This window comes from Colwellia sp. MB3u-4 (assembly GCF_014077065.1).
In the GTDB taxonomy this organism is placed as follows: Bacteria; Pseudomonadota; Gammaproteobacteria; order Enterobacterales; family Alteromonadaceae; genus Cognaticolwellia.
In genome coordinates, this window is the sequence record NZ_JACGVE010000086.1 from 1 (window position 1) to 57,671 (window position 57,671).

General features: G+C 38.8%; 39 protein-coding genes and 2 pseudogenes (1 of these 41 running past the window's edge). 23 read left to right on the plus strand and 18 right to left on the minus strand.

Features of this window, described 5'->3' with window-relative positions:
- Positions 1–206: 206 nt before the first annotated feature.
- Positions 207–1,457, minus strand: a complete 1,251-nt coding sequence (gene icd / locus H4J61_RS13525; RefSeq protein WP_182136793.1) for an NADP-dependent isocitrate dehydrogenase — start codon at positions 1,455–1,457, stop codon at positions 207–209.
- A 268-nt stretch (positions 1,458–1,725) separates the two neighbouring features.
- Positions 1,726–3,957, minus strand: coding sequence for an NADP-dependent isocitrate dehydrogenase (locus H4J61_RS13530; RefSeq protein ID WP_182136794.1), 2,232 nt, complete (start codon positions 3,955–3,957; stop codon positions 1,726–1,728).
- Positions 3,958–4,158: 201 nt separating this feature from the next.
- Between H4J61_RS13530 and H4J61_RS13535 the strand changes: the two genes are divergently transcribed.
- The 8 genes and pseudogenes from H4J61_RS13535 to H4J61_RS13570 all read left to right on the plus strand — a co-directional run bounded on the left by H4J61_RS13535 (position 4,159) and on the right by H4J61_RS13570 (position 13,090).
- Positions 4,159–4,749 (plus strand): pseudouridine synthase, encoded by a 591-nt coding sequence (locus tag H4J61_RS13535; protein WP_182136894.1) that lies wholly within the window; start codon positions 4,159–4,161, stop codon positions 4,747–4,749.
- Positions 4,742–5,236, plus strand: a complete 495-nt coding sequence (locus H4J61_RS13540; protein WP_182185405.1) for an NUDIX hydrolase — start codon at positions 4,742–4,744, stop codon at positions 5,234–5,236. Before H4J61_RS13535 ends, H4J61_RS13540 begins: the two co-directional genes overlap by 8 nt.
- A gap of 64 nt (positions 5,237–5,300) precedes the next feature.
- Positions 5,301–6,446 (plus strand): tRNA 2-thiouridine(34) synthase MnmA, encoded by a 1,146-nt coding sequence (gene mnmA / locus H4J61_RS13545; RefSeq protein ID WP_182136796.1) that lies wholly within the window; start codon positions 5,301–5,303, stop codon positions 6,444–6,446.
- A 12-nt stretch (positions 6,447–6,458) separates the two neighbouring features.
- Positions 6,459–7,082, plus strand: coding sequence for a high frequency lysogenization protein HflD (gene hflD / locus H4J61_RS13550; RefSeq protein ID WP_182136797.1), 624 nt, complete (start codon positions 6,459–6,461; stop codon positions 7,080–7,082).
- A gap of 21 nt (positions 7,083–7,103) precedes the next feature.
- A complete protein-coding gene (purB, locus tag H4J61_RS13555; RefSeq protein WP_182185406.1) occupies positions 7,104–8,474 on the plus strand; it encodes an adenylosuccinate lyase in 1,371 nt (456 codons plus the stop codon).
- 114 nt (positions 8,475–8,588) lie between these two features.
- A complete protein-coding gene (locus H4J61_RS13560) occupies positions 8,589–9,743 on the plus strand; it encodes a cupin domain-containing protein (protein WP_182185407.1) in 1,155 nt (384 codons plus the stop codon).
- Positions 9,744–9,802: 59 nt separating this feature from the next.
- Positions 9,803–9,970: a hypothetical protein gene (locus tag H4J61_RS13565; RefSeq protein ID WP_182185408.1), complete on the plus strand. Its 168-nt coding sequence runs from the start codon at positions 9,803–9,805 to the stop codon at positions 9,968–9,970.
- A 281-nt stretch (positions 9,971–10,251) separates the two neighbouring features.
- Positions 10,252–13,090, plus strand: a pseudogene (locus H4J61_RS13570) (TonB-dependent receptor plug domain-containing protein).
- Between the two features lie 146 nt (positions 13,091–13,236).
- Here H4J61_RS13570 and H4J61_RS13575 read toward each other — a convergent pair.
- The gene (locus H4J61_RS13575; protein ID WP_259363330.1) at positions 13,237–13,644 is read right to left on the minus strand and encodes a DUF4826 family protein; all 408 of its coding nucleotides are present in this window, start codon (positions 13,642–13,644) and stop codon (positions 13,237–13,239) included.
- 202 nt (positions 13,645–13,846) lie between these two features.
- Here H4J61_RS13575 and H4J61_RS13580 point away from each other — a divergent pair, with 202 nt between their 5' ends.
- The gene (locus H4J61_RS13580; protein ID WP_310649808.1) at positions 13,847–14,890 is read left to right on the plus strand and encodes an amino acid dehydrogenase; all 1,044 of its coding nucleotides are present in this window, start codon (positions 13,847–13,849) and stop codon (positions 14,888–14,890) included.
- 200 nt (positions 14,891–15,090) lie between these two features.
- On the opposite strand, the gene H4J61_RS13585 is transcribed toward H4J61_RS13580, so the two are convergent.
- A complete protein-coding gene (locus H4J61_RS13585) occupies positions 15,091–18,165 on the minus strand; it encodes an FAD-binding and (Fe-S)-binding domain-containing protein (RefSeq protein WP_182185410.1) in 3,075 nt (1,024 codons plus the stop codon).
- A gap of 203 nt (positions 18,166–18,368) precedes the next feature.
- A complete protein-coding gene (ppsA, locus tag H4J61_RS13590) occupies positions 18,369–20,750 on the minus strand; it encodes a phosphoenolpyruvate synthase (RefSeq protein WP_182185411.1) in 2,382 nt (793 codons plus the stop codon).
- A 250-nt stretch (positions 20,751–21,000) separates the two neighbouring features.
- On the opposite strand from ppsA, the gene H4J61_RS13595 reads away from it, so the two are divergent.
- Together H4J61_RS13595 and H4J61_RS13600 are read left to right on the plus strand one after the other, a co-directional pair.
- Positions 21,001–21,810, plus strand: a complete 810-nt coding sequence (locus H4J61_RS13595) for a pyruvate, water dikinase regulatory protein (protein ID WP_182136805.1) — start codon at positions 21,001–21,003, stop codon at positions 21,808–21,810.
- A 128-nt stretch (positions 21,811–21,938) separates the two neighbouring features.
- Positions 21,939–22,991 (plus strand): 3-deoxy-7-phosphoheptulonate synthase, encoded by a 1,053-nt coding sequence (locus H4J61_RS13600; RefSeq protein ID WP_182185412.1) that lies wholly within the window; start codon positions 21,939–21,941, stop codon positions 22,989–22,991.
- Positions 22,992–23,236: 245 nt separating this feature from the next.
- On the opposite strand, the gene H4J61_RS13605 is transcribed toward H4J61_RS13600, so the two are convergent.
- Complete coding sequence (locus H4J61_RS13605) at positions 23,237–24,820, minus strand: cytochrome-c peroxidase (RefSeq protein WP_182185413.1); 1,584 nt, start codon at positions 24,818–24,820, stop codon at positions 23,237–23,239.
- Positions 24,821–25,117: 297 nt separating this feature from the next.
- A pseudogene (locus H4J61_RS13610) lies at positions 25,118–25,342 on the minus strand (ATP-binding protein); the annotation flags it as partial.
- A gap of 49 nt (positions 25,343–25,391) precedes the next feature.
- Here H4J61_RS13610 and H4J61_RS17985 point away from each other — a divergent pair.
- On the plus strand, positions 25,392–25,631 hold the full coding sequence (locus H4J61_RS17985) for a hypothetical protein (RefSeq protein ID WP_259363332.1): 240 nt from the start codon (positions 25,392–25,394) through the stop codon (positions 25,629–25,631).
- Between the two features lie 267 nt (positions 25,632–25,898).
- Here H4J61_RS17985 and H4J61_RS13620 read toward each other — a convergent pair whose 3' ends face one another.
- Positions 25,899–26,462, minus strand: coding sequence for a sugar O-acetyltransferase (locus H4J61_RS13620; RefSeq protein ID WP_310649945.1), 564 nt, complete (start codon positions 26,460–26,462; stop codon positions 25,899–25,901).
- 471 nt (positions 26,463–26,933) lie between these two features.
- Here H4J61_RS13620 and H4J61_RS18160 point away from each other — a divergent pair, with 471 nt between their 5' ends.
- A complete protein-coding gene (locus H4J61_RS18160) occupies positions 26,934–27,299 on the plus strand; it encodes a phage integrase N-terminal SAM-like domain-containing protein (protein ID WP_404852068.1) in 366 nt (121 codons plus the stop codon).
- A 6-nt stretch (positions 27,300–27,305) separates the two neighbouring features.
- Here H4J61_RS18160 and H4J61_RS13630 read toward each other — a convergent pair whose 3' ends face one another.
- The 3 genes from H4J61_RS13630 to H4J61_RS13640 form a co-directional block, all read right to left on the minus strand.
- Complete coding sequence (locus tag H4J61_RS13630; protein WP_220461268.1) at positions 27,306–27,779, minus strand: GNAT family N-acetyltransferase; 474 nt, start codon at positions 27,777–27,779, stop codon at positions 27,306–27,308.
- A 620-nt stretch (positions 27,780–28,399) separates the two neighbouring features.
- A complete protein-coding gene (locus tag H4J61_RS13635; RefSeq protein ID WP_182136809.1) occupies positions 28,400–30,667 on the minus strand; it encodes a TonB-dependent receptor in 2,268 nt (755 codons plus the stop codon).
- An 89-nt stretch (positions 30,668–30,756) separates the two neighbouring features.
- Positions 30,757–31,968, minus strand: a complete 1,212-nt coding sequence (locus tag H4J61_RS13640; protein ID WP_182136810.1) for a phosphopentomutase — start codon at positions 31,966–31,968, stop codon at positions 30,757–30,759.
- A gap of 291 nt (positions 31,969–32,259) precedes the next feature.
- On the opposite strand from H4J61_RS13640, the gene udk reads away from it, so the two are divergent.
- The 4 genes from udk (at position 32,260) to H4J61_RS13660 (ending at position 35,753) form a co-directional block, all read left to right on the plus strand.
- The gene (gene udk, locus H4J61_RS13645; protein ID WP_182136811.1) at positions 32,260–32,904 is read left to right on the plus strand and encodes a uridine kinase; all 645 of its coding nucleotides are present in this window, start codon (positions 32,260–32,262) and stop codon (positions 32,902–32,904) included.
- A gap of 90 nt (positions 32,905–32,994) precedes the next feature.
- Positions 32,995–34,239 (plus strand): NupC/NupG family nucleoside CNT transporter, encoded by a 1,245-nt coding sequence (locus H4J61_RS13650; RefSeq protein WP_182136812.1) that lies wholly within the window; start codon positions 32,995–32,997, stop codon positions 34,237–34,239.
- Between the two features lie 100 nt (positions 34,240–34,339).
- Positions 34,340–35,113, plus strand: a complete 774-nt coding sequence (gene deoC / locus H4J61_RS13655; protein ID WP_182185414.1) for a deoxyribose-phosphate aldolase — start codon at positions 34,340–34,342, stop codon at positions 35,111–35,113.
- Positions 35,114–35,174: 61 nt separating this feature from the next.
- Positions 35,175–35,753 (plus strand): thymidine kinase, encoded by a 579-nt coding sequence (locus H4J61_RS13660; RefSeq protein WP_182185415.1) that lies wholly within the window; start codon positions 35,175–35,177, stop codon positions 35,751–35,753.
- Positions 35,754–35,883: 130 nt separating this feature from the next.
- Here H4J61_RS13660 and deoA read toward each other — a convergent pair whose 3' ends face one another.
- From deoA to H4J61_RS13675, 3 genes are all read right to left on the minus strand, one after another.
- Complete coding sequence (gene deoA / locus H4J61_RS13665) at positions 35,884–37,200, minus strand: thymidine phosphorylase (protein WP_182185416.1); 1,317 nt, start codon at positions 37,198–37,200, stop codon at positions 35,884–35,886.
- 12 nt (positions 37,201–37,212) lie between these two features.
- Complete coding sequence (locus H4J61_RS13670) at positions 37,213–37,632, minus strand: cytidine deaminase (protein ID WP_182185417.1); 420 nt, start codon at positions 37,630–37,632, stop codon at positions 37,213–37,215.
- A gap of 207 nt (positions 37,633–37,839) precedes the next feature.
- Positions 37,840–41,016, minus strand: a complete 3,177-nt coding sequence (locus H4J61_RS13675) for a TonB-dependent receptor (protein ID WP_182185418.1) — start codon at positions 41,014–41,016, stop codon at positions 37,840–37,842.
- 695 nt (positions 41,017–41,711) lie between these two features.
- Between H4J61_RS13675 and H4J61_RS13680 the strand changes: the two genes are divergently transcribed.
- The 5 genes from H4J61_RS13680 (at position 41,712) to H4J61_RS13700 (ending at position 48,756) form a co-directional block, all read left to right on the plus strand.
- Positions 41,712–42,353, plus strand: a complete 642-nt coding sequence (locus tag H4J61_RS13680; protein WP_182185419.1) for a TetR/AcrR family transcriptional regulator — start codon at positions 41,712–41,714, stop codon at positions 42,351–42,353.
- 8 nt (positions 42,354–42,361) lie between these two features.
- Positions 42,362–43,582: an endonuclease/exonuclease/phosphatase family protein gene (locus H4J61_RS13685; protein ID WP_310650066.1), complete on the plus strand. Its 1,221-nt coding sequence runs from the start codon at positions 42,362–42,364 to the stop codon at positions 43,580–43,582.
- Positions 43,583–43,673: 91 nt separating this feature from the next.
- On the plus strand, positions 43,674–45,104 hold the full coding sequence (locus tag H4J61_RS13690; protein WP_182185420.1) for an alkaline phosphatase: 1,431 nt from the start codon (positions 43,674–43,676) through the stop codon (positions 45,102–45,104).
- 642 nt (positions 45,105–45,746) lie between these two features.
- Positions 45,747–47,225: an NAD(P)/FAD-dependent oxidoreductase gene (locus tag H4J61_RS13695; RefSeq protein WP_182185421.1), complete on the plus strand. Its 1,479-nt coding sequence runs from the start codon at positions 45,747–45,749 to the stop codon at positions 47,223–47,225.
- 1,129 nt (positions 47,226–48,354) lie between these two features.
- The gene (locus H4J61_RS13700; protein WP_220460897.1) at positions 48,355–48,756 is read left to right on the plus strand and encodes a CBS domain-containing protein; all 402 of its coding nucleotides are present in this window, start codon (positions 48,355–48,357) and stop codon (positions 48,754–48,756) included.
- Positions 48,757–48,974: 218 nt separating this feature from the next.
- On the opposite strand, the gene H4J61_RS13705 is transcribed toward H4J61_RS13700, so the two are convergent.
- The 4 genes from H4J61_RS13705 to H4J61_RS13720 form a co-directional block, all read right to left on the minus strand.
- Complete coding sequence (locus H4J61_RS13705) at positions 48,975–49,487, minus strand: regulatory protein RecX (RefSeq protein ID WP_182185422.1); 513 nt, start codon at positions 49,485–49,487, stop codon at positions 48,975–48,977.
- Between the two features lie 283 nt (positions 49,488–49,770).
- Complete coding sequence (locus H4J61_RS13710; protein ID WP_182185423.1) at positions 49,771–51,075, minus strand: hypothetical protein; 1,305 nt, start codon at positions 51,073–51,075, stop codon at positions 49,771–49,773.
- A gap of 612 nt (positions 51,076–51,687) precedes the next feature.
- A complete protein-coding gene (locus H4J61_RS13715; protein ID WP_182185424.1) occupies positions 51,688–52,875 on the minus strand; it encodes a cystathionine beta-lyase in 1,188 nt (395 codons plus the stop codon).
- Positions 52,876–53,507: 632 nt separating this feature from the next.
- Positions 53,508–55,961 (minus strand): DNA polymerase II, encoded by a 2,454-nt coding sequence (locus H4J61_RS13720; protein ID WP_182185425.1) that lies wholly within the window; start codon positions 55,959–55,961, stop codon positions 53,508–53,510.
- An 83-nt stretch (positions 55,962–56,044) separates the two neighbouring features.
- On the opposite strand from H4J61_RS13720, the gene dinG reads away from it, so the two are divergent.
- Positions 56,045–57,671, plus strand: the 5' portion of a protein-coding gene (gene dinG / locus H4J61_RS13725) for an ATP-dependent DNA helicase DinG (RefSeq protein WP_182185426.1). The gene runs 488 nt beyond the window's last position; the window shows 1,627 of its 2,115 coding nt (coding positions 1–1,627); it begins with the start codon at positions 56,045–56,047; its stop codon lies off the right edge, out of view.

A 57,671-nucleotide genomic window follows, 5' to 3' on the forward strand; every position in this document is an offset into this window, starting at 1 on the left:
GACAACTAAGTTAAGTTAAGTTAAGTTAAGTTAAAATTACTTTGTGGCTTAAAGTAAAAAACACAGCAACTTGGCTGTGTTTTTTTATGGTTAGCGATTATCAACAATAAAATATTTTGACTCTACCTATAACCTATTTCCAGTTTATATATGTGTTCGATTTACCTGTGATCAATTTACATGTGATCAATTTACATGTGATCAATTTACATGTGATCAATAATACAATCACCAAATTCAGAACAAGTCACCAATGTCGCATCATCCATTAAACGCTCAAAGTCATAAGTTACTGTCTTAGCGTTAATCGCACCAGACATCCCTTTTAACAATAAGTTAGCGGCTTCTGTCCAACCCATATGTCGTAACATCATTTCTGCAGATAAAATAACTGACCCAGGGTTAACCTTATTAAGTCCAGCATATTTTGGTGCTGTACCGTGTGTTGCTTCAAAGATAGCGACTTCATCATTTAAATTAGCGCCTGGTGCTATACCAATGCCACCCACTTGTGCCGCTAAGGCATCTGACAAATAATCACCATTTAAATTTAAGGTAGCAATAACGCTATATTCTGCTGGACGTAATAATATTTGCTGTAACATCGCATCGGCAATAACATCTTTAATGATGATTTCTTTACCTGTTTTAGGATTGATAAGGCTACACCAAGGACCACCATTTAATAGATCAGCGCCAAACTCTTCTCGGGCTAATTCATAACCCCATTCTTTAAAAGCCCCTTCAGTAAACTTCATGATATTACCTTTATGTACCAAAGTAACCGACTCTCTGTCGTGATCAATAGCGTATTGAATAGCTTTTCTTACTAATCTTTGGGTACCTTCTTTAGAAACTGGCTTGATACCGATACCACAATTTTCTTCGAAACGAATTTTTGTGACACCCATTTCTTCAGTTAAAAATTTGATCATTTTTTTAGCCTGATCACTGCCCGCTTGATATTCGATACCCGCGTAAATATCTTCAGAATTTTCTCTGAAAATCACCATGTCAACTTCACTAGGTTTTTTAACTGGGCTTGGTACGCCAGTAAACCATTGAACCGGGCGCTGGCACACATACAAATCTAGTATTTGTCTCAAGGCAACATTCAATGAACGCATACCACCGCCAACTGGTGTGGTTAGTGGGCCTTTAATACCAACTTTGTATTCTTTGAACATGGCTAAAGTTTCATCGGGCAACCAAGTTTCTGAGTCATAAATTTGTGTTGCCTTTTCTCCAGCATACACTTCCATCCAATGAATTTTCCTATCTCCGCCATAAGCTTTATTCACGGCAGCATCAACCACTTTCATCATAGGGGGTGTTACATCGACACCTATGCCATCACCTTCAATAAATGGAATGATGGGATTGTTAGGTACTTTTAACAAACCTTGCTCTGAAGTAATTTTAGCACCTTCACTAGGAATATTTACATGGTTCGACATATGAGCTCTCCAAAATTTACTGATAAAATAGCCGTTTGCTAATTTCTTAATCTTAAAATAATAGAAAAAGAGCAATGACACTAATACTGAAATCGTGATAATGAAAATCATCAAGATGAATAATTAAAACGCTTGTATAAATAAAATGCAAACTTTTATCACAAATAAAGCCATCACTTGCAATAAAACTTTCACTGTACGGGTTAAAATTTTGGCAAAAAAAAACTAGGCAAGCGCCTAGTTTTCAAAATTTATTGATAAATTACGCTTAGAGTAAATTCGATAAAATTGTATTCAATGTCGCACTTGGACGCATGGCTTTTTCGGCTAATTCTCTGTCAGCAAAGTAATAACCATTAATATTCATACTAGGTCCTTGAGCAGCATTAAGCTCTGCAACAATTTTTGCTTCTTGTTTAGTCAGTGCTTGAGCAACAGCAACAAAACTTGATTTCAAGCTTTCATCGCTTGTTTGTTCTGCTAGTGCTTGTGCCCAATACATCGCTAAGTAGAAATGAGAACCACGGTTATCCAATTCTTTAACACGACGTGATGGTGATTTGTTTTCTTGCAAAAATTTAGCCGTTGCTATATCTAAAGTATCCGCTAACACTTTTGCTTTAGTATTGCCCGTTTTGATGCTTAAGTGCTCTAAAGAAGCCGCTAACGCTAAAAACTCACCTAATGAGTCCCAACGTAAGTGATTTTCTTTTTCAAACTGTTGCACGTGCTTAGGGGCTGAACCGCCGGCGCCTGTTTCGAATAAACCACCACCATTCATTAATGGCACAATAGAGAGCATTTTTGCACTCGTGCCAAGCTCTAAAATAGGAAATAAATCCGTTAAATAATCACGTAATACGTTACCGGTAACTGAGATCGTGTCTTCACCTTTAGCGACGCGCGCTAAAGTGTAGTCACAAGCTTTAACCGGTTCCATAATCTGAATGTCTAAGCCAGTAGTGTCATGATCGGCAAGGTAGGTGTTAACTTTTTTGATCATTTGTGCATCATGACCACGGTTTTCATCTAACCAGAAGATAGCTGGAACATTTGTTGCTCTGGCACGAGTTACCGCTAGTTTCACCCAATCTTGAATCGGCGCATCTTTAGCTTGACACATTCTCCAGATATCGCCTTCGCTCACGGCATGTTCTAGTAGCGTTGTGCCATTGTCGTCAACAACACGCATAGTACCTTCACCGGACATGGTAAATGTTTTGTCGTGTGAGCCATATTCTTCCGCTTTCTGCGCCATTAAGCCAACATTAGGTACTGAACCCATGGTTGTTGGGTTAAAGGCGCCATTTTCACGACAAAAATCTACAACAGAAGAAAATACACCAGCGTAGTTACGATCTGGGATCATAAATTTGGTTTCTTTTAACGTACCATCTGGCGCCCACATCATACCTGATGAACGCAGTGCTGCCGGCATAGAGGCATCAATAATAACATCGCTTGGTACGTGTAAATTGGTAGTACCTTTGTCTGAATCAACCATAGCTAATTCAGGACGAGTGGCATATACAGCAGCAATATCCGCTTCAATTTCAGCTTTCTTTTCTGCTGATAAACGGCCAATTTTCGCATACACATCGCCAATACCATTATTGGCATCAACACCTAATTGATTAAAAGTAGCACCGTGCTTGGCAAAAACATCTTTGTAAAACACTTTAACGGCATGACCAAACATAATCGGGTCAGACACTTTCATCATAGTGGCTTTCAAATGTAGAGAAAGTAAAACACCTTCAGACTTTGCTTTGTCAGTTTCAGTAGCAAAAAAGTCAACCAGTGCCTTTTTGCTCATCAGTGAGGCATCAATGACTTCTTTATCTAATAACGCTAAATGCTCCTTTAATAAGGTTACGTCACCATTAGCACTGACAAATTCAATTTTAACATTGGTTGCGCCATCAATGGTTACTGATTTCTCACTACCGTAAAAATCGCCTGATTGCATATGTGCCACGTGTGATTTAGTCGTTGGTGACCAAGCGCCCATTGAGTGCGGATTAGTCCGCGCATATTGCTTCACTGAGCTAGGGGCACGACGGTCTGAGTTACCTTCTCGTAACACAGGATTTACCGCTGAACCTAGCACTTTAGCGTAAGTGAATTTAATCGACTCTTCAGCTTCATTTTGCGGCTCTTCAGGATAATTAGGTAAATTATAACCTTTGGCTTGCAATTCTTTAATCGCTGCTTGCAATTGAGGGATAGACGCAGAAATGTTCGGTAACTTAATAATATTAGCTTCTGGTGTTTTGGCTAATTCGCCTAACTCAGCTAAGGCATCGTCCATACGCTGCTCAGCAGTTAAGTATTTAGGAAAGTTAGCTATAATACGACCGGCAAATGAAATATCACGAGTTTCAACATCTATAGCAGAAGACGCAGCAAATGCTTTCACGATAGGTAAAAAAGAATGCGTAGCTAAAGCTGGTGCTTCATCGGTAATAGTATAAATAATTTTTGATGTATCTGTGGTCATTTAAAAATCCTTTGATGATTTGCCATTTATCGATAAAATGAATGGTCATTTGAAATTGAATGGCTCTTCATTTTATCGATAAAAGATATATTTTTCGCGCGAATAGTATCGGAATTCAGAGCGCATTAAAATAGATGAATTATTACTAGTCTATATTTCACAAGGTGAAAATTAGTGACAATAAAACAAAATCAAACAGTTATGAGAAAACACAAGCGAAAAACCACAAAGGTACGACCAGTTGACTTTAAGTCAGAAATCGTGCTTTTTAATAAACCTTTTGATGTATTGTGCCAATTTACGGATGATCAAAATCGAAAAACACTCAAAGACTTCATTGACGTTAAAGATGTTTACGCGGCCGGTCGTCTCGATCGAGACAGTGAAGGACTACTTTTATTAACCAATGATGGAAAGCTTCAGCATAAACTCGCTAATCCAAGCCAAAAAACAGATAAAACCTATTGGGCGCAAGTTGAAGGTGTACCAACAGAAACCGATATTTTGGCACTTCGCCAAGGCGTTGAATTAAAAGATGGCCTAACAAAGCCCGCTATAATCGAGATAATAGCCCAGCCTAACATTTGGCCGCGTGTTCCGGCCATTAGAGAACGCGCAGCGATCCCAACGACCTGGTTAGAGATAACCATACAAGAAGGAAAAAACCGTCAAGTAAGAAGAATGACGGCTCACATCGGTTTTCCAACCCTGAGGTTAATTCGCTATCGTATCGGTGAATGGACCTTAGATGGCATTAATAATGGTCAATATAAGAGAGTCAATCATGGATAGTCTAGTATCAAACACACCCGTAGCAAACCCGCACGGCAGCGAACAATTCAAACCTAACACCACGGTTGCCGTGGTAGTTGCCTGCCAAGATAAATTTCTCTTGGTTGAAGAAATAGAGCAGGGTAAAACAGTTTATAATCAACCTGCTGGGCATTTAGAAGCCGATGAAAGCTTAATGACTGCCGCCATGCGAGAGTTACAAGAGGAAACAGGATTAAGCCATTCGCCTGATCACCTTTGCGGAATTTACTATTATTATCGGCAATCGTTAAACCTGTATTATTTACGCTTTTGTTTTGTTATTAAGCTTGAATCGCTAGTATCATGCCAACCACAAGATGAAGAAATTATAGCGTGCCATTGGTTTACTTTAGCAGAAATTAAAGCAAAATCAGCGCAATTACGCAGCCCTTTAGTCCTAGAATGTATTGAAGATTACCTTAGCGGTAAAAAAATCCCCTTAAGTCACTTAAAATCTAATCTTTAATCTTTCATCACGCTAAATGACCATGCTATAATTCCGCGCCATTTTCTATTGAAATCTAGTTGTCATGACCTCAAACGAACATGTAAATGTAAACTCAATAACGCCAAACGAAAAATTACCGCAAGATACTAAAGTAATAGTAGGTATGTCGGGTGGTGTTGATTCATCGGTTTCTGCTTATTTATTAAAAGAACAGGGCTATCAAGTCGAAGGCTTGTTCATGAAAAATTGGGAAGAAGATGACGACGATGAGTATTGCGCCGCAGCAGAAGATTTAGCGGATGCACAAAGTGTTTGTCAGAAACTAGGTATTAAGCTTCATACTATCAATTTTGCGACTGAATACTGGGACAATGTTTTCGAGTATTTTTTAGCTGAATATAAAGCGGGTAGAACGCCCAATCCTGATATTATGTGTAATAAAGAAATTAAATTTAAAGCTTTTCTTGAATTTGCTTGCGAAGACCTAGGCGCTGATTACATCGCTACCGGTCATTATGTACAACGTAAATTTAACGACGGTAAATGGCAGATGCACCGTGGTTTAGACAGTAATAAAGATCAAAGTTATTTTCTCTACACCTTGAGTCATCAGCAAGTAGGTAGAACACTTTTTCCGGTTGGTCATATTGAAAAACCACAAGTAAGAGCTATCGCTGAACAAGCAGACTTAATCACCCATAACAAAAAAGACAGTACCGGCATTTGTTTTATTGGTGAACGAAAATTTAAAGACTTTCTGGGCAAATATTTACCGGCGCAACCCGGTGTAATAGAAACACCAGAAGGAGAAGCTATTGGTGAGCATGATGGTTTAATGTATCACACCCTAGGTCAACGCAAAGGCTTACGTATTGGCGGTCTAGCCAATGCGGGTGACGCGCCATGGTATGTTGTTGACAAAGATCTTAATCGTAATGTATTGGTTGTTGGCCAAGGACATGATCACCCTCGCCTATTTTCTAAAGGCTTAGTAGCAAATCAATTACATTTAGTTGAGCGAGTTGAATTAACTACGCCGATAAGTTGTACGGTAAAAACCCGTTACCGACAAGAAGACGTCGCTTGTAATCTTTCACCTATGGCCAATGGTGAATATTTAGTGATGTTTACTGAGCCGCAAAGTTCAGTAACACCCGGTCAATCTGTGGTGTTTTATCAAGATGATATTTGCCTAGGTGGCGCTATTATCAACTCCCTTATTCGTTAATATAAGGCATACATGAATAATTTAGAAAAACAAACTATTACCATGGCAGCAGTCTGCCAAGCCTCAGTTTTAGTGCAGAAAATAGCGCGTACTGGCACAGTAGAAGAAGCTGAACTCGCTATCATGCTCAACAGTATTATGGTGACTTCACCCGAAAGCATTTTGGAGGTTTATAGTAACGATGTTGCCCATTTAACATCGGGATTAAAAGCCTTAATTGAGCAGTTAGGTAATCAAACCAGCAAAAAAGATCCAGAGCTAACTCGCTATGTGGTCAGCTTATTAGGTTTAGAGCGACGTTTAGCCAATAAAAAAAATCAATTATCGCTACTGGGTGAACGTATTGAACAAAGCCAACGTCAGCTCGCACATTACGAGATTACCAGTGACACGCTCATTGCTAGTTTAGCCAGTATTTATAGCGACTTACTCAGCCCAATAGGCACGCCTATTCAAGTGGCGGGTGAACCAAGTTTGCTCAAGCAACAAAGTAATCAGCATAAGATCCGCGCTTTACTTCTCGCGGGTGTTCGCTCAAGCGTGTTATGGCGTCAAGTGGGCGGCAAGCGTAGAAATATATTATTTGGGCGCACAAAACTGGTGGCGTGTGCACAACAATTACTTAAAGAACTTTAAAATTAACTTCAGGAAATTACTATGGAACTTTCAGCATTAAGTGCAATATCACCGGTTGACGGGCGTTATGGCAGTAAAGTTAAATCATTGCGCCCTATTTTCAGCGAATTTGGCTTAATTAAATACCGTGTTACGGTCGAAGTACGTTGGTTACAAAAGTTAGCAGCGACCGCTGAAATTATTGAAGTTGCGCCTTTTTCTGCTCAAGCTAATACGCTATTAGATGCCATTATTACTGAGTTTTCTGAAGCCGATGCCCAAAGTATTAAAGACATTGAAGCCACTACCAACCATGATGTAAAAGCGGTTGAGTATTTCCTTAAAGAAAAAATTAGTGGTAATGCTGAATTACATGCAATAACAGAGTTTATCCATTTTGCTTGCACTTCAGAAGACATCAACAACCTTTCACATGGCTTAATGTTAACGGATTGTCGCGAACAAGTATTAATGCCCATGATTGACGATATCCTTGGTGATATAAAAGCCTTGGCGATTGAATATAAAAATATTCCCATGATGTGTCGTACCCACGGTCAACCAGCATCTCCTAGTACACTAGGTAAAGAAATGGCCAATGTTTACGTGCGTTTAAAACGTCAACGTGAGCAGATTGCACAAGTTGAAATGCTAGGAAAAATTAACGGTGCTGTCGGTAACTATAATGCCCATTTATCGGCTTACCCTGAAGTTGACTGGCACAATTTTGCTAATGAATTTGTTAACTCATTAGGTTTAAGCTTTAATGCATACACCACGCAAATTGAACCGCATGATTATATAGCAGAGTTATTTGATGCGATTGCACGTTTTAACACCATTTTAATTGATTTTGACCGAGATGTTTGGGGCTATATTGCCATTGGCCACTTTAAACAAAAAACTATTGCCGGTGAAATTGGCTCTTCAACCATGCCACATAAAGTTAACCCGATTGATTTTGAAAATTCAGAAGGTAACTTAGGTATTGCCAACGCTTTATTTACCCATTTAGCCCAGAAGTTACCAATATCTCGCTGGCAACGTGACCTAACCGACTCTACCGTTTTACGTAACTTAGGTGTAGGCTTTGCCCATACCTTAATTGCTTATCAAGCAACACGTAAAGGTATCAGCAAGCTACAAGTGAATGAAGCGAATTTATTAGCCGAACTCAACTCAAATTGGGAAGTGCTTGCCGAGCCAATTCAAACCGTTATGCGTCGTTACGGCATCGAAAAGCCTTACGAAAAACTAAAAGAGTTAACCCGTGGCAAACGTGTTGACGGTGATTCAATGCGTGCGTTTATCATGACGTTAGAATTACCAGAAGCAGCAAAAGCACAACTGTGTGAAATGACACCAGCTTCTTACATTGGCCGCGCAGTAACATTTATTGACGAACTAGACTAATTATAATAAGTCTATAAAGTTTTGTTGATATAAAAAAGGGATCCTATTGGCTCCCTTTTTGTTATTCAGTTTTTAAAAATAACCCATTAATAGCAATGCAAATAAGGTTTCACAATGAATTTAGACTCGTTAAATTGGGGTGATTTAACTCCAGAAATATTTCTTGCACAATATTGGCAAAAAAAACCATTATTGATCAAACAAGCTTTTGCTAATTTTAAAGACTCTATAAGCGCAGACGAGCTAGCCGGATTAGCCATGGAAGCTGAAATACAGTCGCGTATCGTTAGTACTAATAGCAAAGGCGACTGGCAAGTTGACCATGGCCCTTTTGAAGATTTTTCTCAATATGGCGAGTCTAATTGGACACTATTAGTGCAAGCGGTAAACAACTGGTCACGGCCGACACATAATTTACTTGCGCCCTTTGCTTTCATTCCAAGCTGGCGTATAGATGACGTTATGGTCAGTTTTTCAACCCCTAATGGCGGCGTTGGTGCGCATTTAGACCAATATGATGTTTTTATTATTCAAGGCAGTGGCAAAAGGCGCTGGCAAGTTGGTGCACCCGATAGCAGCTTAGAAAGCTTATTACCTCATGCTGATCTTAAACAAGTTTCAAGCTTTGAAGCGATTATTGATGAAATAACAGAAGCAGGCGACTTACTTTATATTCCACCAAACCACCCACACAAAGGTCTATCAATAGAGAATTCAGTTAATTTTTCTATTGGTTTTCAAGCACCATCAAGCCAAGAATTATGGTCAAGCTTTGCTGATAAACTCATTGATAACAATCTTGGTGAACAAAGGTTTAGTGATCCTGCAAGAGCCTTATGCCAATCTAACTTTACTATTACACCAGATGACAAACAGCAATTAAAAGCCTTTATGCTACAACAGCTTGAGCAAGAAGAATTTTATGAACAATTTATTGGCCAATACCTAACACAGGGTCATCATGCCCTAGAAATTCTAGTACCTGTCAATGACATAGATAAAGATAAACTGCTCGATATACTATCAGAGCCAGATATTTCATTTATGCCCGTATCAGGATTAAAGGCCGCAATAATAAATGATGTGCAGCCAACACTTTTTCTCAACGGAGAAAGTTTTTCATTAGAAAAACAAACCCTGGCACTAGCGCAGCAGTTAGCACAACAAAAGCCTTTAAGCACAAGTAAAATGAAAACGCTCAACACTTGTTTGAAAAACACTCAGCTGTTACTCGATGTTTTAAATAAAGGTTATTGGTATATAGAATAAAGCCAAAGTTATCAACGGAAAGTAGAGTTCAGTAACCGCAAACGGTTACTGAACTTAAAATGTCAGCTATTACAATTGCTGTAAGTACTGATATTATCTCTCTCATTGGCGCCACCATACTAGTCAACGGATCTTTTTCCCCTTACCTACCCTCACTTAACGCACAAGCGTTAACGCAAACTCATACCTTAAAAATTCATACCTTAAAAAATCAAGTAGGTGAGTAAACAAGTTTTACCTCACAAGACGGCTAAAAAATACAATTAAATACCAACAGCCTTATTAAGAAATTGAATATAACCCAAAACAGCGTTGACTTACCCTAGTTCGAGGCGAAGCTGGGTTTGATGTGGCTAAAGATAAAGTTCGTCCTGTCACCGTGACAGTGGGCGAAAAGTATTTCAATGCACTAATAAACATTAAAAAATGAATAAGAGGACTTCCCCTGCCTAGCTGTTTATTCATATTACACACTGGGCGAAAGCAATTGCGTCTGAATATAACCTTAATGAGTTATACCTTGTTAACAAATATCATCCTAGCGATGTTATTAACAACAAACTACACTAATGTTGAGGATTTTATTCGTTTTTATATTAATAAAAAACGCGCTGACAAAGCCCTAATTACATTTGACCAAGCAACATCAAGCAAATGCATTAAAAGGTTATTATCGGATTAACTTTGGCCTAAAAAATCATTAAGTGGCCCAGGTTTAACTGCTGTTGTTAATAACTCTGGTCATCTGAGCATTCAAGTTGATTCACATAAAAAGAGAGATAACAATGAAAAATAAAAACATGCACGCCGCGCTAATTCCCCTTTTACTCGGGGCAGCAAGTCAAACAACGCTTGCACAAGAAACTACTCAAGTCCAAGAAAGTGAAATAGAGAAAATAGCGATTATTGGTAGCCGAGTCGCTGGCCGTTCTGCCGAAGAATTACCGGTACCGGTCGATATTTTATCTGCAGAAGCATTAGCCAATACTGGCCAAACAGAAGTGGGTCGTATGCTTCAAGCTATTGCGCCATCATTTAACTTTTCTAGCTCTTCCATCAGTGATGGTAGCGATGCATTACGTCCAGCAACACTAAGAGGCCTAGGACCAGATCAAACCTTAGTATTGATTAATGGTCGTCGTCGTCACCAAGCCAGTTTGATTCATATCAATACCTCTGTTGGTCGCGGCACCGCAGGAACAGATATGAATGCTATCCCTGCGGCATCTATCAAGCGCATTGAAGTATTGCGAGATGGTGCAGCCGCTCAATATGGCTCTGACGCTATCGCGGGCGTTATTAATATTGTCCTTAACGATGCTAGTGAAGGCAGTAAAGTTGCAGTATCTTATGGTGAATACTCAGAAGGTGATGGTGAAACAACCAATGTAGACCTTACTAAGGGGTTTAACTTAGGAGACAATGGTTACTTAAATACGACCCTAAACTTTAGAGATCGTGGTCTTACTAACCGCGCAGGTTTACATGGTTCATGTCAATTCTCCGGATGCACCGACTTACCTAATGGTCATTTATTATTAGGTGACCCAAGAGAAGCGACAGCTAGCAGGTCCACTTTTAGAATTGGTGATGCAGACTCTAACCAGTTTGGTTTAACCATTAATACCGGTTATGAATTAGGTAATGGTGAATTATACGGCTTCATTACTTACTCAAATCGCGATAATGAATCTGCCGCATTTTTTCGCCACAACAACAATACCGGCGGTAATGCCTTACTGCAAGATGGCGATGCGACTATTCCTAGCGGCTTTTTACCTAAAATCAATACGGAAATAAAAGATTTCTCTTATAATATGGGTTACCAAACAGGGTTTTCTGATGGCTCATCTTTAGATTTTTCTTATACCTATGGCCAGAACAATATTGATTATGTCACCAGTGATACCATTAACTCTTCTTATGCTAATTCATTACGCTATAGCTCAAGTTTAACGGCGGATGAAATTCGATCTTCTATTCCGCGCGAAGCTTCAGCATACGGGTTAGAGTTATCGCTGCAAACCTTAAACCTTGACTATACCCAAGACTATGAGTTTTTTTCATTAGCCATGGGGGCAGAAATTAGAACAGATCAATTTATAGTCACGGCGGGGGATGAATATTCCTATCGTGATTATGATACTGATGATAAAGGCAACAGCTTATACGCAGATGACCGTTCTGCCGGTACGCAAGGCTTTGGTGGCACAGCACCGATGCAAGCGGTAGATGAAACGCGTGATGTCATCTCTTTTTATGTTGATGTTGAAACTGAAGTAACAGAAGACTTAATTGTCAGTGCTGCAGCCCGTTATGATGATTACCAAGGTTTTGGTGACAGTACTAATTTTAAATTAGCCGCAAATTGGTCAATAACTGAGACTATCGCCATTCGAGGTGCGATGAGTACGGGTTTCCGAGCTCCGTCAATGCAGCAACTTTATACCGATAATATTAGTACCCAATTTCAAAACGATCCGAACAACCCCGGCGGCGATCAAATTGCCGTACAGGTTGGTACTTTTCGTAATGACTCAAACCTCGCCAAAGCGATCGGTATTCCTGAGTTAAAAGAAGAAGAAGCAACCAATTTTAGTTTAGGTACTGTGATTAATCTTAGTGATGAAATTAACCTAACCCTAGATTGGTATTCAATTGATATTGATGATCGAATTGTGCTGAGTAATTCATTAGGTCAAGGTTTATCACCGGCACTAGATGCGGCATTAATTGCCTCTGGCGCGGGTGCTGGACAGTTTTTCCTTAATGGTGCTGACACTGAAACCAAAGGTATTGATATCATTGCTACTTGGAATACTGAGCTCTTAGGTGGTGACTTTAACTTAACCGCAGCCGCTAACTTTACTGAGACTGATGTAGTCAGTATCTATACGCCACAAAACAGTGCGCTAGGAGGGGTAAACCCAGGTGATGTTTTCTCAGAACAAGCTATTTCTATTATTGAAGAGTGGCAACCACAAGATCGTATTAGCTTAAGTAGTTTATATACTATCGATAATGTCAGTATCAATTTGTCCTTTAACCGTTATGGTGAATACACAGTGACCGATGGCGGTAGTCAAACCTATGGCGCTGAAGTATTAACTGATTTACGCATCAACTATGAGGTGACTGATGACTTGTCATTTAATATTGGTAGTAATAATTTGTTTGATGTTTACCCAGATAAAAATACTATAGGCAACTCACGCTCAGGCACAATAGAAGATGCAAGTGGCAATATTGTGGTCAGTAGCCCAGGTGTATTTACTTATTCACGTCGCTCAGCACCTTTTGGATTTAATGGTGCATTTTATTATGCAGGCGCTGAATTTAAATTTTAAGCTTATCGACTAGCAGGTAAGCTTAGAAGATAACGCCAAGCGCAGAATAATCTGCGCTTTTTATTGCAGTTTTTTTATTGCAGTCTTTGAAAATCAAGCCACCTTCATCGTTGGCGCTTAAAGTTGAAAACCATTGCAATGTCAGTCTATTGCTCAACCCATAACTCGTCTTTAGCATGAAGCTGATACAGATCTTCCGCTTTATTGATTAGCAGCTTGGCATACTCGACTTGTTCCTCAACGTCACTTTTTAATAGACTATCAGCCTGTATTTGCCATTTAAAAGTAAAGTGGCGTAATACGTTACGAGCCGGCTCGTTTTGTTCCAACACTAAATGGTCAGTCGGTAAATCGCCACTGATCACCCACACTTTGGTTTTATCTAACAAGTTAATTTTCCATACCGCCATTAAAGGGATCAAATAACGACTTTCAGTGTCGGCAACACTCTCGGTTACTAAGCCTTTCTCTGCAAGGTATTTAGTTGCTTTTAAATACTGCTCTCGAATCCAAGCTTGTTGTTGTTCTTGAGTCATGGCTAATTTGTCTGTCATGTTTAGGGTCTTTTTATTAATAAGTTAATATGTTAATAACGGGAAGTTTGTATGGATTAATTCACAGCAAAGTTCAAATTTATTTATAGCTTCACTAGCGAAGCATTTATCTAAATGATATTGTGCGCAGCGAATTATTACAACCCTAGTTGAAGTAAAATTAATACTTGAACTATTTTTAAGATCAATGGAGATTTCGATAGTGGCCGTTTTTGATTTAGTAGATTTTGATAACCATGAACAAGTTGTTTATTGTAGTGACGAAGCATCTGGGCTAAAAGCCATTATAGCCGTTCATAGCACAGCCTTGGGGCCAGCAGCTGGCGGTTGTCGTTTTTGGGATTATGCCAGTGATGAAGCCGCACTTAAAGATGTATTACGTTTATCTAAAGGCATGACTTATAAAAATGCCATGGCCGGTTTAAAACTAGGCGGTGGCAAAGGCGTTATCATTGGTGACGCCAAAACACTGAAATCAACCGCCTTGTTTAAAGCCTATGGCCAAGCGGTTAATAATTTAAATGGCCGTTACTATACCGCTGAAGACATTAATATCACTACCGCCGACATGGCGATTGTTAACCAAAGTACCGATTTTGTTTCTGGTCTTGAAGGTAAAAGTGGTAATCCCGCGCCATTTACCGCATTAGGTACATTTTTAGGTATTAAAGCAGCGGTTAAATTTAAGTTAGGTAAAGATGATTTAACCGGTATTAAAGTTGCCGTGCAAGGCTTAGGAAGTGTAGGTTATTCACTTTGTGAGAAATTGCATGCCGCTGGCGCTGAGTTAATTGTTACTGATATTAATCAGCTTGCGCTCGATAAAGCCGTTGCAGAGCTAGATGCTACTGTTGTTGGTTTAGACGAGATTTATAGCCAAGATGTTGATGTATACTCGCCATGTGCATTAGGTGCCTCAATTAACGATGATAGTATAGCGCAATTAAAAGCCACAATAGTTGCCGGTTGTGCTAATAATCAATTAGCCGAGTCTCGCCATGATCAAATGCTGACAGAAAAAGGGATTTTGTATGCCCCTGATTATGTTATCAATGCCGGTGGTATTATTAATGTTGCTTTAGAAATTTATCCAGAACCCTATTGTGCTGACAGTGCAACAAAGTTAGTGGAAAATATTTACAACACCTTGATGACTGTTTTTGAAACTGCGGAGGCTAATAAGATGCCAACGGGTTTAATTGCTGATGAAATGGCACGTAATATTATAGCTAACGGGACGAACTAGCTTTAACACCAATAAGCTATTCGCTTTCAGTATTGAGCTATCAGCATACAATTAGTCTATAAAATAAAAGCACCGAGAGGTGCTTTTATTTTATAGACAGTAAGTTATGCCATGATCACATGAATAGAAAGCATGGCGATATTTCAGTTGATTTTATCAACACTTAGCCAATCTGGTTAAGTGTTGATGCTAACAATAGGCTATAAAACGTTTAATAAAGCCTGCACTGGATGCAAGGTTACCTTGTTATCTAAGCGCTTTATTTGACTACGACATGAGTAGCCAGTAACCAATATTTGCTCAGTCGCCAAATCTGCTACTTTATTATGCCAACTCATTTGATACAGTGCTTTCGAGTTATCTAAATTAACTTTTTCATGACCATAGGTCCCAGCCATACCACAACAGCCCACTGACACACTGGATAACGACAAACCAAAGTGTTGGAATATATGCTGCCACTGCCCTTCACTACCCGCTAATGCGGTTTTTTCCGTGCAATGAGCAAAGAGCTTATAGTCTACAGAATTTTCACTCTTAAACGCTTGTTCAATCACCCTGCTACTTTGTGATGCAATAATCGCTATTAGCCATTCATGTGCTAATTTGACCTCAAAATCGCCACGTTTATTACCTAATACCTGATTATATTCGTCCCTAAAACATAAGGCTAGTGAGGCGTCTAAACCCACCATAGGTATGTCGAGTTGATGAATTTGATTTAAAAATTCTGCCATTGATTTAGCCGTTTTGGCAAACTTAGCTAAAAAACCTTTTACGTGTTGCGGCTTACCATTGGGCTTAAAGGGCAATAGTATAGGTTCAAAACCAAGCTTTTTCACCAACAACATAAAGTCTTCAACCACTTTTGCATCATAAAACGAGGTAAATGGGTCTTGAACAATTAACAATGACTTCGCACGTTTATCAGCAGACAAGCTTTTAAGTGCTGATAAATCAAAGGCGGTAAATTTATGCTTAGTGACTCTTTGCGCTAATGTCGGCGTCGACAATAAAGGCGTGTCAACATAGCCGATAGTAACTTGCGAGAATTTATCGTAAATATTAGACGCCAAAACACTATTGACTATTTTGGGTGCTTTAGCCATGACTGGCGTCATTAATTCTACATTCGCCACTAAGTGATCTTTTAACGGCCTAAAATATCGCGAGTGATAAAGGTTAATAAATCTAGCCCTAAAATCAGGTACATCAACTTTAATAGGACACTGACTCGCGCAAGCTTTACATGCTAAACACCCTTGCATGGCTTCCATCACTTCATGGGAAAAATCATCGTTTTCAACAGTTTTAAACTGGCTATTGAAACGATTTCTCACCTTGTCTAATAATCTTTTTACCGACCAACTTTGTATGTTTTGCTCCAAGGCTAGCACATCAACACCCTTAGATTCGACTAAGCGCAACCACTCACGCATTAAGCCAGCTCTGCCTTTGGGCGAATGCCTGCGATCTCGTGTAACCTTGCTTGAAGGACACATAGGGCTGTCTACATCATAGTTAAAGCACAAGCCATTACCATTACAGTCAAGCGCAGAACTGAAGGAGTCTTTTACCGTAACAGGTATTTGTCGGTCATAAAAACCACGCTTTTTATCATCAACAGAAACTAGCTTGTCAGTGGAATGATAAGGTGTACAAATTTTACCTGGGTTCATTTTATTTAAGGGATCAAAAGCGGCTTTGATCTTTCTTAATTCGGTAAATAAAGTCTCACCAAAAAATTCAGGGCCATATTCACTGCGATAACCTTTACCATGCTCGCCCCACATTAAACCACCATATTTAGCAGTTAATGCCACCACCTGATCTGAAATTTCTCTCAGTAAAAGCTCTTGCTCTGGATCACACATATCCAATGCAGGTCGAACATGTAAAACACCGGCATCAACATGACCAAACATACCATAATGTAAACCATGGCTATCGAGTAACTGTCTAAACTCAACTATATAGTCAGCTAAATTTTCTGGCGGTACGGCGGTGTCTTCAGCAAATGCTAACGGCTTTTGACTACCTTTGGTATTACCTAATAAACCAACCGCTTTTTTACGCATGCCATATAACTTGCCAATACTGGCTAGATCTGAGGTAACTTGATAACCAATAACACCGGTTTTGTTGGCTATATCTTTATCAAGCTCTACGCATAAGGCGCTAACTTGCTCGGCCAGACCTTCAACACTCTCGCCGTTGTATTCCACCATGTTGATGCCGTCCATTACGGCGCCATCAACATCTTGCAACATATCACTAACCAGTTGCCAAACAATATCTTGTTTAGCTAAGTTCAATACTTTACTGTCAATGGTTTCAACTGACGTCGCTTTAGCTTGCACTAGTCTAGGTGAATGACGCAAGGCCGAATCAAAACTGTCATATTTAATGTTAATCAGCGTTTTAGCTTTAGCTATCGGTGTTAGATTTAGTTTGGCTTCACAAACAAAGGCTAACGAGCCTTCAGAGCCAGTAATAATACGGCTTAAATCTACTATCGATAAGTCATCATTAAAAACATGTTCTAGATCATAGCCGGTGAGGAATCGATTCAAGCGGGGAAATTTTTCTAAAATTAATGCGCGATTATCCCCACAAGACTTCAGTACTTGTTGCATCAGTTTTGCTTCAGTACTGTCTTGCTGAGCTAATGCCTGTGCTTGAGCAATGGTTTGGGGTTTTGTATTTAAAAATTCGCCATTCACTAATACGCTTTCAAGTGCTAAAACGTGGTTAGAGGTTTTACCATAAACTAACGAGCCTTGACCTGACGCATCTGTGTTAATCATGCCACCAATAGTGGCTCGACTGCTAGTAGATAAATCAGGAGAAAAGAAAAAACCATAAGGCTTAAGATAATCATTTAATTGGTCTTTAATCACCCCAGCTTCGACTCGAACCCAATTCTCTTCGACATTTATCTCTAAAATACTATTCATATATTTTGATAAATCAAGCACGATACCCGGCGTTAAACTTTGGCCATTAGTACCAGTACCGCCGCCGCGAGCACTAAACTTTATCGCGTTAAATTGCGCTTCACTACCCAGTAGCGTCACCACTTGAATGTCTTGCTTACAGCGTGGATGCAGCACTAATTGTGGCAGTTGTTGATAAATACTATTGTCGGTGGCGTGCGCTAAACGTGCGCTATATTGAAAGTTTATATCACCGGTGAAATGTTTAGTCGCCAAGATTTTGGCAAACTCTTGATATAAAGGAGAAACTAACTCTTGAGGACTTAAGCGAGGTAACATAGGTGAAAAGTCTATTAACAATATTATGTGGTCATATTATATCACGGCATATTGTCAATTTGATCAGTTAACAAAAAAAGCCTAAGAACTTTTTTATCATCGTCATGATAAAAAGCACCTAGGCTTGATTCAATGTAAAAGTAATGTAAACCCGCGCTACTTGAAGTCAACCTCAAGTAGCAGGTTTGTACCCGTATAAAAGGCTATTTATTTTTATTATGCTGTTCTGCTAAATATAACCAGGTAGGTAAAACAGTATCAGGGTTCAGTGATAAACTTTCAATGCCCTTTTCAACTAACCATGCAGCAAAATCAGGGTGATCTGACGGACCTTGACCACAAATACCGACATATTTCCCACGTGCCTTACAGGCGTTAATCGCCATTTCTAACAAAATTTTAATCGCAGGATCTCGTTCATCAAACAAATGAGCCACTAAACCAGAGTCACGGTCTAAACCTAAGGTTAATTGCGTTAAATCATTAGAGCCAATAGAGAAACCATCAAAGTAGTCTAAAAATTGATCGGCTAGTAAAGCATTCGATGGTAATTCACACATCATAATAATACGCAGTCCATTTTCACCACGTTTTAAACCATGCTCTGCTAGAATATCAATAACTGCAGCGGCTTCGCCCAGGGTGCGAATAAATGGGATCATAATCTCAACATGGGTCATGTCCATGTCGTTACGTACGCGTTTAATCGCTTCACATTCAAGTGCAAAACAATCTCTAAAATCTTTCGATATATAACGTGAAGCACCACGGTAACCTATCATAGGATTTTCTTCTTCTGGCTCAAAACCTTCGCCACCGACTAAGTTTGCATATTCGTTTGATTTAAAATCAGACATACGCACAATAACTTTTTCAGGCGCATAGGCTGCAGCTAAAGTAGAAATACCTTCAGTTAGCTTAGCAATGTAAAATTCAACGGGGTTGTCATAACCGGCAATAATCTCGCGAATTTCTTCTTGAAGTTCTGCTGATTGTTCGTCAAAGTTCAAGAGTGCTTTGGGATGAACACCAATCATTTTATTAATTATAAATTCTAAACGCGCCAAACCAATACCGGCATGTGGCAAACGAGCAAAGGCAAAAGCACGATCCGGGTTACCCACATTCATCATTATTTTCAATGGTAACTCTGGCATTGAATCTACTTCTGAAGTGGTAACGGTAAAGTCCAATTGACCTTGATAAATAAAACCTGTATCACCTTCAGCACAAGAAACGGTGACTTCGTCACCTGTAGATATTTTACGGGTCGCATCACCGCAACCAACCACCGCTGGAATACCCATTTCACGGGCAATAATTGCGGCATGACAAGTTCTACCGCCACGGTTAGTCACAATAGCGGAAGCACGTTTCATAATAGGCTCCCAATCTGGATCCGTCATATCGGTAACTAACACATCACCCGGTAAAATTTTATCCATTTCAGCCAGTGAAGATAAAACTTTAGCTTTACCGCTGCCTATTTTATGACCAATTGAGCGGCCTTCACAAATAATGTTGGCGCTAGCTTGTAATTGAAATTGCTCCATCACATTAGCATTTTCACGGCTTTTAACTGTTTCTGGTCGCGCTTGTACAATGTACAACTTACCGTCTAAACCGTCTTTAGCCCATTCAATGTCCATAGCACGACCATAATGTTTTTCAATCACTACCGCTTGCTTCGCTAATTCTTCAACTTCTTGGTCTGTAAGAGAGAAAGTATCTGATTGCGCTTGATCAATATCAACAATTTCAACTTGTTTACCGTGTTCTGGATTATCAGCGTAAATCATTTTAATGGCTTTACTACCAATATTGCGGCGTACAACCGCAGGCTTACCTTTGGCTAATGTTGGTTTATGAACATAAAATTCATCAGGGTTAACCGCGCCCTGCACCACCATTTCGCCTAAACCGTAGCTTGACGTAATGAAGACTACATCTTCAAAGCCTGATTCAGTATCAATAGAGAACATGACACCACTAGAAGAAATATCACTGCGCACCATACGTTGAATGCCGGCAGAAAGCGCAACACCACGATGGTCATAACCTTGGTGTACGCGGTAAGAAATAGCACGGTCATTAAAGAGAGAAGCAAATACGTGTTTAATCGCGATCATTACCGCGTCTAAACCGCGAACATTGAGGAAAGTTTCTTGTTGGCCGGCAAAAGAAGCGTCGGGCATATCTTCAGCGGTTGCTGATGAACGTACAGCAAATGAAGCGTCATCGGCAAAGCCACCGACAAGTTTTGCATAAGCTTTTTCAATGTCTTGCTGCATATCAGGTAAAAATGGCGTCTCAATAACCCATTGACGAATTTTACCACCACACTCAGCTAAGGCATTAATATCACCAACATCTAAATCATCTAACAGCTGATAAATTTTGTCGTTCAGGCCGCTTTGCTCTAGAAATTCATTAAAAGCAAATGAGGTCGTTGCAAAACCACCCGGCACTTGCACACCAACATTTGAAAGATTAGAAATCATTTCACCCAATGATGCATTTTTACCGCCTACGCGATCTACATCATTCATGCCTAAATTTTCATACCAAAGCACATATTCTTGCACGACAACATCTCCAACAAATTAATAAAATTTAAGAAAGCAATTTTAAAATAGTCTAATAACCCGTAGACAAAAAATAGCCTAAAAATAGCTTTCTTAACGCTTTTATCAAAGTATGTTTCATTAAATGGTTTATTTCACGCTGCAGACATTTTACACTGCTAACCTTGAAACTAAAGCACTATTTGCAAGTTTTCACTCGGGACGATGGCATTATCCCCTATTCATCACAGCATAATATATAGGATTAACTATGCGAGCAGCTTTTTATATTTCTGACGGTACAGCGATCACATCTGAAGTTTTTGGTCATGCATTATTGTCACTTTTCCCAATGGAATTTGAACACGACACCATTCCTTTTGTAGAAACTAAAGAAAAAGCACTTGAGGCTTGCAAGCGGATAAATAAAGCGGCAAAGCGAACTGGCATACCGCCATTGGTTTTTCATACCTTCGTTAATCCAGATATTAGAGAGATTATCGACGGCTGCGACGGCATTATTTATAATTTTCTCGAACACTTTATTGCGCCACTTGAACAACAGCTTGGTCTCAAGGCTAAACCCAAAGCCCACAGAACACATAGTATTCATGAGAATAGTTATGACTATCGCATCGAGGCGGTTAACTATTCTATGGCAAATGATGACGGTTCAAATGTCACTAACTATGAGCATGCTGACGTAATACTGGTGGGTGTTTCCCGCTCAGGTAAAACACCAACAGCGCTTTACTTAGCTCTGCAATACGGTATCAAAGCAGCAAACTATCCATTTACTGACGATGATATGGACGAACTTAAAATACCCGCTTTTTTAAAAATGCATAAAAAGAAACTCTTTGGTTTAACCATAGATGCAGAACGTTTAGTCGATATTCGCGATGGTAGAATGGCCAATACTAAATACTCTTCAGCTCGCCAATGTCGCATGGAAGTAAGAGAAGTTGAAAAACTATATAAACAAGAAAAAATTCCGTTCCTAAATACCACTAAGCTTTCTATTGAAGAAATAACCGCAAAAATATTGTCGGAAACAGGTCTTCAGCGCTATAAATATTAGCTTAAGAGCATTTAGTTATATAATAATCTTAGAAAGCGGTTCACTTAACCAACTATTTTCGTTATGTTAGCGCGATATTATTATTGCGCTGCATAGCTATATGCAGGCTAACAAGTATTTGATAGCCCATGACCATAAAAACTGATGAATTTAGAACCACATTAATTGACAATTTAGTTTCTCCTGCTGAACTTGCTCAACAAATCCCACTTGACGATGAAACCGCGAATTTTATTATCAATAGCCGCAAGGATATTGAAGCCATTATCAAAGGTGATGATAAACGTTTACTGGTCATTATTGGCCCTTGTTCTATTCATGATACTGATGCGGCAATAGACTACGCTAAAAAATTAAAAGTCTTGCAAGAAAAATATGCTGATGACTTATTGATTGTTATGCGGGTGTATTTTGAAAAGCCACGCACAACAGTAGGTTGGAAAGGTTTAATCAGCGATCCTGATTTAGATAAATCATTCCAGGTCGCCAAAGGCCTCAACCTAGCACGTAATTTGCTACTGCAAATTAATAAATTAGGCTTAGCTGCCGGCACTGAATTTTTAGATATGGTTACTGGCCAATATATTTCCGATTTGATCAGCTGGGGCGCTATTGGCGCACGTACCACAGAGAGCCAAGTACATAGAGAACTCGCTTCTGCGCTTTCTTGCCCCGTTGGCTTTAAAAACGGCACCGATGGCAATATTCAAATTGCAGTTGACGCCATTAAAGCGGCCAGTGTTCCCCATGTACTTTATTCACCGAATAAAAGTGGTCAAATGTGTATTTATCAGACCCATGGCAACCCTTTTGCTCACGTTATTTTACGCGGCGGTAAAACACCTAACTATCAAGAAGAGTATATCAAGGCCACATGCGAAACATTGACTAAATCAGCATTAGCAGAAAAAGTGATGATCGATTGTAGTCATGGCAATAGCTATAAAGATCATAATAAACAAATGGATGTAGCACAATCACTGGCTGAGCAAATACAAGCTGGCAATCAGTCAATATTTGGCGTGATGATTGAAAGCTTTTTAGTTGAGGGTAATCAAAAAGTTGTTGCCGAGCAACCGCTTGTTTATGGACAAAGTATTACCGATAAGTGTATTAACCTAGATACCAGTGAAGAAATTCTCAGTGTTTTAGCAAATGCGATTAAAACAAGAATGTTATAGTGAGTACTTCACAAAATCTGCTAAAGGGTCAGTTAAGTCTCTGACTTAGCCTTTGGCTGCTTGCTTATTCATAGTCTGCCTATCCTAAACCTTAGTTGGGTATGAATGATAGGCAGTTACGCAGATTTTTTTACAAAGTTCTTTCTAAGTTATTCAAGCCTTATATTTAAGTAAATACTACTTAAATATAAGGTAATTACATCGACAGCACATTGCTTATTAATAACTCGCCGCACTTGATGCGCTTATAAATAATTACCCTGTGCATCAAGTGCATTGACTCGCAATGTATCAGGATTTGAGTCAGTCGCATCAGGTATCCACTTACTCAAGCATTCTCTGTCTTCAACACAAGGATCTGTTAGTACTTCCAGAAAAGCCAACAATGCTTCTACCTCAACATCGGTTAAACTAATATCCTCAATACTGGTGATACCATTCTCTCTGTTGGTCACCAGCTTATCAATCGCAAATTGAGTATTAGCCACCATATCAACCGCTTGAATATTCGGAGCTAATTGAGAGAAGTCATAGTTGTTCAATTCTTGTTGTGGATTTAAATGCGTGCGTATCGCTTGTTCAAGTGTTGCTGAACCTCCTGCATGTCCCCAAGGGCCTGTCGCAGTAACATTAAGTAGCGAAGGAGTTCTAAATGCATATTTGTCTTTTTCATCTCGCGTTTCACGGAATCGACCAAAGTCTTCCGTGCCAAAATCACCATCACCTTTACCTCGTCCTATCTGGGCCATACCGATGACATGAAAACTCTCATCGGTAAAAAAATCGCCTGAATGACAAGAACTACAGCTTGCACCACCATCTTGACGAGTATTAAAGAATAGCAATGCGCCACGTTTAGCGGTATCACTAATGGCAGAATCATCACCTTGCACATATTCTTTCCAGGGTGTTTCAACAAAAACCTGCGAACTTTCATACTCACCAATGGCATCAGTAATGTTATCAAACGTAATTAATTCTTCTGCTGTTCCGTCAGGAGTCGAAAAGGCTTTTTTAAATTCCGCTAACCAGTAATTAACAATTAACTTTCCACCTAAAGGATTACCATAATCTCCTAAACGTTGTTCTAAATTTTGTCTAACTTCAGTATTATTTGTCCCATCAAAAGTGGTGAAATTTTTCATTTCTTCTTTTGATGTCACCGGAAACCTAGCTTGAGCCACCACTAAATTTACACCCGCATTACTATCAATTTCACCAAAAGAAACATCTGGTGTGCGAATTCCTAAACCATCATTACCGCCCAATTTAGGCGTTTTTCCTAAGCTTTCAACTCGACCATCATGAAATAAAAAATTATCCCATAAAGCGATATTAAAGGTTGTTGGTGCGTTTCTAGGCACCGTGGGGCCGCCATCAAAATGTTCACCATTTGTACTATGAAATCGACCAGGACCTAACAAATCATCCACTTCAGCATCAACACCGATCGGTAAAACAAGATCATCACCACCGCCTAGCATAGGATGATGACAGGTAACACAGGCAGAATCGAGATCACCACCTAAACTTTTGGTAAAAAAGAGTTTCATACCTAACTGAGCTTTAGGTTCCTCGATATCAGGTAATGTTCTTCCTGTACTAGGGTCTCCTGTCAAGTTTTGTGTAACAATGATTGCTCTAATATCCGCATCTAGGGTCGATACAACTAGAACAGGAGGAGGAGGAGGGATTAAAACTTTCTCAGGCTCTTTATCATTACAACCCGCTACAAGTATTGATAGCACAAGAAACAAGGAGTTGTTTTTTAGGCGTGTGTTTTTTGAAAAACGATTTATTATTAAACGAAATTTATGTCTATGATTCATATTGAGTTCTCGACTTCTATTAAATATTATTATTTAGTTATTTATTTAATTTAAATTGTAATTAACTAAAAATTAGTTAATTACAAAGCTATCGACGATTTTATAAACTACCATGAGATATTTCAGGCTGTAAAATAAGCTGATGTTCATGGGTATTGCTTTGCACGTCAAAGTAACCCACCATTTGCATGGAAAAGTGATCCACCCTAGCAGTCATATTATTACCTTTTATTTCATTTTACTTCTAGTTGTTTCTAGTTATTTCTCATTGTTTTTTTGAACTGATTCTTTAAATGGTTAACTATCATTACCTGTTTCGATTATATGACAGTGTTGAGTTAGCCTATCGAGTAGTGCCCTTGTTCTTTTTACATCGCTAAACACTTTCAACCATTACGTAAAATTCAAGTTAGGTGTGGTGATAATGCTTGATTTTTCATAGAAAAAGCTCAGTAAATCGAACAATAATCCACCTTCTGCCTGACTAAAGGGTAGATAACCAAGTTCATCCAACACGATTACTCAGCATTAAAAGTGCTGCTTATAGGCATTGAACAGTTAGATAAAAGAGATGTACACAAAACAAAAAGACAAGGCTATTTTTGATGATTCACCAGGAACCGGCCCACAACTTGCTCCACGTTTATTAGTGGCTTCTGGTCATAATCGAGAGCGTTATAATGATGTTTCTGAGCTTCAAAAGTATACGGTTATTGCTTTTGTTATTGTTATTGTTATTGAACGCAATGGCAGAGAAACGGACACATTGGCGATATACTTGTCTTACTTTGTTAAGACAAATCTTAGTTGAATGGGCCGGTGTTTCGATACGACATTCATTCTTGGCAAAGGCTTATTATGAGCAAAAAAACTAAGGGTAAGCTGCATAATAGTATCATAAAGTCGTTGTATTTAAGTGGAGAAGGATAATCATTCGGTGCTGAAAAACCAACACGCTGTATGATGAATCAACATACTTGGCAGCACTAAAACAAAGAGGCTCACCGCCATTAACATTTGCAATAAATAATAGTTGATTTGTTACTAGCGGTCCACCTCAGGCCATGTTGTGAGTAAATTACACCGTAATTTTGATCTGTTTAATTACCTTCGCAGGATTACCACCGATGACAATATTGCTACCAAAGCTCTTTGTAACTACAGCTCCTGAAGCAACAACTACGTTATCGCCTAAAGTCACTCCAGGATTAATTGTCGCTTGCCCCCCAATCCAGCAGTTATCTCCAATAGTAATTGGTTTGGCAAGCTCTAATCCGCTAATTCTCTCAATTGGGTCTAAGGGGTGGGTTGCAGTATAAATACCTACTTGTGGCGCAATCATACAATTGTCACCAATTCGAACTTCTGCTACATCCAAAATAACGCACGCAAAGTTAACGTAAAAATTTTCTCCAACGTGAATGTTAGAGCCGTAATCACAGTTAAATATTGACTCAATATGTATATTTTTACCTGTACTGCCGAATAAAGACTTTAATAATTTAGTTCTTACCTGCAAATCTGCTATGGAGGTTTGATTCAATTTTTCTGTCGTTAGGCGAGCATTTAATCTCATTTCAACAAGTTCTTTATTGCTAGGGTCATACAACTCCCCTGCTAGCATTTTTAACTTCTCTGACACTTGATCAATCTCCTTGAGTTGCATAACAGCTTATTAGCGAGCATTTCAGTTTAAAACAAAATACTCAAACAATTTTTTCCATGTGTAAGTTACTTTTTATCAATTATTTTAATACGTTACCAGTAATTATTTACCTTCTCAAACCAAAGCTCATTTGGAGAAAGTGAGCATTGGTATATGTGCGACCTTACACAACTCGCTATGTAATATTTCTAATTGATTTATTTTTTGTAAAATAATCAATTAAGGGATCATTCTTTAATATTCGTGCCGCTTAAAAAATTACATAACGTGCCATCACCTTACGTTTTCATATAAAAATAATGGTAACTGTGTTGGATATACCGCTACCATTTTAGGTTAAATAAAATGGGAAATTCTCCTTTTTTAGAACGAGTTCGAACTGAACTTCTAACCAGACGGTATAGCTTAAGAGCTGAGAAAGTTTATTTACATTGAATTAAGACTTTTATTCTTTTCAACGATAAAAAGCATTCAGAAGATATGGGGAATAATGAAATTAAAAGGTATCTGAATAACCTTACTGTAAATCGACAAGTCAGTGCCGCAACTCAGAACCAAGTATTATGTGCCAATATATTTTTGTTTAGATATATCGTCAATCGAGATATTACTGACTTACGTTATTCTTTTACAAAGCTTGAGAAAGCCATGCCAACGGTACTAACACATGAAGAAGCAACAGCTATTATTAGCAAATCAACTTCAACACAAAAGCTAATCGCATCTATATTATACGGGTGTGGCTTTGCTAAGAGGCAAATGATAGTTGGCTATAATGCGCGAAGAAAAGTCGACTATCATTTGTTCGTTTGAGCAAATTTATATACTTACATTTCGCGCAATCATTAAAACTTCATCATCAGAATAAAGGTTTTTAATGGTGGCCTCAATTTCAGCGCCTAAAGTACTTTTATATAATTGCTGAGCGAAATTATCTGCACCTGTTGTTACTAAAATATGCTTAAGTGTTGAACCATTCGATAACAATTGCTTTTTAAGTAAAGGGAGTGATTTCATTATTAATTGACGACCATGCCCCTGACCTTGGGAAACAGGTAATATAGCTAATTGTTCAAGTTCAATAACCGCTTCAGGACGAAAACCACTTTTTTGTCCCCATGTTATATAACCAACAATTTTGCCATCCTTTTCCCCGACAAAACTTAAAACTCTAGGAAAAGCATTAAAGCTACATTGCATCCATTCAAATGAATGTTGTTGCCTGACGAAAGCTAGTTTATGAACATTAGCAACGCTTTCTAAATCATTTTTCCCCATGAATCTAATTTTCATACAAAGAGCCTAATTTGAATAAATATAGACACAATGACTTCCCACGAGGTGCTAGCCTCCAAACGTGGGTTAGTTATACAAAACAGAGCCATAATATATGTGTCAACAATATAAAACAGAGGCTAGCATGATTAAACATAACATACTTTTTATCGGCTTAGACACTCACAAGTCATTTACTCAGGAACAATCAGGAATGGTAGGTCTATGCCTACTGCAGGCTCAAACTTGCCGTTACTTACTCAAAAGCTTATGTCTCTTTCGAGGCAAAAGTAATCAACAGAAGATAATCTCATTGATTGGTAATATAGCATTACGGATGACGAGTAGACTTTGCATTCACTCTACTTGAAAAACCGCCCATAAATGAGCATACCGAGAATATTCTCATTCACGACGAGATTAACCAACATTTTTCAACACGTTAATATGAAGTACTATTTAGAGTAATTAATATACTTAATTAAAGGCTCTACTCAATTTTACATCTTACTGAGTAAATTAGAATTCGAAAAAATCAGACTTACTGTAAATCCTGTGCATAAAAAAGCCAGTAATCAAAATGATCACTGGCTTTTTTTATGTTGATTTTTTAAACTATTTTAAAGCTACCTTGCTTATTAATAGAAGTTAGCCTTAAATTCAACACCCCAAAAGCGAGGTTCATTAACAAAACCTGTTAAGTTGTTGAAATCGATAGCACCTGTAAGTTTCTCTTCATCAGTAATATTACGACCAAAAACAGCTACTTCGTATTCTGCGCCATCTGAGTACCATTCGTAACCAACACGAACACCACCTTCTAATAATGCATCACCGGTAAACTCTGTTGACTCGTATAAGAAGAAGTTAACTTCGCTGCGGTAAGACCAATCAGTGTAAACATAAAGTTGACCTTCACCCATCTCTTTCGTCCAACGGGCCGCTAAGTTTGAAATCCACTCAGGCGATTGTGGTAATGAGTTACCATCAATCAAGGCTAAACCGTCACTATTTAATGGTGAAGTTACCGTACAACCACCGCCACAACCAGGTACAGCAACATTGCTATCTTGCAATTCTGTGTGGTTATAACTTAGGCTAGCTGTTAACGCTAGGTTGGGGGTAATAAAGTATTCTGAGTCAAGTTCAAAACCATAACCTACTGATTTATCTGCATTGAGTAAACTTGCTACGTTACCCGTACCACCAACAGCAGTTAGCTGCTGGTCGTTAACAACGTAGTAATATACTGAGCCATCAACGCGAGCGGTGTTTTCTAAAAATACTGATTTGAAACCTGTTTCTACAGAATCTACTGTTTCAGAATTTGCTGTCGTTGAATTTGCCGAGAATAATAAGCTACGACCTTGAATGCTTGGCGCACGGTAACCGCGAGCTAAACGTGCATAGACGTTAGTTTCATCATTTAGTGTGTAAGTAGCACTTAAGTCACCACTGACTTGTGAGTCTTGCACATTATTACTTTCAGAAAAACTTGGCGCACCAAATGGTGACTGAACTAGTTGACCATCCCAGTCACGTTTATCATCTGAATAGCGTAAACCACCGTTGATGTTTAACTGATCAGAAACTTCATAATCAAGTGACGCAAAAACTGCCCACGCTGAAGTTTTCATTTGTTGTGTCGCAATACCATCTTGAACACCGCCGCCTAAGGTATTAAAACTTAAATTATTAATCGTTAAGTCTTCATCAAATAAGAAATAACCGAATTGATAATCTAACTTACCTAAATCGTTACTCGCGATACGTATTTCTTGGGTCAGTTGCTTATGATCTGGCATTTTAGCGCCAGTTTCAGAAGGGAAAGGAATAAAACCAGGTCCCATATAATTATCTAAGAATGCAGCACCGTAACCACCATCAATATCGCCTACTGAAAACATTTCAGCTGACTCATAACCAGTTACAGATGTTAAGGTATGACTACCCATATTGTATTCAATTTTTAAGCTAGCGCCTTTCATATCAACCGTTTGGTTATTACGAACAGCCGCATCTTGAAATACAGTTTCGCGGTCAAAATCATCAATTAAGTCATTAGTGCCAGGTTTAATGATATTGGCTCTGAAAACGCGTGAATCGGCTTGAGCATCACGATAATGATAGTTAAACAACGCAGAAAAGTCGTCATTTGGTTCCCATAATAGTTGCAAACGACCTGCAGTTTCAGCGTAACCGCCTAATTGATCTTCTTGCTCAAAACCGGGTGCTTTGTTGTCAATCCAATCATCACGGTCTTGTTGTAGTAATGCGATGCGTGCTGACAAAGTATCGGTTAAGCCACCACCAACAGCAACACGAAAATCAGTGCTACCAAAACTACCATATGAGCCAGAAATATTGGCATCAAAGTCTTGTGTTGGTTTTTTCGATTCTACTTTCACAATACCCGCTGGGGTATTACGACCAAATAATGTACCTTGAGGACCACGTAAAACTTCTACGCGTTCAATGTCGAACATTGGCATACCTTTAGTTAAGGCATTTTCTAATACAACGTCATCATAAATCAATGAAACGGGTTGTGATGCTAGCAAATCAAAATCTGTATTACCTAAGCCACGAATGTAAAAACGTGGGAACGTACGTCCAAAAGAAGACTCGATTAATAAGCTCGGCACTTTTGCAGACAGTGCTCTAACATCCATCCCTGAAGAACCTAATACTTCAAGTTTTTTAGCGGTAAGTGCTGATACTGAAATCGGCACATCTTTTATGTTTTCAGTACGCTTACGCGCGGTTACTTCAATAACTTCAACGCCGACAGCATCACTTTTATTAGCATTTTCTTGCGCTACAGCAGCGGTAGATGCGCCTGCACCACACGCAAAAATAGCCGCATTGACGCAAAGCGCGAGCGACGTTTTATTAAAAACATTCATTAAGTACTCTCCCAAGAACTGTTTATGTTTTGTGTAAAGATTTTATTAACCTGACATTCTATATTGAATGTCAGGTTATTAGTGTTGTTTCATAGCTCAAGATCAGACAAAAAGCTTGTACCATAAGGCATCTTATCTAATTTAAATAATTCTGCGATGGTTTGACCAATATCTGCAAAGGTACTACGTTCGCCAATATTAACAGATCGTATCTGTTTGTGGAATGCAATAACAGGTACATATTCACGTGTATGGTCATTACCATGCCAAGTTGGGTCACAACCATGATCTGCGGTTAAAAAAAGTACATCATTTTCATTCATAGCCGCAACCACTTCGGGTAAACGCTGATCAAAATTCTCTAATGCCAAAGCGTAACCTATCGGATCACGGCGATGGCCGTAGTCTTGGTCAAAATTGACTAAATTAGTAAATATCAGGCTATTGTCTTGTGCCGTATTGATATGTGAAATGGTCGCATCTAATAAAGCATCAATACCCGTGGCTTTAGTTTTTTCACTAATACCTTGGTGTGCATAAATATCGGCAATTTTACCTACACTGATGACATAGCCACCTGCTTGGGTAAAGGTGTCTAATACTGTGGGTGCTGGCGGTAAAATAGAATAGTCGCGTCGATTACCCGTTCGGGTAAAATTTTCAGGGCTGCTGCCAATAAAAGGTCTGGCGATAACACGGCCAACATTTCTGTCAGCAAGTAACTCGCGCACTGTTTCACAATATTTATAGAGGTTATCCAAACCAAAGTGTTCTTCATGAGCCGCCACCTGAAACACGCTGTCAGCTGAGGTATAACAAATAGGCAAGCCAGTGTTAATATGCGCTTGCCCTAGCTGGTTAATAATATCGGTACCTGATGCATGACAATCGCCTAAAATACCCTTATAGCCAGTGGCTTGATTGATTTTTTCAATCAAATCAGCGGGAAAGGCGTTACCTTTTTTTGGAAAGTAGTCCCAATCAAATAATACGGGCACTCCCATCATTTCCCAATGGCCACTTGGCGTGTCTTTACCTGTACTGATCTCAGCCGCATAACCATACGCACCCTGCACAGGTGCTTGCTTTGCCACAGGGAAACTAGCTTTACCCGCTTCAAAAGCGGCTTGCACTAAGCCCATTTTTGCTAAATTAGGTAATTTAATTTCACGTTTTTCGTGCTGATAAAAATGTCGTGCTAGGTTAGCAAAAGTATTGGCACTGATATCGCCAAAGTCTGCCGCATCGGGCGCATGCCCAATACCAAAACCGTCGATTACTAAAACTATTGCTCTTGCCATTTTAATTTCCCGTTATTAGATCGTTGCATTTTAACAAATTCTTCAAATTTATCCTCGTTTATAGCGATAAATTTCATGACCAAATGGTCAGCATGTGGTACTTTACCAAGCAATAAATTATAGACAATAGATATTTTATAAATATTTAAGGCACAGAACACCCTTTTGCCTAAATTTTAATGAATTTCAATATAATTAGTTCATAATATGAATGCGTTGACTTATTCACAACAGCATCACAATAAATAATAACTTAACCCTTTTTTAATCAAATTTTTAAGGCTCTCTGTTTTGCAAACCAATAAACCGACGATTATTGCGGTAACCGGTGCTTCGGCATCTGGTAAATCACTTTTTGCGCAAACTATTTACGATGAACTATTACCTGAGCTAGGGTCAAGTGGTATTGCTATTATCAAAGAAGATGCTTACTACAAGCATCAATCGCATCTCTCGATGGCTGAACGTATAAAAACAAATTATGATCACCCTAACGCTTTTGAACATAGTTTGTTGTCGCAACATCTAAGTCAGTTAAGTGCAAATAAAAGCGTTGATATACCCACATATTGTTATAAAACACATACCCGATTAGATGACACTCAACATTTAGCACCAACACCCATCATTTTAATTGAAGGTATTCTTTTATTTGCCGATCAAGAACTGAGAGACAAATTTGATATTAAAATATATATTGATACCCCGCTCGATATTTGTCTAGTGCGCAGAATAAAGCGAGATACCCTTGAACGTTCTCGCAGCATAGCGTCAATCACCGAACAATACTTAACCACAGTTCGACCTATGTACCACCAACATATACAGCCAAATAAAACCTTTGCCGATATTGTAGTGACACGTGGTGGTAAAAATAGAATGGCAATAGAAATGCTAAAAGCAAAAATTCGTCAACTCATGCAAAGACGTCTTTAAATTTGCACGATTTGAACAAGCAATAAAATTAAAAATTGATGTCATTAAAATAAATATAATAACGATAACAAAACAATTTATGAGGTAATTATGGAATTAGGTGCACTTAGAGGCGTCATTGGCATTTTCGCGTTATTGGCAGTGGCGGTCTTTTTCTCTAAAGATCGCAGCGCAATTAATTGGCGAACCGTAGGTTTTGCCTTTGCATTACAGATATTACTCGGTGCATTTGTACTTTATGTGCCCTTTGGTAAAGATATTTTAGGCTCGATAACCAATGGCGTTCAACAAGTTATTAATAGTGCACAAGCCGGCATAAACTTCTTGTTTGGTGGTTTAGGTACCGATGCCATGTTTGATAACGGCGTTGGCTTTGTTTTTGCTATTCGTGTATTGCCGGTTATTATCTTTTTCTCATCGCTTATCGCAGTACTTTACTACCTTAATATTATGCAATGGGTAGTAAAAATTATCGGCGGTGGCTTACAAAAACTATTAAAAACCTCTAAACCTGAGTCATTATCTGCCACAGCTAATATATTTGTTGGCCAAACAGAAGCCCCCTTAGTTATCCGCCCTTATATCGCCAAAATGAGTCAATCAGAGCTTTTTGCCATTATGGTCGGTGGTTTAGCATCTGTCGCAGGCTCTATATTGGCTGGCTATGCTGGTTTAGGCGTGAAACTTGAATACTTAATTGCTGCATCGTTTATGGCCGCACCTGGTGGCTTGCTGATGGCAAAATTACTCATGCCTGAAACAGAGGTCATTAACAATGATTACAGCGATGTAGAGTTGGCTGAAGCAGAAGCTAAACCGGTTAATGTTATTGATGCTGCTGCCACAGGTGCCGCTTCAGGTTTAAAACTAGCGGTTAATGTAGGCGCCATGTTGCTGGCTTTTATTGCAATTATCGCATTACTCAATGCTATGGTGTCAGGTTTTGGCAGCTTATTAGGCTTTGAAGGCGTAACAATTGAATGGCTACTGGGTTATATTTTTGCCCCTTTTGCCTACCTTATTGGCGTGCCATTCGACGAGATGTTGCAAGCAGGTAGCTTTATCGGCCAAAAAATTGTCGTTAATGAGTTCTTTGCCTACGTAAATTTTGTTGAAATTAAAGATACCCTTTCCCCAACAACTCAAGCGATTATTACCTTTGCTTTATGCGGCTTTGCTAACTTATCTTCCATTGCCATTTTATTAGGTGGTATTGGCTCAATGGCACCTAATCGTCGCCCTGACATTGCACGACTAGGTATGAAAGCCATGTTAGCCGCGACTATGGCTAACTTAATGAGCGCCGCTATTGCTGGGGTTTTTGTAAGTTTATAATTAACTAAAAGCTGTAAAGGTTTAGCTTTCAGTTTTAAGCTGTCAGCTCTCAGTTATTTGGGATTAGTTATTAGTGGGCAATTTGGGTTTTGAGGTGAAGATGAGTACTATTGAACAATACGCACAACGTGCACTTAACATGATGGATTTAACCAGTTTAACTGACGTTGAAAGTGCCGATGATATTATTCAGCTTTGTCAAAAGGCTAAATCACCTTGTGGTAACACTGCCGCTATCTGTATCTTTCCGCGTTTTGTGCCCTTAGCAAAAAAAACCTTAGCGGCACAAGGTACGCCTGAGATAAAAATTGCCACGGTAACTAACTTTCCACACGGTAACGACGATATTGATATTGCTGTAGTTGAAACTAAAGCCGCGGTTGCCTATGGCGCAGATGAAGTCGATGTTGTATTTCCTTACAACGCCTTAATAAAGGGTAATGACAGCGTCGGCTTTGAACTCGTAAAAGCCTGCAAACAAGCTTGTGGTAATAACACCAAACTAAAAGTTATCATTGAAACCGGTGAGCTTAAAACTGACCCGCTTATTATTCAAGCGAGTGAAATTTGTATCGCTGCCGGTGCTGACTTTATTAAAACCTCAACCGGTAAAGTTGCAGTAAATGCCACACCTAGGGCAGCCAAATTGATGCTAAAGGTCATTAAAGCTAAAAATATTGAGGTAGGTTTTAAACCTGCTGGCGGCGTAAAAAACGCTGAAGATGCTGCGGTTTATCTTGATTTAGCAGCTCATATTTTAGGCGCAGACTGGGCGACTAAAACCCGCTTTAGATTTGGCGCCAGCAGCCTATTAACCAACTTACTTAATACCTTAGGCTCGAGTAATAAAACGGCTGAGCCAACAAGCTATTAAGCACATTGCACCCAACAGATTAAATAGCCTCAACAACCCTAATTAGGATATCAATATAGCGATGGCGCAATTATATTTTTATTATTCAACCATGAATGCCGGTAAGTCGACTCACTTATTACAGTCTTCGTATAATTATCGTGAACGTGGTTTAAACACATTGCTGTTCACCGCACAAATTGATGACAGATTTGCCAAAGGCAAAGTCTCATCTCGATTAGGTATCCATGCTGACGCCTTATTATTTGATGATAAATCAAACATCTTCGAGCAAGTAAAATGCCAAATAAGTAGTAGAAAAATTGCTTGTATATTAATTGATGAAGCCCAGTTTTTAACTACACAGCAAGTTAGGCAATTAACCGATATTGTCGATGAATTAAAAACTCCCGTTTTAGCTTATGGTATTCGTACCGACTTTCTCGGTGAAACCTTTGTTGGTAGTGCAGCACTGCTCGCCTGGGCTGATAAATTAGTAGAGTTAAAAACCATTTGTCATTGCGGTAAAAAAGCAAATTTTGTTATGCGCTGTGATGAACATGGCAATGCGGTTAAAGGTGGCAAACAAATAGAAGTGGGTGGTAATGAGCGTTATGAGTCTTTATGTCGCCGGCACTTTAAAGCCCTTGTTTGGCATTAACTAAGCAACTACCCTATTTACATTAAACATAACTCGTAAAAAGGAATGCCATGGCATTCCTTTTTTGTTGTGCTTATTTCAATAGCGCTAATTTATTAATACGACTCTATTCATACAAAGTTTATTAAAACTAAGCGGAAATGGTTTGATAAATAACCGGTTGTTGCTCAGCCTGCTTGCTATCAATCACTAAAGCCCCTTGATACTGTAGACTAGCTAGTAGTGCTGAGCTTTCATCTCTAGCATGCACTCGAGCCACCACATCACCACGGTTAACTAAAGTGCCAATGGGTAATACTCTGTCAAAACCAACACTATGGTCAATTTGCTGACCATTTGCTGTGCGTCCACCTTTTAAGCCCACCACAGCCAAGCCAATATCACGGGTTTGCATAGCATTAATATAACCGTGATCTAGTGCAATAACATCTTTAATACATGCGGCGCGTTGCATTGAACGCCAAGGATCTTCCAGAAAGTCACTTGGGCCACCTAAGGCATGGATCATTTTACTGAATATTTCAGCTGCAGCGCCAGAGGTCAGTGCATGGTTAATTTTTACTAATGCGGCATCTTCATTATCCACAACTTTTGCGCTAACTAACATAGCTTTAGCTAATGCAACTACCACGCCATGCAAACGAGGTTCACGCAGCGAGCCAGTTAAATATTTAACCGTTTCGGCCATTTCCAAGGCATTACCCGCGGTTGCACCTAATACTTGGTTCATATCAGTGATAATAGCTTGTGTCGGTACACCGGCGCCATTAGCCACATTAACAATACTTTGTGCTAGCGCTTTGGCATCAGCAATATTTGACATCATAGCGCCGTTACCCACTTTGACGTCCATGACTAAAGTATCAAGCCCTGCTGCTAATTTTTTTGACAATATAGACGCAGTGATCAGGGGTATAGATTCCACCGTGGCAGTAATATCGCGTATGCCATATAAGCGTTTATCGGCAGGCGCTAAATTATCCGTTTGAGAGATAATCGCCATACCCAAATCTTTTACAATCGCTTTAAATTCAGCAATACTGGGTTGAACATTAAAGCCGGCAATACTTTCTAGTTTATCTGCTGTTCCGCCGGTGTGGCCCAAACCACGCCCTGCAATCATAGGAACATAAGCACCACAAGCGGCCACAATAGCCGCTAACATAAAGCTGACCTTGTCGCCAACACCACCGGTTGAATGTTTATCAACCACTGGGCCGTCTAATTCTGGCCACGACAACACATCACCTGAATTTTTCATCGCCATGGTAAAGTCGATAATTTCACGGGTTTGCATGCCCTTTTGAAAAATTGCCATGGCCATTGAACCGGCTTGAGCATCATTAAAATCTAAGTTAACTAAACCATCAACAAAGCTTTGAATTTGTGCTTGCGAGAGTGAACCACCATCACGTTTGGTACGAATTATTTCTTGCGGTAATAACATGAACTAAAATCCTTATTTTTCAAGTAAATCTTTGGGCGTAAAAGCATCAGGTAATAATTCATTAACTGTCCATTGCTTTTGATCATTGTTGTGATTAACCGCCATAACAAGTGCATCGGGCGCTAAAAATTCAACAATAACTTGTCGACAAGCACCACAAGGTGGCGTCAATTTTTCTTGATTAGTATAAATGACAATGGCTGAAAAGGCTTTTTCACCTGAAATAACCCCTTGGGCTAAACAATTACGTTCAGCACAAACGGTTAGGCCGTAAGAAGCATTCTCTACATTGCAGCCTTTCACTATTTTACCGCTAGCGGTTAACGCTGCCGCACCCACATGAAAGTTACTATAGGGTGCATAGGCGCTTTCAAAGCCCGCTTTCGCGGCATTAACCAATCTTGATATTACATTATCTTCAATATTTGACATTATAAAAACCTTTATCTGACCAAGTGGTCAACTTATGCTCTATCGTAATAAATCAGTAGGAGAAATGCAACTGAAAAAAAACGTTAAATAAAATCTATTACAGCCTATTGTAATCAACTTATTTATAGCAGGTTATTTAACGGTAAATTAAAAGATAAAAAAAAAGCCAACATTACTGCTGGCTTTGTTAGTCAGGTTTATGAATAATTAGAAGGTATATTTAACACCAATCTTCATAGACCATGCAGACTCACGATCTTGGAATCTAGCAGGCGTCTCTCCTGCAGAAATATTTGCACTTTCGTACACGTATTGACCGGCATCATTAATACTGTAATCGAGTAATTCTGTTGCAGATTGGCCAAATGGTAATTGGTAAACACGTGCAGCACCTTCATCAAAAATAGCTAATGCGTTTTTAATATCAACATAGAACAAACCTTTATGCCCAGCTAAGAACCCTGGAATTTCTTGTTCAAAGCGTAAATCCATCGTCGTTGTCCAAGGCGCTGTATAAGCATTCTTGTCAAGGTAACCACCATCAGAGCTAATACCCGCGGTTGCTAACTCGGCCATAATTTCGTCGTAGCTTAAGCCATTATCAAAATCGACCGCACCGTCACTCGCACCCGTTGGAATATAGGGTAAGTTTGCGGTAGTAAGATCTAAATTGCCTGATAAACCGTCACTGTCGTTATAACCTAACAAGTAACTAAATGGTCTACCTGATTTACGCTCCCAAAACATATGCATACCTGTGTTATAACCTTCAAACATTTCAGTATTATATGAAAGGTTAAACGTTAAACGATGTTTAACTTGATATGCTGATGTACCTATACCAGGATGCTCAGGGTCAATTACTGGGTTATAGTTATATGCAGTGTTTGACGAAGTGCCTGTGGCATCTACACGGTTGCGAATGGTTGAATGAGTATATGAAAAGTTAGCTTTAATACCGCTCTGCCAGTTCTTTGCAATGCTCAGTGTTTCAATTATCGTATGACCACCAGACGTATTGGTTAATAATACATCACGGGCATCTCTGTCAGCGATGGCAAAAGTGTAAATCGGACGACCTTCAACCGTTAAACCATTATTACCTTTTGAGGTATCTAATGTGCGCGAAAGATCAGACCAAGCCATATCTTTTTGAATGTCTTTGTAAAGCACTTCACCACTAATACGCCAATCGTCACCTAAACCTATGTCACTTAAATTAGCAACATAATCTGCGGCTAAACTATATTGCCACGTAGTAGGTATTTCAAAATTTGGATCAATGGCATCAATGTTAGAGTTTGGTCCACCTAACTCAGATTGTGCAATTTGATCTTGTGCGTGCTGCGGAATACCGCTTGGGTCTGCATCTTGTAAAAAGGTGTTTGCTGCAATGTCATCACCAAAACTACGGTATAACGCAATTCTAGAACCGTCATTACTGAACGCATTTGAGATGAATACATTGGGACGGCCACCACTAAACAGACCCGCGCCACCACGGATAGTCAACTCATCAGTTGCGCTCCAAGTAAAGCCAAAACGTGGTAGAATAATGTCTAAACCGTCAAGGTTTTCATTATTGGCATAAGCATAGCGATCGAAGAAGCTTTCATTAAAGTTTGGTGCCTCATCATTGACCGTTGATTCATAACGTAAACCATAAGTTACGTTCAGTGAATCATTGACATCCCAACTATCTTCAATATAAAAAGCGTGATTTTCAAGCGCAAATTCAGCGGCGGCATCATCACGATTTAAACTTGGATTATTTTGGTATTCAAACGAGTCAGCTTTACCCGCTTCAAAATCATCAATACTATCAAAATACCAAGAGCCTAAAAAGTGTTGCATAAAGAGGTTATAAACATCTACTTTTTCGTATTCCCAACCAAATGAAATCGCATGATCTTCATACAAATAATCACCACTGATACGAACTTGTAAGGTCTCATTGGTTAACTGGTTTGCGTGGCGACTGTCATCAGCGCCCAACATAATTTCGCCGCCATTAACGGTGTCAATTTTAACTTCACCAAATTCATAGCCACCTAGAGATACTTGACCGTTAACAGATTCTTTTTTCGAGACCTTAACTTCTGTTGAAAAGTCTTGATTCCAGTTTGAAAATACTTGAGCAACATAAGTATCGAATTCGTTAGAGCGATTATACCAATGAGAAGATAGATATAAGTCATCAGACCTACCTTCACCCTGATTACCGGCGCTATTACTAGAGCCATGAGCATAGGTAAAAGTCGCGCGATGATCTTCATTAATATTCCAATCTAACTTTAATGAATATTTTTCATCTTCTAGTGGAATAGAGTTATCCCAACTACCGGCATCATAACCATATTTACTTTTAGCAATATTGACCACACGATCAACTTCTGCTTGCGACACTTGGCTAACTTTGTTGGCTACATTTGAATCTGACGGGCCTTTGTCTACCGCACTGGGTGATTCAAAAGTTTCGTATGACGCGAAGAAGAATAGTTTGTCTTTAATAATTGGACCGCCGAAAGTTGCACCCCAAGTCTCTTCATCAAATTTTAGATCAATTTTATCGCCATCATCTGTTTCAGGTGTTCCTGCCCAAGCATCTTTAGCTTGCTCAATAAACATAGAACCATGAAACTCGTTAGTACCCGACTTAGTCACTACGCTAACTTTACCACCAGAAAAACCACCTTCTTTGGCGGTAAATGGCGCGATAGCAACACTGATTTGAGCAATTGAATCAAAAGCAATCGGAGAACGTTCTGTTGGGTAACCGTTACCTGCTAAACCAAAGTCATCGTTAAGGTTCACACCGTCAACCGCTAAGCTGTTATATTTAGGGTTACTACCTGCTAAAGATAAGGTATTGCCGTCATTACTAACAACGGCCATTGGATTTTGTCGAACAATATCTTTTAAATCACGGTTAAATGCAGCTGATTTAGTTAAATCATCACCGCTAAAGACACTTGATGAGCCTTTTGACGGGTCAAAGAATGTTGAAGAACCTGTTACCGCAATACGCTCAATATTAGTATCGTCTAATACTTCACTGATTCGAAATACATCACCTAAAGTAATGTAAATACCTTTAAGTGTTTTGTCGGCATAAATATCAGAGTCGATCGTGACTGTGTATGGACCACCAACACGTAAACCTTGTGCAGAGAAATTACCCGTGTCGTTAACTTTTAAAGTTTTACGCGTACCTGAAGGTTCGTGAACAATAGTAATCGTTGCATCAGTAACAACACTGCCATTGTTGGTTAGAATGTTACCGCGCATTGACGATGACGTATCATCAGCCATGGCCGATGTTGACAAACCAAGCGCAAGTATAACTGCGCCCGTAATCCTTGAGAGACGATGAATTTTCATCATATTATTCCTTGGTGTAAGTTAAGTTTTTATTTGTTAAGTGTTTTATGTAAGTTTTACTGAGCTCATTTCAAGCTATTTATTATTTTTTTAATACTATCTCGGTGAAATTAAAACAGAGTTTTCTTACATTATCATTACAAAATTTTACAGGTCACCTGCTGAGAATTTACATTTTTTAACTTCACAAAACAGCAAAACAAAGCGAATGCGCTTAAAGCTATAAATAACAACAGCCTAACCTTGTTTTTAAAACATGACTAAAAATAGCTTATAACTATAGTCACATTAAAACAGATTAACTATAACAAAAAATGATAAAAACAAACCATTTGGTCAAGATAAAATAAAGTATGATTTTATCTAAGTTAATAAAGGCCTGTATTAACTTAGATAAATTAACCATAGGTAAATTTATCTAAGTCAACTATTTTTAAAAATATCAAAAAATGCTGATGAAAGAAGACCAAACTTATTAAACAGTGTCTTAACACTATATTTAAACTAAACTGGCCAGTTTTTAACTCCTCAGCATGAGTTTATTGATATATGTAGCAGATTAACTCCGTAAAATTTCTAACAATTTTACCAGTGTTAATAGTAATTTTTTATCGGCTGAGCATAAGCTAACAACTGTAATATTGACCTAATAAAATAGTGTTAATGAATATAAAAATATAAAGAGAAAGGTTATTCGCGTGAGCAACAATACCAGCAATACCAGCAATGAAAAGCAAGGAAGTATTCGGGCCCGAAGTGAAGCTGTTATTTTAGCGGCTGCCCAAAAAGAGTTTATTCTCCAAGGTTTTAAAGGTGCTACCGTTCAATCTATTGCCGATAGCGCGAATCTGCCTAAAGCAAACGTATTATATTATTTCAAAAATAAAGAAAATATTTATCATGCGGTATTACAGTTAACCTTAGATACCTGGGATCAAGGTATTGGTGAACTTGATATTAACGATGGTCCTGTTGTGGCGATTGAAAAATTTATTGCTTCGAAAGTAAAAATGTCTTTTGAACACCCTCAGGCATCAAAAATTTATGCCATGGAAATCATACAAGGGGCGTTGCATTTAAAAGAGTTTTCTCGCACTTATTTACGCCAATGGGTAAGAGAAAAAGCTAAAGTATTTCAAGTGTGGATAGATAGCGGTGAAATGAAAAATGTTGATCCGGTAAAACTTATTTTCTTAATTTGGTCTTCAACTCAACATTATGCTGATTTTGAACAACAAATATTAACCATTATGAATCGTGCCGATTACGAAGAAGACGATGTAACCCAAGTAACCGAGTTTTTAACTGATTTTATATTACGGGGTTGCGGCCTAAAATAGGAATTTATATGCGAGTATTAAGCTATTTACTGACAACTACCTTGTTAGTCTATTCAGGTATTGCTATGTCACAAACGTCAAATAGTCCAAGTCCAACCTCTAGCCTACGCATTGCTACTTTCAATGTCAGCATGGAAGCATTAAATTACTTACCTGCAAAATTAGGCAAAGAACAAAAGCCCACAGGAAATGAGTTAGCCGTAGCGTTAGTAGAAAATCATCAACAAATTAAAAATATTGCTGAAATTATTCAACGCGTAAATCCTGATATTATTTTATTGAATGAATTTGACGGTAATGACCCTAAACATCAATCACTAAAACGCTTTTTAAGCGATTATTTAGCAAAAAGTCAGCAAGGTAAGACTGCGGTTAACTACCCCTATTTTTATCAAGGCCCAGTTAATACGGGTGTTGCTTCTGGTGATGACTTAAATAATGACAACAAAGTAGGTGAATTACCCAATGATGCCTATGGCTATGGGCTTTTTTCAGGGCATTTCGCCATGGCATTGTTATCTAAATATCCTATTGTGGAAGAGAAAATCAGAACATTTCAACTGTTTAAATGGCGCGATATGCCAAACGCCCTAATACCCGTAAATCCTGACTCAAAAACACCTTGGTATAATGAACAAGCCTGGAGTAATTTTAGATTATCATCTAAATCTCACTGGGATATACCACTGAACGTCAATGGTAATGAAGTGCACATTTTGGCAAGCCATCCTACCCCACCAGTATTTGATGGGCCAGAAGACAGAAACGGTAAACGAAACTTTGATGAAATACGTTTTTGGACTGATTACCTAACCCCGAGTGCTGCCAGTTATATTTATGACGACAATAAGCACTTTGGTGGTTTAGCTCAAGATAAAGCTTTTGTTATATTAGGTGATTTAAATGCCGATGCTATAGAGGGCAGTGCAATAAAGTCGGGCATTGAGCGCTTAATCAATCATCCCCGTGTTATTGATGCCAAGCCAAGCAGCGAAGGTGGAAAGTTACAGCGAAATAATAATGCCAATGCAAAATATCACACGGCATTTTGGGGCATGCGAGCTGATTATGTTTTGCCTGCAAAAGCACAATTTAACGTACTTGGCTCAGGTATATTTTGGCCAAAAGAAAATGAAGCTGAGTTTCGTTTAATTAAAGACCGTGCTGCCTCGTCAGATCACCGACTTGTTTGGGTGGACCTAGCGTTTAAAAATCCAATTAATAAATAACTGTTCTATATCAACCGAGTTAAATTCGACAGAGTTAAATTCAACAGAGTTAAGCAGTTATATTTACCAATAATATTTAACGGAAATCAATATGAAAAAATTCATTCCAACCTTATTAACCAGCTTGATGATCTTGTCTTGTGGTCAGCTACAAGCATCTGATGATGCTAAAACAAGCACTATTGCAGACAGTAGCCCGAAAAATATCATTATGATTATTGGTGATGGTATGGGCCCAGCATATACCAGCGCCTATCGCTATTTTCATGACGACCCTAATACAGCTGAAATAGAACAAACAGTTTTTGACCGTCACTTTGTCGGTAGTAGCAGTACCTATCCAGCTGCTGAGTCAGGTTACATTACCGACTCAGCGGCTAGCGCTACTGCATTATCAACCGGTATTAAAAGCTATAATGGCGCTATCGGCGTCAATGTTAACAAACAGCCCGTTGAAACCGTTTTGGAATATGCCAAACAAAGTGGCAAAAAAACCGGTGTTGTGCTTACCTTGCAAATTAATCACGCCACCCCTGCGGCTTATTTAGCTCATAATGTTCATCGCTATAATTACAATGCTATTGCCGACAGTTACATTGATGATGGCATCAAAGCCGACTTATATTTTGGTGGTGGCTGGAAATACTTTATTCGTGAAGATAGAAATATTGTTGATGAGTTTATAGAATCAGGTTTCCACTACATTGATAAATATAGTGAAATAAGCACTATCCCAGCAAATAAACCCGTACTAGGTTTATTTGCTAAAACTGGTTTACCTTGGGCCTTGGATGATACTAACAAGTACCGTTTATCCATGATGACACAAGCGGCAACAAAGCAATTAGAAAATGATAACGGCTTCTTCATGTTAATTGAAGGTAGCCGAATTGATTATGGCGGACACGCTCGAGATATTGCCGCCGCTATGCATGAAATGGACGATTTAGCCAAAACCTTAGAATACCTTGAAACTTATGTTAAAGAACATCCAGATACCTTAGTGGTGATCACAGCCGATCATAGTACTGGTGGCTTAAGTATTGGTAAAAAAACTGAACGCTCTAACGCTAATATCAACAGTAAATATTTATGGAAGCCAGAATTTTTACGCAGCATGACCGTGTCACCAGAAACAATAGCAAAACGTTTTATGGATAAGGAATTATCTCTGACACAACTGGGTGAGTTGCTGTCATTTAAAATAACAGCTGCAGATATGGAAAATTTACAACAAGCTAAACTTGCTGATCACCAAATTGTTAAGCAATTTAAATTATTAGCTGCTGATGTAAAAAAAGCTAAAAGAAAGCCTAGACCATACCAGTCTGTACTTAATGTTATCACCAAAATTATTGATATAAAAACCAACACAGGTTGGGGATCAATTAGCGCTTCAGGTACCCATACCGGTATCGATGTGCCTGTATTTGCCTTTGGCAAAGGCAGTGAAATGTTTTCAGGTTTTCAAGACAACACTGACATTGCCAAGAAAATTTTCACCCTATTAGGTAAAAAATAAAACAGCGCTATACCTACAAAAAAAGTAAAGCAAAACAAAGCAAAAGGCCGAGTAGTTTATAAATTATTTATAACTTGCTCGGCCTTTTGCTTTACTCTGTCCTGAAATGTGTTTTACCTGCAAGCGTATATTAGAACCTGTTGTGTAGACATGTCATAAAAAATGAGAATCGCGTCACGAGGTGAGAAAAATTAACATCATATGTGACTACGAATAATGTTTGAGACTACTAATCACTAAATTAGATTAACTGCTAATGATCACTTTTGCCACATAGAAGACCTAATTCACGCGTAAATTTATCTCCATAAATAGTCCGATTTTCTACTACAGGCCGCGTTCAGAATGAATTTATAACGCTAATTAATTGCGTGTAAAAATCGTTAGCTATTGGTTGTTCTTTAGGTCAACTGATCGCTAACAGATGACCTAGATGAGTTAATTTTAATTACTCCTTTTTCTTGCAAGCGCTACTCTCAATCTAATGTCTGCTACATGCTGGGATAGATGACATTAGCATATATTCCCTAAGGCGCTTTCGTCCACAATATTACTATTAGGCTAACATCCACTGTATCGGTTAAAATGTTCCTTATAGATGGTGACTGAGTCATCTATGGCGAAACAAAAAGGTAAAAAGAATTGGAAAATACACAGCATAATTGGACCACTTGTCAGGAATGTCAGGGACGCAGCAAAAAAAGGAGAAAGCTGCGCAAAAAAGTGAAACTCAGCTTTCAAAAAGCGTTAGCGCACTTTGAAGAAATGAATGCCCAAGGCACGCCCCCCGTTCAACCGAAAGGTCACCTCTATGATTGTTTGAAATGTAGCGGCTCTGGCTTAGTTCAATCAGCTAGTCATCCTACAGCCGATACAGAAAACTACCCACACGTTGCTATTATTGGTGGTGGCATAGGTGGAGTAGCTTTGGCGGTAGCATGTAAACACCGCGGTATTCCTTTTACACTTTATGAACGTGATAGCGGCTTTGGTGCTCGCTCTCAAGGTTATGGCCTCACGTTGCAACAAGCAAGTAAGGCAATCAAAGCATTAGGCATTTTATCACTAAAGCATGGCGTAATTTCTACAAGACATGTGGTACACACCACCGATGGCAAAGAGATTGGAGAATGGGGCATAAGAAAGTGGTTGCCGTCTGAGATAAAGACCTCTGTGAAACGCAGAAATATACATATCGCCCGCCAATCTTTACGCTTTGCTTTACTTGAGCAACTGGGTGGTCATGAGACTGTTAAGTGGGATCACCAATTAGTTGACTTTAAGGAAACTGACGGTGCGGCCGTTGATCTGATCTTTAAAGTTAACACTAAAGGAAAGACCAAGAACGAGAGCAGCGCAGAAATAAAGCATGTTAAGGCCGATCTACTTGTGGGTGCCGATGGTATCCGCAGTTCGGTACGAAAATTATTGATTGGAGATGATATAAAACCACTACAATACCTAGGTTGTATTGTGATTTTAGGTATCTGTCCTTTGGCTGATCTCAACGGGCTTGAAAGCCCTTTGCTCGACTCGGCTACGGTATTTCAAACCGCCAATGGCCATGAACGAATCTACATCATGCCTTATGATTCAGAGTCGGTAATGTGGCAACTTAGCTTCCCTATAACAGAGGAGAACGCTAAAGCCTTGAGCGCTAAAGGTCCTCAAGCACTTAAAGAAGAAGCCTCTAAAAGATGTCAGTGGCATGATCCCATTCCTCAAATTTTATCAGCTACTAAGTCAGCGCTAGTTTCTGGTTACCCTGCTTATGACCGTGAATTACTTAATGCAGAATTGTTGGAAAAAGCAGGTAAAGTAACCTTGATCGGCGATGCAGCCCACCCGATGAGTCCATTTAAAGGGCAAGGGGCGAATCAAGCGCTGTTAGACGCGCTATCATTAGCTCGGGGTATATCCATAGGATGTAGACCTATGTCTCAATGGCGAGAAGCGGGTGTAAGAGCAAGTGTATTAACTGAGTTTGAAGCAGAAATGTTGACCCGCAGTGCTTCTAAAGTGAAAGGCTCAGCAGAGGCGGCACAGTTCCTACATTCCGACGTTGTACTTCATGAAGGTGATGAACCAAGAGGACGATGTTTGCTCAGAGAAGAGGCATAATATCAAACAAGCGCCATATTAATACTTGTTCTTTATGGCTATGAGCGTGTTACTTTTTAAAGCTATCTGTTTTTAACGTCAAGCTGCGTTTTATCGCATAATGATCTGACCAAGTAAACTGTTCAATAGGCTCACGCGTGCAAATAATTGCAGATTTTGATATCCACAGGTGAGCAATCGCCAAAGTAAACAAGATAGGCAAATATGACTTGTTTGGCGATGAATTGACAGATTGGCTATCTCGCTGAGTGCCCCGAAGCGTGATAGACCAAAGCGCTGCTTTAATGACTACTTAGGCTAACTGTAAATGTTCATTTATCGAATTTGAACGGCAGCTTTGAGCCTTGAAGCGGTCATTAGGATTGAAAAAAGAGAAACCACTAAACGCTCATTTTTTTTGTCCCATCAAAATAAGCATAATAATTTTCTGATGATTTGTGACGTTATGACTGTTTTTCTTACTCGTTTTGCCCCGAAAAATAATAAATTATTTCACATGTCAGCCTACACCATCTATCAAGCCAGATAATCCATTCTCGACATTTTTGAAGAGCGATAGTTGTACTATTTAGCTAAGCCTTTTGGCAACTAACGTCTGCGGTAAACAAGTTTAAAAACACTGGGTATCAAAGCATAAAGCTATGGCTAGTTCACAACTCATCTAACTATGACTAACCCAACATGATGCTAATAAATGTTTGAAGCGTTTATTTAAAGCGAACTATCGAGCCTGCCATTGTTGACAGTAAAACGAAGATATTTATGATCGACTATTTAATATATAAGAGATTTTTTATTTGCATTTTTAATGGTTAAAATTCAAAACGATTGAGTTATAAAATTTATAAGGTGAATACCTACTGAGTAAATTTTATAGCTTGTATTTAGGCATTTTTTCGCATGAAAAAGTAGAACGCTTAATTAATCAAATGGCTATAACCATAGCTTATTCGCTTGTTTCATCGCTTATTATTCGCTGGATTGAAAAAAATTTATAGTATTCTTTGACTTATATTAGATATGCCGTTTATATTCTATTAAGCTCAATGACCGAAACTTAAGCTCAAAAAATATCCGGTCTATCTTTTTACATAATGAAAATTATTACTAAACTAAAAGGTGATTTACCATGCTTCAATCAGTTGGTTTGCGCGATTATATGATCACTAACCCAATCAAGGTCAAGGAGGATGATAATTTATTAGATACGATGAAAATCATCATAGATAATAAAGTCTCAGGGGTTTGTGTAATAAATGAAAAGAAAGTCCTCGTAGGCGTACTTTCCGAAATGGATTGTTTAGCCGCCATACTCGAAAGCACTTACAACAATATTGGTGTTGGTTTAGTGAGTGAATATATGACTAAAGAAAATATAGTTGTTGCTCACCCTAGTGATGACATTATCAATGTCGCTCAGGACATGCTACTAAAAAAACATCGTCGTCGACCTGTGATTGAAGATGGTAAGTTGGTTGGGCAGGTTTCTTGTCGGCAATTACTGACAGCAGTTAATAAATTTAATAAGTAAATTTCTTAACTTTATTAAAAGTACCATGTTTTTTATCACAGTACGGGCAAATAAGAGCAGTGACTTTATCTTCATTGATGGTTTGTTAGTCGCTTACACTGTTTTAGGCTTTATCAAACATAAGCCATGGTGCAGCATGCTTTAGCCATAATTGCTTATGTTTGATAAAGCCCATTTTTGATTGATGTAGCTATCTGATTAGCGACATTAGAAAGTGTTTATTTATCGCCTTGTTCACTGAATTTGACCGCTTTATCGGCGATTGAGTATGTAAAGCCTTTGGATATTAAATGCCGTAGCGCTTTTTGCTTTAATTTCATATCGTCAATAGGCTCTTCGCCAAACTTTCTGATCTTTAATGAAAGCGCCTTAGCAAAATAATCATCCTCAGACGTTTCTAACGCCCCAACACAGTCATTAATGATCTTGGATGCAAATCCCTTTACATACAATTTTTCTTTGATTTTATTAGGGCCAATATTTTTTTCTGATAAACTTGTCGTTAAGCGTGTTGCATAACGAAAATCATTAATAATGTCATGTTCTATCAGATAATTAAGTGCTGGCTCATTAAATTGAGTATCATCTTTAAACAACATATTGGCTTTTTGAAGTAACGCTTTTGCGGAGTAATCTCCATACCTTTCAATCATCCAAATCATATAAGATTTGACCCGATCATAAGAAATCACTTGTGGCTTTGCCTCTTTTTTACTTGTTTTTTTATACATGTGGCTACTTTGTTACTTTCAAAATCGGGTTTATTATAAGTCAATCTTGCTTATACCAATTTCATTAATTAGGTGGTCTACTTTATACGCAGGAAAAATGGCCAAATATAAGGTATTTATTTAATAACTAGTTGTTCTAATTATTAAATAAATAACGCAGTAGTTGGTTATTTTAACCAGTAAAAATCATCAGATAATTAGTGATATTGGTATTAAACGCTTAGGCATTAAATGTCTATCAAGGTTTGCATCTAAGGCCAATAAAATTGGCCTTAGATGATAATTAATTTTGATTACTACATTGCCATGCATTTAAATAAGATGAGTTAACAATAATGCCATCAAAGCCTTGTTCTTTTATCTTAATTAAACTTTTGAAGGCTTGACGATAGTCTTGATAAGCACCTGTCATCAACGCCACCATTTGCCATTCAAATGAATAACATAAATGATAATAATCGCTTAATGACCTGTTTTCTGTTGCAAATCTGATAACAGAACGTTTATGTTTATATACGCCATACTGAATATAGACTTGGTTATTTTCTGTCTGTAATTGATGATTTAAATTAATATTATAATCACTTAGCCACTCGCTCGGTAAAAGCTTAAAGTACCAATGTGGTTTTTCTGGCGTTAAAATATGCTCTGCAACTTTGATATTGTGCATATTAATATTTTTTTCAGCTGTGCTATCTGTTGCTTCTATATCGTTTTTTTTGTTTGTTTCATCTGTATTGCTTGCTAATGTTATAGCGAGGTTTTGCCCGTTTTCTTTAAATTCTGCACTATCATTAAGTGCTAGAACATTTGCTTGTCTGGTGATCTCGGCTTGCGTGTTATTCTCATCGTCAAACGCAGACTTTACTGCTATTGCTTTTGGCGCTAGTTTCTCTGTGTTTATATTATTGACTACATTTATTGTTGGCTGTGTTGAGCTATTATAAATATTTGACAATTTTTCTAGCAAAGGGGCTACTTGCGGGCCTAAAAGTAATCCGGCCATTAAAGCAATGAACAGTTTAAAGTTAATTGATTTGAAGTTAAATAAGGCGATTTTTGACTTAAGAGTGAGGTTTTCATCAAGATTAATAGGGTAAATTTTACTTTGATAATATTGGCTAATTTCCCCTGAGCTATATAATTTTTCTAATAAGGTATGTCCCCATAATTCAATAGTCAATAATGAGCTACCATAGCGTTGCCATGCCAGTAGCTGTCCTAACAAGCCATGTATATCCGTTGAAATCAAATCAGCATTTTCAAATGCCCAAATAGTGATAACTTCTTTGTCTTTGTTCTCAATTAAATACTGCTTGGCATTTTCAAGGAACTGTTGGTTATTTTCTATTGAGGAAAACTGATCGATACCCGCCGTTACTAAGACACGAGTTAAATCATCGAGGTGCTCAATTTTTCCTGGTAAAAAAACAACTTGATGATGTTCAGGGATATTTTCAATATAGGTTTTTTTTAAACTCGCTAACAGCTTTTCAGATTTGCTGGTAATAACTCGGCAAACTCCTGTTTCTATCACAGAATATAAAAGTTGAAATAAACCTTTTCTTATGGGTGAATCATTATTCATTCAACTCTCTTATATCAAGTACTATACATAGAACACGGATCACAACTTACTTTGCCATAATGCTGACTATAATTATGATTTCTCACATATTACAACAAGGCAAAGGATGAAAACAAGTAAACTGTTTTGATCATCCCTCACTCGTTGTGTTCGGGTATGTTTTAAAAGCAGTAAAGCATTAAGCGTTTGATATTTGGCCTTTGATCTTTATAACCCGTATCAGGATCTGTTAGACAATAATATCCGTTGAAAATACGGCTAAACGATGATGTTCAAAAGTGCTTGCAGGCAAACACTTTATTGTACTTTATCAGTGCACGCCTAAAAAATGCTAACGTGTGCTGTTTTACCCTAATAATTAAGGAAAAAGATAATTCAATGAAAAGTGCTTTATCTTGCGATAAGTTGTAGCGATGCAAAATAGGTCATGCTCATAGCCGCTAGAAAACGGCTTTGAATCAATTTATGATTAAATTCAAAGTCCGTTTAAAAGGCTTTATTTAACATTAGTCGTTAAACAAAATTTGCTACTGACTCTTAAGTTAAGTCACTTGCTATTTTTAAGTTCACTACTGCAATACTAACTTGACAGATTAATGATACAAAATGCTCTTAACTACCTTGTTGCTCAAGCACTTGATTAAAATGCGCAAAGCCTTGTGCTAAATCGTCAATTAAATCATCAACATTTTCCAAACCCACATGCAAACGAATCAAGGGAAATTGATATGGCCAAGTGGTTGCAGTACGCATATTATTAACCTTTGAAATACCTAAAACAAGGCTTTCAAACCCCCCCCACGAATAACCCATTTTAAAATGTTCCATGCTGTCTAAAAATGCCGTTAGTGCCGCTTGATTCCCCTTGTTTAATACAAACGAAAACAAACCATTTGAGCCGGTAAAATCACGCTTGAATGCTTCATGACCCGGGCAAGATGGAAGCGCTGGATGCAAAATAGTTTCAACTTCTGGGCGCGTTGACAACCAATGCGCTATTTTAAGTGCACTGGCCTGATGCTGCTGTAAACGTACGCTTAATGTTCTAATACCCCGCATGGCTAAGTATAAGTCATCAGGAGAGGTACATTGCCCCATAATATAGCTGCTTTCACGCAGTTGTGGCCAATGCTCAGCGTTTGCTGTTGCGGTACCTAACATGACATCTGAATGGCCAACAATATATTTTGTCGCTGCTTGTATTGAAACATCGACACCGTAGTCAAAGGGTTGAAAATTTACCCCTGCTGACCAAGTGTTATCTAACATCACGATACAGTTGTGCCTATGAGCCACTTCAGCGATGGCGGGAACGTCTTGCACTTCCATGGTAACTGAGCCCGGTGATTCAAGAAACACCACCCGGGTATTCGCTTTAATTAACGCTTCGATACCTGAACCAATCAGTGGATCATAATAGGTCGTTTCAATACCTAGCTTAGCTAATATTTTATCGCAATAATCACGGGTGGGTTCATAGGTGCTATCAACCATTAAGATATGATCGCCCGTTTTAACAAAGGCTAGTATGGCATTAGTGATTGCCGCAGTACCAGACGGATATATGGCACAACCTGCGCCACCTTCTAACTCGGTCATCGCATCACTAAAAGCGAACGATGTTGAAGTACCACGACGGCCATAAAACAACACCTGATTAGTTTTATTTGCTGTGGCATGCTTCATTTCTTTGACCGAGTTAAATACTACGGTAGACGCGCGCTCTACGGGTGGGTTAACGACACCGCGTGTCCATTGGCTTTTGCGGCCGGCATTAATCAGTTTTGTTTCTTTTTTCATCTCTAGGTTACATTCCACGGTTGTATTTTTTGGATATCGCTCGATAAGGGACTTATCCTTTTGACATCAAGCAGCGCTGACCATTCACCAAGCGGCTAACTCATTTTTAACTTCAGCTTGCTAACGTTCACACTTTTCAAATTCATTATAGCTATCTAGCCATCTATAGGTATTTGTATCGCGAATTAAGTAAAGAAGCACGCTTTATTTTGTCATAACATAGTCGTGAACAGTATTAAGCACATAAAAGAGTATCATATCAGTAGTAGCCATTTGATTAATTAATACCAATCTCACTAATTATCTGATCATTTTTACGGGTTAAAATAACCAACTACTGCGTTATTTATTTAATAATTAGAACCACTAGTTATTAAAATAAATGCCTTATATTTGGTCATGTTTCCTGCATATAACGTAGACCACCTAATTAATGAAATTGGTATAATCAATTTTTTCTGAACTCAATTAAATACCAGCTATAACTTGTAGTTAGAAGTTAGGAGATAGGAGTTATTCACCTTATAAATTTACCCCTTAAGCACTTTAACCCTTAAGAGCAAAGCAAGCATTAACTGGGTATAACACTATCAGTTGCCACCAGTGTTAATCAGTTAGCTCAATTGTCCGTTTTAGCGCTCAAACAAGCTCATTTGTCTATTGGTGATTTCATCAAAACTGGTATTAATAAAAGGTAAAATAGCATCAGCTACCGCCAGCAATTGTCGGTCAATGTAAAATTGATAATCCAAAGCAGCGCTTTGACAGCCTTTAGCTTGTGGGCCATTGGTGGTCATTAGATATTCAATCCACCCTTTATTTTGATACTTAAGAGGTTTTCCCTGTTGCTGATAAATTTCATCGGCTAGCCTTGCTGCTCTGACATGTGGCGGCACATTTTTAACGTAAAGTTCAAGCTTTCTGCGCAATCGTTTACGATAATAAAGTAGGTCATCATGCTTACCCGCTAAGGTATCAGCCACCATTTGCTTGATGTAATCCGCAACCGGTTCGTTATTAAAAATTTTCAAATACAAAGTACGTTGAAATTGCTTGGCTAATTCGGTCCAATCGGTGCGAACACTCTCTAACCCTTTAAAAACAAGTTGTTGTTGTTCGCCCTTTTGTACTAAACCTGCATAGCGTTTTTTTGTACCTATATCTTGGCCACGAATGGTTGGCATTAAGAATTGACTAAAGTGGGTTTCAAATTCAATATCAAGCTCGCTAACAATATTAAACTGTTCTTTAAGTAATTTTTGCCACTTTTGGTTAATGTAATCTTGTAAAATTTTACCAAGCGCCCTACTCTGCTCTGCGCTTTGGTGGTCACCGACATGGACAAATATTGAGTCGGTGTCGCCGTAAATAACTTGATAACCTTTTGCTTCAATCCATGATTTAGTGGTTTTTAGTATGCTATGGCTGCGTTTCGTAATTGAGCCAGATAACCGGGGATCAAAAAATCGGCAGCCGGTTGAGCCTAAAACACCATAAAATGAATTCATAATAATTTTTATCGCTTGTGACAACGCAGCATTTTTATCTCTTTTGGCAATATCTCGCTCTTTCCAAAGCTCAGTGATGATATCGGGTAGAAAATGCTGTTCTCTTGAAAAATAAGCCCCGTCAAAACCCTCTATGGCTGCTTCTGGTGATTTTAAACCTTCAATCAAGCCCATAGGGTCAATATTAAAACTGCGGATAATACTGGGATACAGGCTTTTAAAATCTAACACCAGCACATTTTTATAAAGCCCAGGGGTAGAGTCCATTACAAAGCCGCCCGGTGATTCAAAGCCTTGATCACCATCGCCCATATTAGGCGCAATATAGCCACTACGATGTAATTTAGGCAAATATAAGTTGGTAAAAGCGGCGACAGAGCCACCGATTCTATCAATGGCTAAACCCGTTAGCTGTGCCCTGAGCATGGCAAATTCTAATAACTGCGTATGCTGAAAAATTAACAGCACTAAGCGACAATCTTCTAAATTATAAATTGCTAGCGCTGTTTTATCATGATGAAAATTATTAGTTATTTCTTGAATTCGGTGATCAACATCGTCAACTTTTTTGCCAATACCTAGTAGCGTATTCGCAACATTGTCGAGTGAAAAACTGGGAAAATTATAAGTAGCACTTTTCAGTAAGTCGATACCATCGAGCACTACGCGGCCATTAATTTCAATAAATTGCTGTTCACTACTTTGATTTTTACGCCAATGAGGTGCTTTTTTATCTCGACCAATCGTAAACTTAAGACCATATAAATCAAAACGTTTTTGTAATAAAGCAAAATCAAAATTAATCACGTTCCAACCCATAATAATATCAGGGTCGTGTTGAGTAAACCAAGCGAGCAAGCTCACTAATAATGCTTGTTCATTAGCTTGCCAAACAATATCAACAGCACGGGTAGCTTGTTGCTCGCGGGCTATTTCTTCTGCATTGGCAATCATCAACACTTGCTGACAATGCTCGCTATATAGCCCGATAGAATAGAGTTCACCCGACATTGAACATTCGATATCAAGCGATACGCTCGACAGTGCAATGTCAGTTTGTTGCGCTTTATCAATGCGTTTACATTTCACCTGTTCAAAGCGCTGGTAAGTTTGATTATCGGCTGAAGTCACGTTTACTGGCTGACCAGCAAAGGTGATATCGGCGGTAATAAAACGCTCCATTAAAAAACGATCATCTGGGCGAATGTCGTCTTCATAACACTTAATACCTTTTTGCTTTAGTAGAGCACGGGCTTGGTAAAAATCACGTAAGGTCAAAAAATATACTGCCGCCACCGCAGCTTGATTAAATGCTTTTAGCGCAAGCGATTTTATCTCATCAAGGTTAATACCTTGCTTAGCTAAAACTTCTCTAACATGAGTCATATCACTAACTTCGACAAAAAAAACCGCACGTTCGTTATCAATAATCAGCTGCACTGGCCCTTGTGGCGTTTTCAACCACAGGGTAATTTCAAGGTGATTGTTTCTGTCTGCCGCATTTCGGGTCAACAGAAAACCACGAGTGCTCGCTAACGATTGAACTACGTCAGGAAGGTTTTCAGGAGAAAGTTGCATTAATGGTTCTAATTACTCATGACAAACTGTTAATATATACAGCAGTGTAAATCATCTTTTGTCGATAGGAAACTACAGCCGCGATGTTAAGCGATAAAATTAAACAAGTTATTAGAACCTCCTATAAAAGCATAGGTGAAAACCTCACCAACTTTAACCCGCGCCAACAGCAAACCTTTTTAATTGCTGAAATTGCCAAAACACTGGCGGGTGATTACGACAAAGTACGCAAAATTATCACTATTGAGGCGGGCACAGGCACGGGGAAGTCTTTAGCTTATGCGCTTGGCGCTATTCCGTTAGCGTTAAATCGCAACAAAAAAGTCTGTATAGCGACCGCCACCGTGGCATTGCAAGAACAACTGGTTGATAAAGACCTGCCCTTTCTAAAAAAATACAGTGGTTTAGACTTTAACTTTACCTTAGCAAAAGGACGCCAACGTTATGTTTGTCGGCAAAAACTCGCGCAAGCGGTGGCGAATGACGACAGCCCGCAAGCCGGTTTTACCTTTGCAGAAAAACCTCAAGCGAGTGATATTCGAACCTTAAATAAGATGCACCAAGCGCTCAATGATAATAGTTGGCCCGGCGATATTGACGCTTGGCCAGAGTCGGTTAATCATCACATTTGGCAACAAATACAAGCCGATAAACATAGTTGCTTAAAGCATGTTTCAGAGCATAGTCATTGTCCATTTCATAAGGCCAGAGAGACCATGGACGCTGCTGATGTCTTAGTGGTCAATCATAGTTTACTCTTGGCTGATTTAGAACTGGGTGGCGGTAAGATATTACCGGCTCCTGAAGACACTTTTTACATTATTGATGAAGCGCATCACTTGCCAAAAGTAACACGCGATCACTCCAGTGCAAACCTGACGCTTAAGGGCGCGATTGACTGGCTGAGTAAATTGCCAGAAACCGGTGATAAAATTGCAAAATTGGTTAACTCAAATAGCGCAATTTCTCCCTCAATAAAAATGGCTGACGATTGCCAAGATATATTAGCTGACATGCAAAAAGTGCTGAGTTTTATTGATAATAATCGCAGCCTTTATTTTCACCAAGCGGTGAAAAATAGCAAACAGATGCAGATGCAAAACCAAGCACTGCAATTTCGTTTTGAAAACGGCGTTATTCCGCAATCATTAAAGGATTGGGCGGAAGATTTAACCCAGAGTTCTAAAAAATGTTTAACGCATTTAAACAAGCTTTATAACCTGCTGATGGAATCGGTGAAAGACGGTGATACGCAAATGTATTTAGCCGAACCCTTGTTGGCCGAATCTGGCTTTATGATCCAACGCTTGGAAAATTTTAATGCCTTATGGCAAATGTATGCCAAAACGGATAGCGACAAAGGTGCCCCTATGGCGCGTTGGCTGGAGCAAATTGAAGGTAAACGTAGTGACTATTTAATGAGCGGCTCGCCAATCGAAGTGGGTTTCACCTTAGAAAATATGCTGTGGTCAAAATGTGAAGGCGCAGTGTTGTGCTCTGCCACTATTCTCGCTTTAAACTCGTTCGATCATTTTCGCCGACAAGCGGGTTTAAGAACCGATGATGGCAGCCAATACCAAAAAGTTGACTCACCCTTTGATTATCAAAACAACGCGCAGCTGATCGTGCCTAAAATGCAATATGAGCCGAGTGCGGATCAGTTTACTGATGAATTAATTGCCAAGTTGCCTGAACAAATCAAACGCGGTA

What these genes read in the sequence shown, in the direction of transcription:
- icd (WP_182136793.1), bottom strand. Translation starts at nt 1,457, where the DNA reads ATGTCGAACCATGTAAATATTCCTAGTGAAGGTGCTAAAATTACTTCA.
- H4J61_RS13530 (WP_182136794.1), bottom strand. Translation starts at nt 3,957, where the DNA reads ATGACCACAGATACATCAAAAATTATTTATACTATTACCGATGAAGCA.
- H4J61_RS13535 (WP_182136894.1), top strand. Translation starts at nt 4,159, where the DNA reads ATGAGAAAACACAAGCGAAAAACCACAAAGGTACGACCAGTTGACTTT.
- H4J61_RS13540 (WP_182185405.1), top strand. Translation starts at nt 4,742, where the DNA reads ATGGATAGTCTAGTATCAAACACACCCGTAGCAAACCCGCACGGCAGC.
- mnmA (WP_182136796.1), top strand. Translation starts at nt 5,301, where the DNA reads ATGACCTCAAACGAACATGTAAATGTAAACTCAATAACGCCAAACGAA.
- hflD (WP_182136797.1), top strand. Translation starts at nt 6,459, where the DNA reads ATGAATAATTTAGAAAAACAAACTATTACCATGGCAGCAGTCTGCCAA.
- purB (WP_182185406.1), top strand. Translation starts at nt 7,104, where the DNA reads ATGGAACTTTCAGCATTAAGTGCAATATCACCGGTTGACGGGCGTTAT.
- H4J61_RS13560 (WP_182185407.1), top strand. Translation starts at nt 8,589, where the DNA reads ATGAATTTAGACTCGTTAAATTGGGGTGATTTAACTCCAGAAATATTT.
- H4J61_RS13565 (WP_182185408.1), top strand. Translation starts at nt 9,803, where the DNA reads ATGTCAGCTATTACAATTGCTGTAAGTACTGATATTATCTCTCTCATT.
- H4J61_RS13575 (WP_259363330.1), bottom strand. Translation starts at nt 13,644, where the DNA reads ATGACAGACAAATTAGCCATGACTCAAGAACAACAACAAGCTTGGATT.
- H4J61_RS13585 (WP_182185410.1), bottom strand. Translation starts at nt 18,165, where the DNA reads ATGTTACCTCGCTTAAGTCCTCAAGAGTTAGTTTCTCCTTTATATCAA.
- H4J61_RS13595 (WP_182136805.1), top strand. Translation starts at nt 21,001, where the DNA reads ATGCGAGCAGCTTTTTATATTTCTGACGGTACAGCGATCACATCTGAA.
- H4J61_RS13600 (WP_182185412.1), top strand. Translation starts at nt 21,939, where the DNA reads ATGACCATAAAAACTGATGAATTTAGAACCACATTAATTGACAATTTA.
- H4J61_RS13605 (WP_182185413.1), bottom strand. Translation starts at nt 24,820, where the DNA reads ATGAATCATAGACATAAATTTCGTTTAATAATAAATCGTTTTTCAAAA.
- H4J61_RS17985 (WP_259363332.1), top strand. Translation starts at nt 25,392, where the DNA reads ATGTACACAAAACAAAAAGACAAGGCTATTTTTGATGATTCACCAGGA.
- H4J61_RS13630 (WP_220461268.1), bottom strand. Translation starts at nt 27,779, where the DNA reads ATGAAAATTAGATTCATGGGGAAAAATGATTTAGAAAGCGTTGCTAAT.
- H4J61_RS13635 (WP_182136809.1), bottom strand. Translation starts at nt 30,667, where the DNA reads ATGAATGTTTTTAATAAAACGTCGCTCGCGCTTTGCGTCAATGCGGCT.
- H4J61_RS13640 (WP_182136810.1), bottom strand. Translation starts at nt 31,968, where the DNA reads ATGGCAAGAGCAATAGTTTTAGTAATCGACGGTTTTGGTATTGGGCAT.
- H4J61_RS13650 (WP_182136812.1), top strand. Translation starts at nt 32,995, where the DNA reads ATGGAATTAGGTGCACTTAGAGGCGTCATTGGCATTTTCGCGTTATTG.
- deoC (WP_182185414.1), top strand. Translation starts at nt 34,340, where the DNA reads ATGAGTACTATTGAACAATACGCACAACGTGCACTTAACATGATGGAT.
- H4J61_RS13660 (WP_182185415.1), top strand. Translation starts at nt 35,175, where the DNA reads ATGGCGCAATTATATTTTTATTATTCAACCATGAATGCCGGTAAGTCG.
- deoA (WP_182185416.1), bottom strand. Translation starts at nt 37,200, where the DNA reads ATGTTATTACCGCAAGAAATAATTCGTACCAAACGTGATGGTGGTTCA.
- H4J61_RS13670 (WP_182185417.1), bottom strand. Translation starts at nt 37,632, where the DNA reads ATGTCAAATATTGAAGATAATGTAATATCAAGATTGGTTAATGCCGCG.
- H4J61_RS13675 (WP_182185418.1), bottom strand. Translation starts at nt 41,016, where the DNA reads ATGATGAAAATTCATCGTCTCTCAAGGATTACGGGCGCAGTTATACTT.
- H4J61_RS13685 (WP_310650066.1), top strand. Translation starts at nt 42,362, where the DNA reads ATGCGAGTATTAAGCTATTTACTGACAACTACCTTGTTAGTCTATTCA.
- H4J61_RS13690 (WP_182185420.1), top strand. Translation starts at nt 43,674, where the DNA reads ATGAAAAAATTCATTCCAACCTTATTAACCAGCTTGATGATCTTGTCT.
- H4J61_RS13700 (WP_220460897.1), top strand. Translation starts at nt 48,355, where the DNA reads ATGCTTCAATCAGTTGGTTTGCGCGATTATATGATCACTAACCCAATC.
- H4J61_RS13705 (WP_182185422.1), bottom strand. Translation starts at nt 49,487, where the DNA reads ATGTATAAAAAAACAAGTAAAAAAGAGGCAAAGCCACAAGTGATTTCT.
- H4J61_RS13710 (WP_182185423.1), bottom strand. Translation starts at nt 51,075, where the DNA reads ATGAATAATGATTCACCCATAAGAAAAGGTTTATTTCAACTTTTATAT.
- H4J61_RS13715 (WP_182185424.1), bottom strand. Translation starts at nt 52,875, where the DNA reads ATGAAAAAAGAAACAAAACTGATTAATGCCGGCCGCAAAAGCCAATGG.
- H4J61_RS13720 (WP_182185425.1), bottom strand. Translation starts at nt 55,961, where the DNA reads ATGCAACTTTCTCCTGAAAACCTTCCTGACGTAGTTCAATCGTTAGCG.